The sequence below is a fragment of the Epilithonimonas hungarica genome, from assembly GCF_900102265.1.
GTDB lineage: Bacteria > Bacteroidota > Bacteroidia > Flavobacteriales > Weeksellaceae > Epilithonimonas > Epilithonimonas hungarica.
Genome location: NZ_FNBH01000002.1, coordinates 1 through 57,671, shown reverse-complemented (window position 1 = coordinate 57,671; position 57,671 = coordinate 1). Strand labels below are relative to the sequence as shown.

Here is a 57,671-nt window from a genome sequence, read left to right as displayed (position 1 = left end):
TACTTTGTTGTGTTCCATTTTTATAATTGATGATTGATAAACGACCGTCTTTGATCATTTAATTCTATAATAAATAATCTACTATAATTTGTAGTAATTTTTGTAATAATTGATGAAATCCTGCTTGCGGAAGATCTTCGTACGACTTTCCGTTTTTGCAACATTCTTTACAATTCTGTCATATTCTTCATCCAGATTGTAATAGAAATCCTCGTTGTAAAGCTTGTTGGTTTTTTTTACATCACCCAGATAATGCTTGTTGTCAATATCAATTCCTTTGGTTGCTGCTATCAATGAGTCTTTGTTTACACCATAACCATAATATTGGTTGTTGATGTAATAATCTTTATTAGTGATGTTCAATAATCCTCTTACTTTTTCTACTGTGAAGGCAGAATCGTAAAGCATTTTCTTGTTTTGATCAAAAACCTTGATGCTGTTTTTGCCTTTCTCAAGGTCAACTTTCAGATATTGTCCGGCGGAAAGGATTTTCTCTTCGCCATTATTGATTTTGAAATAATAGGTATCCGGAGTAGGATTGTCCACCAGATAATAGTTTGGCTTGGCTAAAAACAAAAAGTAGATAGCGAATGCAAATCCCATTGCCAACAAAGAAAAAATTAAACCTTTTACGGAAGCGCTCAGATTTTTCATAGGTAGGTTTTATTGGTTTTCAAAGGTCATATGAAAATCAATATTAAAGATGCGAATTTACGGATTTTTTTCCAGCCTATAATTTTTATGATTCTGATATTAATCAAGACCTTGATTCTTGAAAAATAAAACCTCAGTATCTCTCAATTTTCCTGTTTTTTGAGGAATCGAATCAAAATTAGGTGCTTTTGTTCCATTTTTTATATAAAGATCCGGATTTTTGAAAATAATAGCCTCGTCCCAAAGATCTTGATCGATGAATTGTTGTAAGGTAAATCTTCCACCTTCTATAATTACTGATTGGATTTGTAACCCGTATAGCTTCCCCAAAATCTTCTCCAAAGAATTTTCCCTTTCTACTTTGACGAATTTCAGATGTTTCTCCTCTGAATTTTTTATCGAATTAAAAATGATTGTTTCAGCTTCCTCACTATAGATATTGAAATCATCAGGAACTTCCAAATTGAAATCAATAAGGATTCTGATTGGATTTCGTCCTTCGATTTCTCTTACGGTTAAACTTGGGTTGTCATGAAGTGCCGTGTTTTTTCCCACCAAAATAGCATGTTCCTCGCTTCTCATCTGATGGACAAACTGCTTCGAAAGAGAATTGCTGATTTGAATCGGTTTGAAATCTTTGTCCATAAAACCATCCGCAGATTGCGCCCATTTCAGGATAATATAAGGACGTTTTTTCTCATGATAGGTGAAAAATCTTTTGTTGAGTCCTCTGGATTCGTCTTCCAAAATACTGGAGACAACTTCGATTCCGGCATCTGTAATGATTTTTTTTCCTTTGCCGTTCACTTTATCATGGCTGTCCATTGCACCGATTACCACCTTTTTAAACCCAAGCTCAACGATCTTCAAAGCGCACGGTGGTGTTTTTCCAAAATGTGCGCAAGGTTCCAAGGAAACATAGATCGTAGATTCCGGAATCAGATGTTTGTCTTCATCTTTTATGGAAGAGATAGCATTGATCTCTGCATGTGGTTCGCCCGCTTTTTTGTGGAAACCTTCGCCGATTATTCTGTCGTTGTGAACAATTACCGAACCTACCAAAGGATTGGGGTATGTTTTTCCCAAAGCTTTTTCAGCTAGTTCTATACAGCGTTTTATATATGTATTGTGATTCAAAAATTAATTATTAAATATTCTGAACTTAAGTTGATAGATCAACGGTTTATCAAATCATGACATTTTATTTTTTCTTTTTGTCGACCTCTGTAGGTTTGTAGGTTACAGGTGGAATTGCAGTTTTTATTGCGGTTTCCATTAGCCTGCCCCTGTCTTTTGATAGAGACTTGGAGGAGTATTTCAAATCGCCGGCAATTCTTTTGGAATAGGAGAATATGATGAACGATTTTTTTTCACCGGTATCAAAACTTTTGAATCTGTCTAGATTATATTCTGCATAAGGCTCTCCTTCATTTGGCGTTTCTGTGGTCAGATAATCTACGATGATCTCTTTTCCGTCGGGACTTTCTGTAACTTCTACGAATGTGTATTTGTCTTTTGACCTTCGTTTTTCTACAAAATCGACTTTTTGTCTGATGGCTGTTTCCATATCGATCTCTTTGTCAAAATACGAGATGTTAATGAGCTCTTTATAATTGCTGAGCTCATCATCCCTCATAATGTACTGTTGTTGCACCCATGTTGGCGAATTTTGTTTGCTCAAGGCAAGAAAAAACTCATTTTCACCAAATTTTAATGGTCCAGGGATATTCAGTCGTTCTGTGATTTCTATTGGAGCTGCAGAAGTTGTAGTTTCCTGAGCATGAAAAGCTGATGTAAAGATCAAACCTATTGAAATAGCGAGTAGATTTCTGACTTTCATATATTTTGGATTTTGTTGTTTGTATCTAATACCTTTTAATTTTACTTTTCGGCATCAATTTCCTTTAAGACCTGATTGATCTGTTTTAGTGCATTTTGATATTCATCAATGAGACCTTTGCTGTTATAACTCAGATTAGAATAGTTAGACTGCATCTTTTGACTTGTATAAAAATCAGATAGATTAAGATTACCAGAATCAGCATCTTTTATTTTCAGTTGTTCGGAATTTATAAAATTGACTCTGAATGTCAGATTGGGCAAGGTTTGTTGATAATATGCCAATATTTCATTTTTGAGAGCATCATTTTCTATAGTTCCGATTTTACCACTCGATTTGAAACCTTCATATCTTCCAACATTGAATGCAGACCCTAAAAGGTAGAAATTAGAATGTGAACCCACCAGACTATCTGTAATAGGAGTTTTCAGATTTTTTAAAGAAAGGATAAACTTATAGTCGTTATCCAAATTTGTTAATGTTTTTTTATTTTCTTCAATAAGTTTTGCATCTGCCTCTAGGTCTGCTTTCAGTTCCTTCAGAAATTTATTAGATTCTTTTTGTTCGTGATTATGCTCACTCCAGCTATGCAACCAGATAGAAAGAGATACAGCAAAAACGATGATAAAGATTTCGATGATGATCTCTTTGATTTTTTCATTAACTGTATGTTTTGGACTTTTCACAGTTTTATAAATTTTTCTGGAATGTTTGCTGATTTCTTCTTGCATAACTTGTTGTTTATGATTGGATAATGAAATATCAATTTTTTACTTCAATTCTTGGGGAATCTCACAAACCGGGATTGGCTTCATCTTGTGTTGAGTTGCTCTGTTGAATTTCAAATAGATGGTCATCACTTCTTTTTTCCTGCCTTCAAAATCTGCCTCTGTTTTACCTGCAATTTGCTGTTCCATTGCCCATTCCAGTTCAGGATAAGTGGCACCAATCTGATCTTCATCTGTTTTGTCAGCATCCCAAAGTCCATCTGTTGGCGCAGCTTTCTGAATGCTTTCCAATATGTTAAGTTCTTTTGCAATTTCGTAAACCTGAGTTTTATATAGGTCAGCAATAGGAGAGATGTCTACGCCACCATCACCATATTTTGTATAAAATCCCACCCCGAAATCCTCAACCTTATTTCCGGTTCCAGTTACCAAAAGTCCATTGAGTTGCCCATAATAGTACAAGGTCACCATTCTAAAGCGAGACCTTGTGTTGGCCAAAGCAAGATTCTTGCTCCATGCTCCTTCTTTGTAATCGTTTACAGTGGTTTCAAAACTTTCAAAAACGGGAGTAAGGTCAACTGTGGACCCTTCTACGTTGGGAAAATTAGATTTTAAAAATTCAATATGGTCCTGAGCTCTGTCCACCTGATCGGCTTTTTGACGGATCGGCATCTCCAAAACCAAAGTTTTCAAACCTGTTTTTGCTGCTAATGTGGAAACCACGGCGGAATCAATTCCTCCGGAAACTCCTACAATGAAACCATTTACTTTAGCGTTGATAGCATAATCTTTTAGCCAGTTTACAATATGGTCGATTACTTTTTGTGTCTGCATTCTTTTATTTTCTATTATTTTTTTAATTCATACCAATTACAAATATCGCCTTTGTCAAGAAAAGTTCCTTTGTTTTCAAAACCCAATTTCGTGAGAATATAGTTGGAGACCAGATTTTCAACATCGGCATAAGCATATATCTTATCAGCATTCAGTTGGTCAAATCCTATGTGTAATGAAGCTTTCGCAGATTCTGTAGCATAACCTTTTCCCCAGAATTCCGGGAGAAAACGATAGCCCAATTCATAGACGTTTTTGAAGCCGTTGACTTCTTCTGTCAAAAGTTTGATTCCGCTCCAGCCGATAAATCTATTACTTTCTTTTTCTATTACGGCCAATCTTGCAGTTCCGTTCTTTTCGTATTGATCAATAATATTTTCAATCATCTCAAGGCTTTCTTCTTTCTTGGTCAAAGGTTGTATGCCCACATATTTTACAACATCGGGATTGCTGTCCAACAGAAACATATCATCCAGGTCATCAGGTGTTAATTTTCTTAACATCAATCTTTCGGTAATAATTGGAAGCTTCATCCTTTAAAATTCTTATTTTTGCTTTTCGATAATCTTAATGTAAAAATAATGAAGTTTTTCCGATATATCTCTTTTTCGGCAATAATTGTTTTCGGTTTATCCGCCTGCAAAAAGGAAAATAAAAACCAATGGGATATCGAGATCAAAAATCCTGTCAAAAAAATCGAGCTTACGGATCTGTCTGGTGAATTCTATAATTCATCGCTAAGTTTGGAAGATTTCAAGGCTAAATATCCTTGGTTTCAAGGCTCTGTTCCGGATGCAGAATATGGCGAGAGACGAAAAGATACTATGGAAGTTCGTGTTTATAAAGAAGCGATTTCCAGGATAGATAAAAAGAAACTTGACAAAGAGTTGATCGATCTCTTTTCTCATATCAAAAATTATTTCCCAAAATTTCAAGCGCCTCATATTTACCTTTACTCATCTGTATTAGACCCGCAGAGTGTTGTGGATCCGATTTTTCTGAGAGAAGATGAGAATATGCTTTTTGTAGATATTACAGGATTTATGGGAGACGGAAACAAAAATTATAATGGTCTTGATCTTTACTTTCAAAAATCTATGAATCCGGAAAATCTCATTCCAAAGATATCTGCTTTTTTTGCAGCAAGGCTGGTACCTGCCCCTGTGGATCAGCAGAAATTTTTGGACCAAATAGTTTATCAGGGGAAAGTTCAGATTCTTCAGGATGCGTTTTTACCAAATGTTCCGGATAATTTGAAAATGAATTATACAAAAGCACAATACGACTGGGCAGTTGCAAACGAAGCCAATATTTGGAATTATTTTGTTGAAAATGACCTGCTTTTCAGTGCAGATCCCAATCTTTCTGAGCGGTTCATAACACCTGGACCATTTTCTAAATTCTATACAGAAGTGGATAGGGAAAGTTCTCCTCAGATTGCAATCTGGACAGGTTGGCAGATCTGCAAGCATTATCTGAAGGCACATCCGGAAGAAAAACTACCAATATTCTTGAAAAAGAATGCAACAGAGATCTTCAACGGCTCAGGTTACAGACCAAAATAAAGTAGGAGTTTTTGAGAACGTAAGAGTTTCCAGGGTTGATATTTAACTATTGCGAATCCTAAAAATGTTTTCAATTAAGTAAAAAACTTCACGGATTTTGCGTTCAAAAAACCAATAATATCAAATAAATTCACACACTTAATATATTAAGAATAAAATCAATGAAAAAAACGAAAATAGTTATAGATGTAGAACTGGACGATAATCATGTTCCTGAAAAAATGTTTTGGAAAGCTGAAGACGGCGGAATCAAAAGACAAGAAACCAAAGCAGCGATGATTTCCGTTTGGGATAGCAAAGCAATGGAAGCACTTAGAATCGACCTTTGGACAAAAGATATGCCTGTTGACGAAATGAAAAGATTCTTTCATCAGATTCTGGTTTCAATTGGACACACTTACGAAAGAGCAACCAGCGAAGAAGATGTGGCGCAATGGCTTGGTGAAATTGCTGAAGAATTCGCTGTTAAATCTGCTATTAAAATGTAAAAAACAATATGATAATTTGATGATGTGCTGATATGAGAATTATTTTGTAATTCATTATCAAATCATCGATTCAACAAATTAACAAATCAACAATATGAAATTCAATACAAAAGTTATACACGGTGGGCAACACCACGAACCAGCAACTGGAGCGGTCAATGTTCCTGTCTTTTTAACATCAACATTCGCACAAAAAAGTCCAGGACAATTACTTTCCGGCTACGAATATTCAAGAGGCGCAAACCCTACAAGACAAGCTTTGGAAGACTCTTTAGCAAGCATCGAAAACGGAGCGAGAGGTTTGGCTTTCGGTTCTGGTTTGGCTGCGATTGACTGTGTTTTAAAATTGTTAAATCCCGGTGACGAAGTGATTGCTGTCGATGACCTTTACGGTGGTTCTTACAGAATGTTCACAAGATTATTCGAGAAATATCAGTTGAAATTTACATTCATCGGTTTTGATAATGTCGAAGAATTAGAAAATGTAATTACTGATAAAACAAAATTAATCTGGCTAGAAACTCCGACCAATCCTTTGATGAAATTGGTGGATATCAAAATGGTTGCTGATGCTGTGAAAGGTAAAGATATTTTGGTGGCGGTTGATAATACATTTGCAACGCCTTATATTCAGAAGCCTTTGGATTTAGGAGCTGATATTGTGATGCATTCTGCAACGAAATATTTGGGCGGACATTCTGATGTGATTGCCGGTGCTTTGATTGCAAAAGATGCAGAATTAGGAGAAAAATTGCATTTCATTCAGTTTGCGAGCGGTGGAATTTTGGGACCTCACGATTCTTATTTGGTGTTGAGAGGAATTAAAACTTTGGCGCTTAGAATGCAAAGACATTCTGATAACGGTTTCGAGATTGCAAAATATCTTGAGAATCATTCTTTGGCAGAAAAGATTTATTATCCGGGATTGTCCTCTCATCCTCAATACGATTTGGCAACGCGTCAAATGACGGAATTTGGTGGAATGGTTTCTTTCACTTTCAAATCTGGAAAAAAAGAAGATGCGATTAAATTCTTGGAAAATATCAAAGTGTTCACTTTGGCAGAATCTTTGGGTGGAGTAGAATCGTTGGCGAATCTTCCTGCAATGATGACGCACGCTTCAATCCCTGAAGATAAAAGAGCGGTTCTAGGAATCACGGATGATTTGGTGAGATTAAGTGTCGGAATCGAAGATGCAGAAGATTTGATTGCTGATTTGGAACAAGCATTTAATACATTGAATTAAGAAATTAAAAATTAAGAGATTTAGAAATTTCTGAATCTCTTAATCTCAAAATTAATAAATATGACCTTTCGTAATGCAACTTTAGATGACCTTCCTAAGATTGTGGAAATTTATAATTCTACGGTTTCGTCGCGATTGGTTACTGCTGATCTGGAGCCTGTTTCTACAGAAAGTAAAATCGATTGGTTTCATCAGCATAACTCCGAATTTCGCCCGCTTTGGATCGTTTTAGATTCAGAGAAGAATACAGTTGGGTGGGTAAGTTTTCAGAATTTCTACGGAAGACCGGCGTACCAGAAAACCGCTGAAATCAGCATTTATATTGATGAAAAACATCGGGGAAAAGGTTTAGGCAGATTGATTCTGGAATATGCCATCGAAAAATCCCACGACCTCGGAATAGAAAATCTTTTGGCTTTTATCTTTGCACACAATCTTCCGAGTCTGACTTTGTTTGAGAAATTCGGGTTTGAATTATGGGCAAATCTCAAAAATATTGCAGAATTGGACGGCGAAAAGAGAAGCCTTATTATTCTCGGAAAAAATATCAAGGATTAAAGGCAAAATGGAAAGTATCACACACTGTCTGTATTGGATTACTTCTATTTTAGCGATTATGTCGGTATTGATTCCTGCTATCAAAAACACTTATTGGACTTTTAGGGTTTTCGATTATCCCCGATTTCAGAAATTTGTCATTCTTTTAATTCTCATTTTCGCGTGGTTTTTCACTTTCGAAAATCCGAATGTTTATGAGTATATAATTCTTGCTGTTCAGGCTATCTGTGCAGGTTATTTGTTTTACATCATTCTTCCTTACACAGATCTTGGGAAAACGATGATTGATAAAACTCAACCAAATCCTGACGAAAAAGTTTTAGATATTCTCGTTTGTAATGTTTATCAGCATAACAGGAATTATCAGAAGTTAATTGATTTAGTAAAAGAAGAAAATCCATCGATTTTGTTTTTCCTTGAAACTGATGAAGAATGGCAAAACGCTTTAAAATCAGTTACAAAACATTACGAATATAAAATTGAAGTTCCTCTCGCCAACACTTACGGGCTTTTGTTTTACAGCCATTTTCCGGTTAAGAATTATGAAGTCAATTATTTGATAGATGACGATATTCCGTCTATTGTGGCTGATTTGGAATATAATAATCAAACTGTCAGATTATTTGGAATTCATCCAACACCGCCGGTTCCGCAGGAAAATCCTGAAAGCACGGAACGTGATGCGGAAATTCTTTTGGTTGGTGAAAAAGCGAAAAATTATGGCAAACCTTCTATCGTCTTTGGAGATTTGAACGATGTCGCCTGGTCCAGAACGACTAAGTTATTTCTAAAATCCAGCGGAATGCTCGACCCGCGACGTGGACGAGGAATGTTCAATACGTTTCACGTAAAATATTGGTTTCTGCGTTGGCCTCTTGACCACTTCTTTGTAAGTCCACATTTCCGATTGGTTGATATGAAAGTGATGAAATCTGTGGATTCTGACCATTTTCCGATTTGGATTTCGTTGGTGGTAAGAAATGAAGATAAAGAAGAGCAATTCGATATTTCTAATGAAGAAAAAGAAGAAGTTTTTGAAAAAATCGAAGAAGGTATCGAGAAAGGTGATGCGAATTGATTTAAAAATATTTCTCACGCTGATTAGGCAAATTCGGCAGATTTTAAATTTACTAAATCTGAAAAATCTGCGAGAAATATTTGCTGATTTTTCTTAACTTAAAATTAAAATTTATGAAAAAGTTGATTCTTGTTTTCGCAGTTTTCTTTTGTGTCCAATTTTCTTTTGCTCAGAAATCTGAAGCTAATCCAATTTATATTGTTGATAACGTGATTGTTTCCAATGTCTTGCTTCATAGTTTCAATCCAGAAGATATAGAAAGTGTTCAGGTTTACAAATCACCTTCTTCGCAAATCGAACAATATGATGACCTTGTGAAAAATGGGTTGATTAATATTGTAATGAAAAAGCCTCAGACTATCGAAAAAGTAACAATTGCTGAAGCCAAAACAAAATTGAATCTCACTCAAGAATCAAGATTTTTTCTAAATGATATCGAAGTTCATAACCAATCGATTCTGATTGCCGAAGACCTTTTGAAAAAAGCCAGAATTCTACAGCCTGATAAGAAATTCAATAATTATAAAGTTCCTGCAATCAGTATAGAAACGAACTAAACTTTAACGAAGTTAAAATCTTTGTGCCTTAAATATAAGTTTCATTTTAAATTATTTTTCGCCTTTGCGTTAAAACAAAATACAGTTTAACCAATTTGCTTTTCCCTTGCTGAATCCCTATTTTTGCTGAAATCGATAACAATTCAATATGGTTTTCACTAAAGCAAAATTATTCTTTAGCGCATTGTTCTTAGTTTTAATTTCAAATTCTTTTTCCGCACAAAACCGAATCAGCAACCACAACAATATTGGCTGGTACGCTTACAACGGAACTTTCAAATTAGATTCCAGATTTTCCATCCACACCGAATATCAGTGGAGACGAAATGATTATATCACAACCTGGCAACAGAGTCTTTTGCGTCTGGGAATCAATTATCAGGCAAACCCGAATCTGCAATTACGACTTGGTTACGCTTGGGCAGAGACTTTTCCTTACGGCGAAATCCCGTTGAACGGAATGGGCAAAGATTTCACGGAACATAGGATTTACGAAATGGCAACTGTGACGGACAAGATTGGAAAAATCGATTTGTCGCATCGTTTTATGCTTGAACAACGCTGGGTTGGAAGATATTCTAATGCGAATCTGACCTCGGAAGACCAATATCCTTTTATGAACAGAGCGCGCTATATGATTCGTTTGCAAATGCCTTTGAAAGGAACCTCGATTGCCGAGAAAACGCCGTATGTTGCAGTTTATGATGAGGTAATGATTGGCTTCGGAAAAAATGTTGGTGAGAATATTTTTGACCAAAATAGAATCGGAGTTTTGTTGGGATATAAATTCAATGATTTGGTAAGAATAGAAGGCGGTTATCTGAATCAGATTGTGCAGTTGGGAAGGGAAGTGGAAAGTAAAAATGTGTTCCAGTACAACAATGGTTTTATCGTAAGCGCCAATTTTAATTTTGATTTCTCCAAAAAAGCAGAATAATCTTTAATTTCGCAGTATGAAAATAGCATTCTTAGGACCCGAAGCCTCTTTTACTCAGTTGACCGCGACTCAATTATTCCCCAACGAAGAATTGGTTCCGAAAGCCAATATTTTGGATTGCTTTCTGGCGGTTCAGAATAATGAAGTTGATAAAGCGGTTGTTCCTTTGGAAAACTCGATAGAAGGAACGGTTTCTATGACTTTGGATTATCTTTATCAGACACCGGAAATCCGAGTTGAAGCTGAAGCTGTAATGCCAATTGCGCATCATTTGATGATTCATCCAAGTCAAGAGAATGGCAATCCAATTGAGAAAATCTATTCTCATCCGCAGGCTCTTGCGCAGAGTTTTCATTCATTGAATAAAAATTATCCGGACGTTCCGAAACAGGAATTCGCTTCTACAGCAGCAGCAGCAAAACGTGTTTCTGAAAACCCTGATAGAAAAATTGCAGCTGTTGCAAACAAATTTGCTGCAGAATTATACGGATTGAGAATCATTAACGACAATATTCACGATGTCGAAGAAAATCATACGAGATTCATTGTCATTTCTAAAAGTGAGGAAAATTTTGACAGCGATTTGATCAGTTCCGGAAAGAAAACAGGACTTTTGATTACGCTTCCTCAAGACCACGCCGGTGGACTTCATCAGGTTTTATCAGTTTTTGCGTGGCGAAATATGAACCTTAGCAAAATCGAATCCCGAACCTTGAAAACCAAACTCGGTAACTATTTCTTTTTTGTAACCGTTGTCGGCGATTGGAACAATGTGCTTTACATTAATTCAATTGACGAATTGAGAGCAATTGGTGCCGATGTTAAGTTTTTGGGAAATTATAAGGAGTTTTTGCTGGAGGGATAGAACATTTTTATTCTTTCATTCTTTCATTCTTGATTTCAAATCCATATCAGAACCAATGATTCTTGTAATTTCTATTTCATTGATATTCAAGATTCGGTAAAATATAATATGCCGGTTGGCAACAAATCCAAAAATATCGGAAGCTATTTCGCTATAATTTTTACCAATATTCGGATTTTCTGAAAGCATTTCGCAGAAGCTGATGACTTCTCCATAATATTTATCGGCTTGGTTTTCTGACCAAAATTCGTAAGTGTATTCGTAGATTTCGGAAAGGTCGTCTACAGCTTTTTTAGTGAAGAGGTATTTAGCCATTTTTCATTTTGGCTTTTAAAGATGCAAGATGACTTTTTGGTTCAAAATCTTTTGCAACTCCGCTTTCTATACCTTCTTTGATTGCGTTTTTAAGGAACTGTAATTTATTTTCTTCTTCTTCCAAAAGTCTCAAACCGGCACGGATAATTTCGCTGGCATTTTTGAATCTGCCTTGTGAAATTTTTTCATCCACAAAATTTTCAAAATGATTTCCTAAAGAAACAGAAGTATTTCGTCCCATTTTTATTATTTCTGAACCAAAGTTACCAAATTTTGGTAACAATTTGAAAATTATTTTTCACTTAACTCTCTTTTGATATTTTCTCTCGCTTTTTCTTCATATTTTCCTTTGAAATGATTTGTTTTGAATATTTCATCAAATTCTAAAAAAGTGAATCAATACTTTTTTGCGTCCGGGTTTATATATAAAGTCCGGATAAATTGAATATTCTTTTCGAATTTGTTGGGTGTAATTTTCATAGATTTTCCAATCCTGACTGAGAATTGCTAAATCTGCATCAAGGAGAAAATTGGTGTCAGAATCTTCACTTTTTTTGTGGGATTTTGTTGCAAGAATTTGATTGTAAATTTTAGCTATTTTCTCATTCGGAATGTTCAGTTTTTCAAGTCTGATTTTTGCTATTTCTGCACTTTTTTCTTCGTTGTCTTTTGATGTCGCTTTGTAAATAATGTCGTGATAAAAAATGGAGAAAAGTATAGAATCATAATCTGAAATTTTATCTTTCACTTCTTCCAATTCAAGAATCATATTTTCAAGATGAATGAGATTGTGATATTTTCTGCTTTTGTGAGAATAAGATTGTTCTATTTCTTTCCAATAATCAGTTTTTAATATTTCATTATCGGAATATTTTGAGATTAAACTTATAAAAATAGTTTTTACATTAATTTTCATTAAAATATATATTAAAAAGTTATAGACGAATACTTATTCATCTAATTAGACCAGAAAATCTATTTTTAAATATTTTAGCTTTTGGGTTATATTTTTCTATCAATGATTTAACTATTAATTCTTGAGCCAGGTTACATTTAGGACCTAAAGTTATTTCCATTCTTTCAAATGACTCTTCTAAAATTGATATGTAATATGATTCAATAGTGTTTTGTATATTTTTTTCAAGAACCTTAAATACATCATTAAGAGGATGTAATTGATTTTTATTTATGTCACTAGTTGGCATAATGAGTATTTTAAAACGGACCTCGTTTTGGAATTCCCATATTTTAGATTTGTATTTTCCAATGTTTCCAGCATTATACATCCGCTTGTTAATGTCATCATTGAATAATTTAGGTTTCAATAAATTTTCGTCATCTGTATATTCGACCGGAAAAAAGTAATCTTTTAATGGTAGAATCCAATAATTTTTGTTAAAACATTCAGATTCTGGAACTAAAGAATTGCTTACATAATTGTTCTTCATAATACCAATATTGTTTGTAGTATTAAAATCATATGTTGCAAATATTATTTTGGGGAGTTTTATTCTTACCCCTTGCATATTCGGTGTGTACATATTCCAAAATGCAAGATTTTCATTATCATTGTCTGTCCAACAAGAAATTAGTATATGTGATGAGAGATTCATATTTTCGTCAGAAAATTCCGTTTCATTTATATCATCAACATTTTTTAAACTATTAAATCTTATATTTTTATTTGTTAAAATTAAAGCGAGAGTCTCAATTGAAGTATAATGATATATGTATTCTTCCATCTGTATAATTATTACAATTAACCCTTTTTACTATTCTTATTTATAAAAAAATATACAGGCAACCCCAACAAAATCAATCCCAATCCAGGCCAAGTATATTGTGGCTTATAAATGAATAACAGAATACAAAATCCGGTTCCAATCAAAAGATAGAGAATAGGCGTGAAAGGATAAAGAAATGTTTTGTAACCTCTTTCCAGCTCAGGTTTTTTGATTCTTAAATAAATCACACCAAAAACGGTAATCATATAAAACAAAACAATCACAAACGAAATCATATCAAGCAAATCGCCGTATTGTCCGCTCAGACAAAGCAAACTTGCCCAAATTCCCTGCATCCAAAGTGATTTTTCAGGAACCCCGTTTTTGTTATTTTCAACGGCTGATTTCAAGAACAATCCGTCTTTTGCCATAGTCTGGAAAACTCTTGCGCCTGCTAAAACAATTCCGTTCACACAGCCAAAAGTCGAAATCATCACAAGAACTGCAATGATAATAGTTCCCGCATTTCCAAACATTTTTTCGGCCGCGGCAACAGCAACTCTGTCATTCGCAGCAAAAGCGATAGAATCTCTGTCGAGCGCATTGAGGTAAACAAAATTCACTAAAAGATAAAGAATCATCACAGCAGAAGTTCCCAGAATCATTGCTTTCACGACATTCTTTTTTGGATTTTCAATTTCCCCGGAAATGAAAGTCACATTTTCCCAAGCCACAGAACTGAAAACCGAACCAACCATTGCCGCAGCGATTCCGCCTAAAACTGTTGCGCCAGAAATGCTTTTCCATTCGGTTTGTTTCAGATTTTGGAACGCATCCCAACCGAAACTCATATTAGAACTCCAATTGGATTGGGAAATCAAAACAAAACCAAGAACGATCAGACCAAGAAGTGCAATGATCTTGGATGTGGTAAAGACATTTTGGAGAAGTTTTCCGCTTTCAACACCTCGTGTATTCACAAAAGTCAGGAAAAGGATCACGCCAATCGCCAGAATCTGAATCCAGGTGATTTTGAATTCGCCACTTTGGAAGATCGGAGCAGCATCATTCAGTGCAGGAACTAGATAAGCCGTAAATTTCCCAAATGCCACGGCGACTGCCGCAATCGTTCCCGTTTGGATAACAGTGAACATTCCCCAGCCATAAAGAAATCCCATCGGTTTGCCGAAAATCTCTGTAATGTATGTATATTGCCCGCCTGCTTTTGGAAACATTGCTGACAATTCGCCATAACTAATGGCTGCTGCAACAGTCATTACTGCTGTGATCAGCCAAACGACGATCATCCAGTAACCGGAACCAAGATTCCGCATAATGTCTGCGCTCACGATAAAAATCCCGCTTCCGATCATCGATCCCATCACGATCATCACAGCGTCCCAAAGTTTGAGTTTCTTTTCCATAGTTTTTATTAATAATCAAATATATAAAAATGCTATACAAAGAGATGAGAAAATTTGCTTTAGTGAAATTTATTGAGGTTATAACAATAATGAAAAATGTAAAACTTGTATATTTAGACTTGTAAAAATTATTTATGGCCAATGGAAATTAGTTTATGTCTCATTGTTAAAAATGAAGAAGAGGTTTTACAGAGATGTCTGGAGAGCGCAAAAGGTTTTGCAGACGAGATAATCATCGTAGATACAGGCTCTACTGATAAAACTAAAGAGATCGCCAAACAGTTTACAGACAAAATATATGATTTTGAATGGGGAAATGATTTCTCGGCAGCTCGCAATTTTGCTTTTTCCAAAGCAAATAAAGATTACCAAATGTGGCTGGATGCAGATGATGTAATTCCGGAAATATCGGTTAAGCAGATGAATGGTCTGAAGAGAAATTTGAAAGATGATGTTGATATTGTCACTATGAAATATGTTTTATCATTTGATGAAAATGGTAATCCTACTTATTATTCGACTCGGGAAAGATTATTTAAAAGAAGTAAAGATTATCATTGGATAGATCCTGTCCATGAGTGTATTCCTTTGATTGGTAATATCCAATATACAGATATTGAGATTTGGCATAAAAAAACAAAATTAGGCGAGCTTTCTACAAGAAATATTGATATATACAAAGCTCTAGAGAGTGTTGGAAAAGAGTTTTCAGCGAGACAATTATATTATTATGCCAGGGAATTGAGAGACCATGGCAAAACAGAAGATGCTATAATTTATTATGAAAAATTTTTAAAAACAGGATTAGGCTGGTTTGAAGATATCATCACTTGTTCGTCTGATTTGGCCGCTCTTTATAGGAATAATGGTCAGAGAGATAAGATCCTCCCTACTTTACTTAAAAGTTTTGAATACGATATTCCACGAGCGCAGATCTGCTGTGAGCTAGGATATTACTATAAGGAAGAAGAGAGATATGAACAGGCCTTCAAATGGTTTGATCTGGCAACAAGGCTTCCACAGCCTGATTCGATAGGATTTGTATTTGCTGATTATACGGGATATATACCAAATATTGAAGCCTGCGTTTGTTTATCATTATTAGGAGACTATCACAGAGCTAATGATTATAATGAAAAAGCTTCTATTTCCAGACCAGATTGTCCATCTGTAAGACAAAATCGAGAGTATCTGAAAGGAATGATGAAAAAATATATTTGAAATTTATTAAAATGTTAAATTTTAGTTAAAATATTTTTATTTTTTTTCTTTTCAGCACAATAAACAGCAGTTTCAGCACAAGTTTAAAATAGGCATAGTTCTAATTTTTTAGATTTGTATAAGGAGTATAAATAATAATTCATATTTCGAACCAAAAATATGTATATATTTGTTTATCAATACTAAACTAATAAAAAATTAATACGTATGCTATGAAAACTACAATTTTTGCATTTTCTTTTTTAGTATCTGGAATAACTTTTTTGCAGGCTCAGACTTCTATGAATGCTTCAGGCGGTAATGCGTCTTCCACTTCTTCTGGTAATACCAGTTATTCAGTCGGTCAGGCGTTTCAAGATACGAGATCCAATTCTTCTCTGAGTGTCTCCGAAGGTGTTCAACAACCTTATGAGATTACTGAGACCATGGGGGTTGATATTTCCGAAATCAGCCTTAATATTAAGATCTTTCCCAATCCGACTCAGGATATTTTAAATCTAAAGATAGATTTCAGTGATTATAACAGATACCATTACGAGATCTATGACTCATCGAGCAAAATTCTGATGAGCAAAGCTGTGACTTCCAAAAATACAGCGATGTCTATTTCTTCATATCCTGCAGCGCTTTATTATCTTAAGGTAACCAAAAATGGTAAAGCAGTGAAGATTTTCAAAGTATTAAAAACAGACAAATAATCTAAAACATATAAACTATGAGAAAAAGCATTACTCTTTTAGGAACGCTTGCTTCCGCTTTTTTGATGGCTCAATCCAGCGATTTGATAAGCTATCAGGCGGTAATAAGAAATCAAAATAATGAATTGGTCAAGAACCAGAGTGTAGGAGTCAGATTTTCAATATTGAAAGGTTCAGCTTCTGGCACGGTAGTCTATTCTGAGACTCAGACATCACAGACTAATATCAATGGACTTTTGAGTGTGAGAATAGGTGAAGGAAGTGTTCTGAGTGGGTCTTTTTCCACTATAGACTGGGGTTCCGATACTTATTTTTTTAAAACGGAGACAGATCCTTCCGGAGGAAATAATTATGTCATCTCAGGAACATCACAAATGTTGAGTGTACCCTATGCCTTATATGCAAAGAGTTCGGGTAGTTCGGTTCCTGGTCCTCCGGGAGCTACAGGAGCGACTGGCCCAGCAGGTTCACAGGGTATTGCTGGAGTAACGGGAGCTACGGGCTCTCAAGGAGTTACAGGAGCAACTGGTCCTACAGGTTTGCAAGGAATTCAGGGTATTCAAGGCCCAACTGGCGCGCAAGGAGTAACTGGTGCAACTGGTCCAACAGGTTCGCAGGGTATTGCTGGAGTAACGGGAGCTACGGGCTCTCAAGGAGCTACAGGTGCAACTGGAGCTACGGGTTTGCAAGGTCTTCAAGGCGCAACTGGTGCACAAGGGGTAACGGGTGCAATTGGTCCAGCAGGCCCACAGGGTGTTGTTGGAGCAACAGGAGCTACGGGCTCTCAAGGAGTAACAGGAGCAACTGGTCCAACAGGTTTGCAGGGGATTCAAGGTATACAAGGAGCTACGGGTAATACTGGGGCAGTAGGCGCAACCGGTGCTCAGGGTTCCTCTGGTGTAATTCAAAAATATCATGTTTATGGTTCTGCTGGAAGGCTTGCTGTAGCATCTAATACGCCAACAATGCAACCTGGGCTCACTCAAACCTTTACGCTGTCTTCGCCTGCAACCGTTGCTATTTGGGCTACTATTGGAGCGCGAAATACAGTGACAACAAGTGGTGCTTATTCTAATGTTGATGTGGTAGTTTATGTTAATAATAATTTTTTGGCTAATGGAGGATGGAATCGTTTTAGTAACATAAATGGTACATCGCAAAATAGCTTCAATACTTGTGCTATTAATACGATGATCAGCTTGCCGGCAGGAACCCATACAATTGATTTGCGTACATTTAGATCAAATGGTACATCACCAGTAGATATTGGAGGTAATTCTGCTGCTGATACCAACCCTGGTGAAATGACAATTTTGATTCTAAACTAATTGATATGATGAAAATACTTATAATATTCATTTTGTGTATTTCTACAAAATCCTTTTCCCAGTTAGCTTCTAATGCCAGAAATGGGAATATATCAGCAATAAAAAACAAAGAAGGTAACATCCTTACAATTGATAGTGTGCAAAAAAACGTAATTGTTTTGAATTCCATGGGCAGGTTTGCAAAACCTATGATCATTAATAAAATGGATACGACAAAGAAAGATCAAATGATCTCTGAAAAGAAGCAGCCTCAGCTATTATCTACAAAACGAAAACAAGAATGATCAGCCTAATTCTTAATAACTTTTATAATGCAAGTTAATTCATTATTTTTTTTACTAAAATCATAAAAACACTTCATTATTGGAGTGTTTTTTTATCGAATAAAAAAATTGTTAGGTTTAAAAAATCCATTTGAAGAAGGGTTTTGGTAAAACTAAAAGGATATTTTTCTTAAAAATTTTCTATAAAATTAAAGTTTTATTAAGCTTTTAATAATAATTTGTGAGTCCGAGTAGAAATATATAATTTTGCAACTTCAATTTTAACAAATATGGAATTAGAATACAAAGAACATCTGAGCCCAATGCTGAAAGGTGATGTGAAGAATTACCTTATCGATATCGATGGAACGATTACAGATGATGTTCCTAATGAAGAACCAGAAAGAATGGTGACCTGCGAGCCATTTCCGGATGCTTTGGCAACCATTAATAAGTGGTATGACGAGGGTCATCAGATTTGTTTCTTCACTTCCAGAACCGAAGATTTGAGAGAAATTACAGAAACTTGGTTGAACAAACACGGTTTCAAGTATCATAGCGTTTTGCTTGGAAAACCAAGAGGTGGAAACTACCATTGGATAGACAATCACCTTGTGAAGGCAACGAGATACAAAGGGAAATTCACGGATATGGTTGAAAAACAAGTGACCATAGAAGTTTTTCGTGACTAAAAATATATCTGATCAAAAAATTCCCGAGCCTCAAACTTTCGGGAATTTTTGATTTGATGAAAAAGCCCATAGCCCCGATTGACTCTGTGATTTTATAAAATCAGAAAAAAGCGGGGTCAAGTTCCTAAACCAATTAATTAACGAACATATTCTGTTCTTCAAAAAAATATACAATTTATAATGAAAGTACTTGCTAATGACGGATTAACACAGTCTGGAATAGATGCTCTTAAAGAAAATGGATTTGAGGTAATCACAGACAAAGTGGCTCAAGAAAATCTGATCGCTTATATCAACGAAAATCAGGTAACGGTTTTGCTTGTAAGAAGCGCAACGAAAGTGACGAAGGAAATGGTGGACAACTGTCCAAGTCTGGAGATCATCGGTAGAGGTGGAGTAGGAATGGACAACATCGAAGTTGCTTATGCGAGAGAGAAAGGAAAACACGTGATCAACACGCCGGCAGCTTCATCGGAGTCTGTAGCGGAATTGGTATTTGCGCATCTTTTTTCAGGAAGCAGATTTCTTCAGGACTCTAACAGACAAATGCCTGTGAAAGGTAATACCGAATTTGCAAAACTTAAGAAAAAATATGAAGCTGGAATCGAACTGAGAGGGAAAACTATCGGAATCGTAGGAATCGGAAGAATCGGACAAGAAGTTGCAAGAATCGCCCTTGGATTGGGAATGAAAGTGATTGCTTCTGATACGAGAATCGGGAAAGCAAGTGTACGTGTAGATTTCTACAATCAGCAATATATTAATGTGGAGATAGAAACGGAGCCGTTGGAGCAATTGATTCAGCACTCAGATTTTATCACGCTTCACGTTCCTGCTCAGAATGGCCCGATCATCGGAAAAACGGAATTGGCAAAAATGAAAACTGGTGCAGCGATCGTAAATTGTGCTAGAGGAGGTGTGATTGACGAAGAAGCTTTGATAGAAGCACTTGACAGCGGAAAATTAGCGTTTGCAGGTCTTGATGTTTTCGAGAACGAACCAACGCCTTCTGAACAAATCTTGACGCATCCGAAAATCTCCTTGACACCTCACACAGGTGCAGCTACGGAAGAAGCTCAGGACAGAATCGGAACTGAGTTGGCAAATCAGATTGCCAGCATTCTTTTGGTTAAATAATTTAACTTAAATACAAATAAACTGCTCGTTTTTTAACGGGCATTTTTTATTTTCCCGATTCAGATTAAAATTTTACTTTTGCTGAGGTTTTCTATGGCAGCTTAATCCGCCTTCCACTCCCGCTTTTTTCTTTTTTGGCAAAAAAAGAAAAAGAGCTCCGTTCAAGTCGGGCTGCAGTTTTCACCTTCGAATCAACATTCTCTTATGAAAAGAAAAGTCCTATTAATATACACCGGCGGAACCATCGGTATGGAAAAAGATTACACCACAGGAAGTCTGGTTCCGTTTGATTTTTCCACCATTTTCAAAAGAATCCCGGAAATGAATCTTCTCGAGTGCGAGGTTTCTGTTCATCCATTCGAAAAGCCTGTTGATTCTTCTGATATGGGGCCTAATGAATGGCGAATGATTGCGGAATGGATTCATAAAAACTATGATGCTTTTGATGGCTTCCTGATCCTTCACGGAACCGATACGATGTCTTATACAGCGTCTGCGCTTAGTTTTATGCTTAAGAATCTTGGAAAACCAGTGATTCTGACAGGTTCTCAATTACCAATTGGAGATTTGCGGACAGATGCGAAAGAAAATCTTTTGACAAGTTTATATTACGCCAGTCTTTATGAAAATGATGAAGCGGTTATAAAAGAAGTAGCTGTTTATTTTGAATATAAACTTCTCCGCGGAAACAGAAGCCTGAAATATTCAGCCGAATTTTTTGATGCTTATCAAAGTCCGAATTATCCTATCCTGGGACAATCGGGTGTCCATCTTAACATAGAAAAAGATTTGCTATGGAATTCCAGAGGCCAATTTGAACTGGATACTTATCTCAATGAAAATGTTCTTTTCTACAGGATATTCCCGGGAATGAACTTCGGATCTTTATTAGAACTTAAAACTCCGGAAGCAATTGTTCTTCAGGTTTTTGGTTCAGGGACGATCTTCAATAACGATAAAACGCAATCGGTTCTTCAGGAGTTAAGGTCTCGAGGAATTGAGATTGTAGTGATAAGCCAATGTATTTCTGGCGGGATTAGCTTTGGAAAATACAGCAACAGTAATATTTTTACAAAAATCGGAGCTATCAGCGGAAAAGATATGACCGCGGAATCTGCAATCACAAAATGTATGCACATTTTAAAAAATCCAAAATACAATAAAAGCTTCTCAGAAATTTTCACCAAAAATATTTGTGGAGAAGTTACAGAAGAGTTTCAATAATATTTTGGGGATCGGGATATTTCATTATATTTGCAACCTCAATTAGAAAGGTGTCCGAGTGGTTGAAGGAGCTACCCTGGAAAGGTAGTATACGGGTAACTGTATCGAGGGTTCGAATCCCTTCCTTTCTGCAAGTAAAAGCATTGATTTTCAATGCTTTTTTTTGTTTTTTTTAGTATTATGGTTTTCAGTACACTTGAAAAAAATATAATGGGAATACATGGAACAGGAGAATATATCGTGAGACTCAAAATCAGGATGGTGCATTCGGAAGTTTGATTTTCACACGCATCACTGCTTTATTTATTATAGTGTTACTGTAGAAAATATCATTTATCCGTTTTTTATGATTACTTAATCCTTTCCAATAGGTAAAGTTTAGCTCCGGAAAAAGCCAATTTAGGCATCAGGTTTCCTTCTAGGACCATTGTTTTGCTATTGATATCAATTACAGAAATATAGTTGTTGGAATTATACTCGATATAATTTTCCTTCTCTTTCGTCAGAGGATTTTTCCCGAATTCAAAATCATACTTTTGCCAGTCTTCTTTCTCTGTACTACAATGGACAGGTTTAAACTTCGACCTTTTGGAATTGAAAACAATTTGATCAAAACCTTCTACACATTCACTGTTGAACGAGCTGTCGGGAGCTTGGTCATTGCTAAAAGTTTCGAAAGAACCTTTATAAACACCTATGACTTTCCAGGTTCCATCTATACGGTCTTTATCTATTTTACCATTGGCTTTGCTTACCGCCCAGCTAACACCCTTTACTGTGCCCTTTACAGTTTTGTAACCTACTTTTGCAACACCTTTCACTACTTTTGCAGCAGTTGAGACCACGCAAGATTGTAGAATAGCAATGGTGCAGATCGAAAGAATTATTTTTCTCATAACAAAGACTTTTATTATACGAATATATTACTAATAAAGCATATTAATTATACCTGGAAGGGAATAATATGGTTTACCAATTGTTCAAACCATTTTCCAGAGCCTTGTTATAGTTCTGCTCATCAAAGGAGTAGAGGTCCGGAGCTTTATGTGCGCCCCCTCGGCGACGTTCGTCAAGCTTTTTCAGAATTCCAAGATTTTTGATCTTTCGGTAAAAGTTTCCCCGATTAAGTTCTTTTCCCAGTATGGTCTCGTATAGTTTTTGCAATTCGGATAAAGTGAATTTTTCAGGAAGAAGATTGTAACCTATAGGTTTGATGGATATTTTTTCCCTTAATGTAAGTAAGGCTTTCTCTATGATCTCACGATGGTCCATTGCAATATCAATATTGTCCAACTCATCAAGAAAGATCCAATCGCAGGCATTACTAATATCGTCCTTTACAAGTATAGTATTGGATGGATTGTATAGTGCTAAATAGCCTATGGAAATAAAGCGCTGCTTATGAAACAAAGTCTCATCAAAATCTTCAAAAAAGAATTCACTTCTGTCTTTTTTACCAAAAACCCCGAACTCTTCCATGTAGGCATCGGAAATACCGGCTCTATCTTTTAAAATCCTTACTACGGCGTCGTCTAGGTCTTCATCTTTTCTTACATAGCCACCTGGAAGTAACCATTTTTGACGATAATTCGTTTGGAGCATAAGCACTTTTAGACCATTATTTTCAAAGCCGAAAATAACAGGGTCTGCAGAAATATGTGGTAAGTAAATTTCTTTTGCTTCATTAGAACGAAGCAAAATCTGTTGTTTAGAATCCATCTGTTTCATTAAAGTCTAGACAGGCAAATTTAGCATTAATTTTAGTTAATATAGGAATAATACACTCTAACCTGTAAAAATGGTAAATGTTATTTTTGTTATTTTTCATTGATTCTTTATGAATCAATGGTTTGAAACTTGATTTTAAGTGATTAAATACTTGAATTTCAAATATTTATGATAAATGTTAAATTTTATTAATATTTACTTGTAAGTTAAAAAATTTTGATGTACAATTGTAATGCTTCTATATGAAGCATTAAAAAGAAAGAGAATAATAAAATATAATAGAGAAATTTTTCAGCAGCAAAAATTCGATTTCAAACCGAAATAATTCAGAAGTAAATTCCCTCAATATCATTGTGTTATTTACAACTTCATATTTTGATGTTGCTATATTTCTTGTTGTTTTTTCTGAAAGAAAATTAAAATATATATAACTGAAAATGAGAAAATCAACTTTGAAATTATCAGCCCTTGGATTGATACTTTCCTTCACTACAGCTTTCGGACAGGAAAAAACCGATACTGTTGCAGTGAAAAAAGCTTTGAATGTAGCTAAAACAGAGGAAGGCGTAAAAACTGTGACCACATCTTCAAAAGAAGATAACAACAGAAACGTAATGTTGAACGCGGCCAACAACACAAGTCCGAGAGACGTGAATATCGGTTTGCCATCCACAGTTGGTGGAATTACAATTCTTGAAAATGACTTGCCTGCCGTTTACTTCTTCTGGCCGGAACTTCCCAACAAAACCTGGAGGCAAAGTGTAGGCCTGGAAAAAACAGGACTTTTGAAAATGGACCAGCTGGCCAACACAATGGGCGACCTTGGTTTTGCAGTCAACTCTTATTCTCAAATCGGAACAAAGGATTTAAAAGTCAAAGGAAAATTTACAACAAGCACTTTCGGCTGGCTGCAGGGTGATGCCAATGTTTCGGGTCCGATATCTAAAAACGGCTGGACGTACACAGTTGGTGCCTTCGCCAATTTTGACCCGAGCACCTATAAATTGGGTTTTGCCAGAAATGCCGATGAAACAAAGATTTTCAGAGCCGGTTTAACCAAATATTTCAATGACGATAAGGGTAAAATCTCAGTTTTATACAAATATGCCGATTCGTACAGTCTCACCAATTATGCGGTTTTCGAATACGGACCGGAAGGTAAGGTAACCGAGCTGGATAACTTCAAAATCGGTAGAGATTCTTATGTGGTGCGTGAGGGAAATATGAAGTTTAAAGACGTTCTTTCCGGACAGACCTATTTTGCAAACCTTGCAGGGAATGATAACAGGTCTAGCTCTCATAACATTGACGTTGTCGGAAATTATTTGCTGAATAACGGCTGGAATTTCAAATTCTCAACTCGAGCCCACTTCTCAAAAGTAAAAATGGCTAACAGCATTCCTTTAAGTATTTTCAATGCTACGCCGGGGGCTGGTTACACACTTGCTTCAAACGGACAGGCATATTCAGGTCCAGTCGGAACACAGTTGGCAATGTACACACCAGAAACGCCGATTACGAGTGTTGCAGGACGTTTTTCACTGAACAAACAGGTGGGAAATCATAACCTTACCGTAGGTGTTTTGGAGCAATATTATCACATCGATAAATTCACCTCAAACCGTTCTTTCTTCTACCAGACGGTTGGCGCGCAGCCTCAAAGATTAATCGGTCCAAACACAGACGTAGACGGTTTCTACAACTACAATGCTGGCGCAGAATACCACAGCGGAACAGAAAATAAACTGTCTGTTTATGGAACAGATGAATGGAAAGTTTCTGATAACTTTAACCTAAGCTATGGGTTACATTTAAGAAATCACATCATTGACGGAGAATATTCTCTTACGCCAAGAACAGTCGGATTCGTTTTCACAGACCCGAGCCAGTTCAACCAGATTAATCAGAGCTTTTACCAGATTGGAGGGAGCTTAAATGCTACTTATAACATCAGTAAAAACTTTGGAGTAATCGCCAATGCGCTTTACACCGAGGAAAACAGAAGACTGGAAAGTTATTCACAGGCTTTTGAACCCAATACCAATAAAATTAAAAGTCCGCTTGGTGCAATCGGAGTGTTCTGGAACACAGACTGGATTCAGCTGATTTCTCAGGCGACCTATCTTAAGAAAAATAACAACCTGAACCGATACAATCTTGTAAATCCAGCCAACAGTTCTCAGGCGCAGGTTGCAACGGTTTATTACGATATTCAGACATTGGGATGGACAACGGATTTTGTTTTAAAGCCATTCAAAGGATTTAACTTGCATTATTTGGTGACGTTCCAGAATCCGGTTTACAAGAAATTTAATTTTGATGCATTCGGAACTTCATATAACTACAGCGACAACAATGTGTTGGGTGTTGCTAAAACTTTAATGGAAATCGACCCAAGTTATACGATTGACAAGTGGAGATTCTGGGCAAGTTTCAGATATTTCTCAAAACAATATGCGAACCTTACCAACGCTTTATATTTCGCACCAAGATGGGAAACTTTTGGTGGGGTAAGTTATACGGTTAATAAAAACATCAACCTTGGAGCAACAGTTATCAACTTCCTGAACCAAAGAGGAGCAAGCGGAACCATCAATGGTGCTGAACTGATTACCGATGCAAGTCCATACTACGGAAAATTATTGACGGGAACTTACATTATGCCATTAACAGGTCAGTTTTCTGTAAGCTTTAATTTCTAAAATTTAAAACAATGAAAAGAACAGTTTTAAATATTGCAGCCTTATTTTTAGGAATAACAGCATTTTCGCAAAACATTCAGATTGTAACCAATTCCAAAGGTCCGGTTTTGGGGTATTCTGCAGATTCTGGTGTTAAAATTTTGACGATTGGCGGAAATAAATTCAAAGATTTAAACAAAAACGGAAAGCTTGACAAATATGAAGACTGGAGACTTCCGGTTGACGAAAGAGCCAAAGATTTGGCTTCAAAAATGTCCGTTGAGCAGATTGCAGGATTAATGTTATACAGTGGTCACCAATCGGTTCCTGCTCCTGCAGACGGTTTCAGAGCAGGAAAATACAACGGAATGTTTTACAAAGAAAGCGGTGCAAAAGCTTTTGATTTAACAGACCAGCAAAAGAAATTTTTAAAAGATGATAATCTTCGTCACGTTTTGGTAACAACGGTAGAATCTCCGGAAATTGCCGCAAAATGGAGCAACAATATTCAGGCTTATATCGAAGGTTTAGGATTGGGAATTCCTGCCAACAACAGTACAGACCCGAGACATTCGGCAACGGTAACGGCAGAATTTAATGAAGGAGCAGGCGGACAGATTTCACTTTGGCCAGACGGTTTGGCGATGGGCGCAACTTTCGACCCGGAATTGGTGAAGAAATTCGGAAATATCGCCGCTCAGGAATACAGAGCATTGGGAATTTCAACTGCTTTATCACCTCAGATTGACTTAGGAACAGAACCTCGTTGGTATAGAATCGCTTACGTTTTCAGCGAAAGTCCGGAACTGACCGCAGATTTAGGAAGAGGATACATCGACGGTTTCCAGACAACCATCGGAAGTAAAAACGGTTGGGGAATTAAAAGTGTGAATGCAATGGTGAAACACTGGCCTGGAGGCGGACCTGAAGAAGGCGGTCGCGACGGTCACTGGGCAATGGGAAAATTTGCGGTTTATCCGGGAAATAATTTCCAGAATCACGTAAAACCTTTTACGGAAGGTGCATTTAAATTAAATGGCGGAACCAAAGAAGCTTCTGCGGTAATGCCTTATTATACGATTAGTTTTAATCAAGATACGAAAAACGGAGAAAACGTTGGAAACGGTTACAGTAAATACTTAATCACCGATTTACTCCGTGGAAAATACAAATACGACGGCGTAGTCTGTACCGATTGGTTAATTACCGCAGATGAACCAAAATCTCCGGGAGGATTTGCCGGAAAACCTTGGGGAGCAGAAAAATTGTCAATCGCTCAACGTCATTACAAAGTGTTAGAAGCCGGAGTTGATCAATTCGGAGGAAACAACGACAAAGCTCCTGTTTTGGAAGCCTATCAAATGGGCGTAAAGGAACACGGTGAAAAAGCGTATCGTGCAAAATTTGAGCAGTCTGCGGTTCGTTTATTGAGAAATTTCTTCAGAACCGGATTGTTTGAAAACCCTTACGTTAACGTTGAAGAAACCAAGAAAATCGTTGGGAATCCTGAATTTATGAAAGCAGGTTACGAAGCTCAGGTAAAATCTATCGTGATGTTGAAAAACAAAGCCAATATTCTTCCGATTAAAGAAAGAAAAACGGTTTACATTCCGAAAAGATATTCTCCTGCAACCTTCAACTGGTGGGGAGTTTACACCGGACCATCTTTGGAATATCCTGTCGATATCGAAAAAGTGAAGAAACATTTTAACGTCACAGACGACCCTGCAAAAGCTGATTTTGCTCTGGTTTTCGTGAAAAGTCCGCACAGTGAAGAAGGTGGTTACAGCGACATCGATGCTAAAGAAGGCGGAAACGGTTATGTCCCGATTTCTCTTCAATATCAGACGTACACGGCAACCGAAGCTCGTGAAAAAAGTATCGCAGCGGGAGACCCTGTTGTTGCACCGAATGTACACGACAGAACGTTCAAAAACAAAACTTCCACAGCGACCAATTTCGCAGATTTGTTAGCGATAGAAAATGCTTACAAAGCAATGAACGGAAAACCTGTCATCGTTTCTATCACAGCTTCCAAGCCGATGATTTTTAATGAATTTGAAAAACACGCCGATGCAATTCTGATGAATTTCAATGTATCCAATCAGGCAGTTGTGGATATTGTAACCGGAAAATACGAACCTTCTGGATTGCTTCCACTTCAGATGCCTGCAAATATGACGACGGTTGAAAAGCAGAAAGAAGATGTGCCGTACGATATGGAAACGCACAAAGATTCCGAAGGCCACAACTACGATTTCGGATATGGAATGAACTGGTCTGGTGTGATTAAAGATGCCAGAACTCAAAAATATCATAAGCAATAATTCATCAAAAATTAGTTAATTGATGTCTTGAGACCGGGCATTAGGTTCGGTCTCATTTCTTTCAAATATTTGTTGGGGCAGCTATTTCCGCCTTCCACTCCCAATCTTTTTTGCAGAAGATTTCAGTTTAAATAGAACTAAAAGTTTACGCAAAAAGGATTTCCGTTCAAGTCGGGCTGCGTGAGATTCCTGTTAAAACTGACATTCAAAATCAACCGCATTTTTGTCTTTCCGTAGGAATCTCAACAATGATATTGCAAACTAAGTCTAGATTCCTACGGAATGACAAACTAACTGTCAATTTAGGCTGTATTTCTTAGTTAAGTGAAACGCCTTTGCGAACTTAAAAACGACGAATCAAATAAAGAAAAACCTTTGCGCTCTTTGCGTTAAAAAATTTAAAATCAAAATGAAAAAATTAATCATAGCAAGTTTATTTCTTGCAGGTTTAACAACCATCAACGCTCAAAAATCAATTCCATTATACAAAGGAAAAGCACCGGGAACAGAAAACTGGACACAAAAAGAAGCGCAGCAATTTAATGAATTGTTCAAAACAGAAGTTGTTTTCAACGTAGCGCAACCTTCAATGTTATTATTTGAAGCTGATAAAGCAAAAGCCAATGGAACGGTAATCGTTGTCGCTCCGGGCGGTGGTTTTCAAAGTTTATCTATCAACAGAGAAGGAATTGATGTTGCCAAAAAACTAGCAGAAAACGGAATCACGGCAGTCGTTTTAAAATACCGATTATTGGAAACAAAATCCAACGACCCTGCAAAAGAAATGATGGAAGGCATCAAAGACCGAAAAGCATTTGACGCAAAAACAGCTCCAATCAAAGTAATGGCTGGAGACGACATCAAAACGGCCATTTCCTACATCAGAACCCACGCAAAAGAATTGAATATCAATCCTGAAAAATTAGGCGTCATCGGTTTTTCAGCGGGTGCAAGTGTGATTTTAGAAAGCGTTCTTCACAGTAAAGATGCTTCAACATTACCAAATTTTGCAGCGTCAATTTATGGTGGTCCAAGTCAGGAAATTTTAGATGCAGAAATTCCGAAATCTCCGCTTCCATTATTCATTTGCGCTGCAGACGATGACCAGTTAAAACTGGCTCCGAAATCTATTTTATTGTACTCCAAATGGCACGATGCCAATCAGCCTGTAGAACTTCATATTTACGAAAAAGGCGGTCACGGATTCGGAATGGGAAAACAGAATCTGCCTGTTGACAAATGGTCGGATGTGTATTTAGATTGGTTGAGATTCCACAAGTTTTTATAATATCTGATTAATTCATAAAGATTGTATTGATTAAATTCTCACGCAGATTGGCAAATTTTGCACATAATAAAATTGAGAAATCAGCTTCATCTGAATAATCAGCGAGAGATTTTATAGAGTTCCAAAGCTACACTTTAATAAAGGATAGGATAAATTCTATCAAAAAATCAAATTAATATAAATATTTACAAATGAAAAAGAATATATCAACGCTGATAGGACTTTCTCAGAAAGCAAAATATTCAGGATTATTTCTGGCTTTATTGGCTGCATCGCCGTTTGCGAATGCTCAGACTAAAAATGCAACAGTAACGGTTGACAGAAAAACGTTTAAAGATTCCAACAAAAACGGAAAATTAGATGTTTGGGAAGACACACGTCTTTCGATGGACAAAAGAATCGATGCCATCATCAAGCAAATGACCAACGAAGAAAAAGTAAACCTTCTGATTGGAACAGGAATGCCCGGAATTGAAGTTCTGACAGGACCTGTCGGAGACTCAAAGCAAGGTTTGGTTCCCGGTGCAGCAGGTGGAACAGCTAATTTCGACAGGTTCGGAATTCCTGCTACCGTTGTGGCAGATGGACCTGCAGGTTTGAGAATTGCCCCGACCAGGGGAAATGATTCCAGAACGTATTATGCAACGGCATTTCCTGTGGGAACTGCTTTAGCTTCAACCTGGAATAAAACACTTTTGGAGCAGGTTGGAAAAGCAATGGGAAATGAAGTGAAAGAATACGGTGTGGACGTACTTTTAGCACCAGCCCTGAATATCCAGCGAAACCCCTTGAACGGAAGAAACTTCGAATATTATTCGGAAGACCCTTTAGTTTCCGGAAAAACAGCCGCCTCTATTGTGAACGGAATCCAGTCTCAAGGTGTAGGAACATCCATCAAACATTTTGCTGCGAATAATGAGGAAACGAACCGTTTGACCATCAACGCTCACGTTTCAGAAAGAGCAATGCGGGAATTGTATCTGAGAAATTTTGAAATCGCCGTTAAAGAATCTCAGCCCTGGACGGTAATGTCTTCTTACAATAAAGTGAATGGTATTTATACATCAGATTCAAAAGATTTACTGACTCAGGTTTTGAGAAACGAATGGGGCTTTAAAGGAATTGTGATGACCGACTGGTTCGGTGGTTTCCCCGGATTTGAATCCATTAGAAACGGAGGCATTTCCGATGTTGTAAAACAGATGAATGCAGGTAACGACCTTTTGATGCCGGGAATTCCCACACAGAAAAAAGTGTTGCTGGAAGCTTTAAATTCAGGGATATTATCTCAGCAGGTGGCCGACCTCAACGTGAGAAGAATCCTGGAATATGTCTTCAAAACGCCCACTTTTGCGCAATATGAATACAATGATAAACCCAACTTAGTTGAACATGCAGAAGTAACAAGAAACGCAGCAACAGAAGGTATGGTTTTGCTTAAAAATGAACAAAATGCTTTACCTTTTGCAGGCAAGCAGAAAGAAGTTTCATTATTCGGGGTGACCTCTTATGCGTGGATTACAGGCGGAACAGGAAGCGGAAGTGTGAACAACAAGCACACTGTTTCTTTATTGGAAGGATTGAATACGGCCGGTTATAAATTAGACAAAGAATTGGTTGATTTATACAAGCCCTTTGCTGAAAAAGAAGTCGCTGCCGAAAAAGAAAGAAGGAAAGCAAGAGGAATTTTAGCACTTCCTGAAAGACTTCCCGAAATAAAACTGGATGATGCATTCTATGCTAAAAAAGCGGAAACTTCGGAAATCGCTTTTGTGACGTTGGGAAGAAACTCAGGAGAAGGTGGTGACAGAGTGGTGAATGATGATTTCAATTTAGCAACGGAAGAAATCGAAATGCTGGATAAAATCTCCAAAGCCTTCCACGCAAAAGGGAAGAAAGTGGTTGTTATTTTAAATATTGGCGGTGTTATCGAAACCGCTTCCTGGAAAGATAAAGTTGATGCTATTCTTTTGGCTTGGCAGCCGGGACAGGAAGGTGGACATTCTGTTGCAGATGTTGTTTCAGGAAAAGTAAATCCATCAGGAAAACTGACGATGACTTTCCCTGTGAATTATGCAGACCATGCTTCAGCAAAGAATTTTCCAGGAATTCCTGCGGATAATCCGAAAGATGTGACGTATCAGGAAGGTGTGTATGTTGGATACCGTTATTTCAATACATTTGGTGTAAAACCTTCTTATGAATTCGGTTATGGAAAGTCTTATACGGATTTTGCTTATTCAAATATTAAAACCAATTCAACAACTTTTAATAATAAATTAGAAGTTACGGTTGATGTGAAAAATATTGGAAAAGTTGCCGGAAAAGAAGTGGTAGAATTGTACGTTTCAGCTCCGGGAAAAAATATAGACAAACCAAAATCTGAACTGAAAGCGTATGCTAAAACCAAAGATTTGAAACCGGGAGAATCTCAAACGATTATTTTGACTCTTAATCCAAAAGATTTGGCTTCATTTGAAACTGCAAAATCTGCGTGGATTGCAGAAGCCGGAAATTATAAAATTTCTGTTGGAGCATCTTCTTTAGATATCAAACAAACTACAGATTTCTCAGTTCCAAAAGAATTGGTGGTTGAAAAAGTACAGCACGTTTTCCCTGCGGACAAACAGTTTGAAGATTTGAAACCGTAAGATGAGACACTTCGACGGGCTCAGTGTGACATCTCTAATACTAAATGTTTTTTTAGAAATGTCACATTGAGGCTATCGAATCATTTTAAATGAGTTAAAAACTTATGTATTTAAATAATAAATAATATGATAAGTAATGATAAATTTAATATCTCAATTTGAGTTTTTATCAACAAAACAGACTATCTTTAGGCACTTTTTAAATGAATGATTATGACGAATGAAGTACAATCGAAAAGGAATTACACAGTTCCTTTAGTTACTATTACCCTTTTGTTTTTTATGTGGGGATTCATCACTTGTATGAATGATATCCTCATTCCGTACTTGAAACAGCTTTTCAGCCTGACATTTTTTCAGTCGATGTTGGTACAGTTCTGTTTCTTTGGCGCTTATTTTATCGGCTCATTAATTTATTTTTTAATTTCAACGACCAAAGGCGACCCGATCGATAAAGTGGGTTACAAAAAAGGAATTCTTTTCGGGATTTTCCTGGCGGCATTAGGTTGCGTTCTATTCTATCCAGCTGCGAGTTTTTCTTCTTATCCTTTATTTTTAGGAGCCTTATTTATCTTAGGTTTAGGATTTACAGTGTTACAAATTACGGCAAATGCCTACGTTTCTCTTTTGGGACCAGAAGATTCGGCATCCAGCCGACTGAATATGACCCAGGCTTTCAACGCATTCGGAACAACGATTGCGCCGGTTTTGGGAGGACATTTGATCTTCGAATTGTTCTCCGAGGCAGATGGTTCTTTTTCCGCATCAGCTACTAAAATTCCTTATCTGATTTTTGCGGCGATCCTGTTATTGGTTGCTTTGATGATCTCACGTGTAAAACTTCCTGATTTCAAAACAGAAGGCGAGGAGCTGGTAAAAGGTTTTGGTGCTTTGAAATTTAATCATTTGAAGTTCGGGGTTTTGGCGATGTTCTGTTACGTTGGCGGGGAAGTGGCAGTTGGAAGTTTCATCATCAGCTTTTTGGAACAACCACAGGTCATGAATCTTACCGAGTCTGTAAGTAAAAACTATCTTTCTCTATATTGGGGTGGTGCGATGATCGGGCGTTTCCTTGGAGCAATTTCATTGAACCATTCGATTAGCCAAGGTAAGAAAGCTTTGTATATGCTGGGTGCGGCGGCTGCAGTGTTTTTAGTGATTTTCAGTATTGTTGATCTGACGTTTTCACAGATTAGCTTTTTCCTTGTCTTTATTGCTTTGAATTTCGTAGCATTCTTTATCGGGAAATCTGCTCCGGCAAGAACTTTATCCATTTTCGCAGCAGTGAATGTTGTTTTATTGATTTCCGCAATGTTGAATCAAGGCCCATTGGCAATGTACAGCATCCTGGGGATCGGGATCTTCAACTCGATCATGTTCTCTAATATTTATACATTAGCCATTTCCGGTTTAGGAAAATACACAAGCCAGGGTTCATCTTTGGTTGTAATGGCAATCTTGGGCGGCGCAATTGTTCCTATTTTCCAGGGTTATCTGGTGGACGTTTTTGGCGTTCAGCATTCCTTTGTGATTCCTGTGTTCTGTTATCTGGTGATATTGATTTTTGGGGCTTATTGTACTAAGTATCTTGGTCATGTGAAACAGGATGCGGATGCTAAGTCTGGACATTAAGATTTTTAGTTTATATAAATGGAAAACCTGCTGAGAAGCAGGTTTTTTTGAAAATTATTTTACATTTGATGCTGAAATTTTTCTTCCCGCATCTATTAGAACAATATTTTCTTTATCGTTTAATTTTAAGTCATTAAGAATTCTTGTAATCTTAGCATATTCAGTGCTGTCAAAATATAAAATTACTTTTATTGAACTTGTTGTATTATTTGCTTTTTCATATACTTCCACTTGATTTTCTAGATTTTGCTGAAGTTTTGAATTAGATGCTAATTTAAACTCAACCAAAGTTTTATCTTTAGCGCCTTTAGATATAGCATAGTCAACAGGCCCTCTTCCATTATTAGTCTCCCTATTGACGTCATAGTTAGATGCAAACCATGTAAGTCGATAGATTATCTGCAAATCATCTTCTCTTTTAATTGGCACTCCATTAATGTAGAATAATCGATATCCATCGTTGTTTTCAATTACTTGTTTTAAGAAATTGACTCTGTCCAATGAAGCTTTATAAGAAAAATCAGGTGGTATATCATAGAATTTTGTTTCATTAACTAAATTTTCAACCAATTCAATAATTCTGTTAATAAAAATACTTTCTATCTCTTCCACATTTTTTTTAGAAATATTTTTTGCGCCCTCTTTATTTTCTTCCTTCAACTTAATATACCAATTAATTATTTCTGGATATTGTTTGATAGTCGCTTGAATTGCTTTTGCCCGATCTTTGTTTGTTATTTTCTTTTTTTCTGTAGGTGCGGGCAATTTTTTTCTGTAAAAATTATTAATTTCGGCACGTAATTGCTGGTTTGATATGCCTGAACATACTTGATAAAAATCACCACGTAAATCATTTCCGTTTATCCAGTTATCGTCTTTTGTTAATAAGTCTCGAGGTGTTAATATTACATAGTCATCGAAAATGAAAGGTAAAGTATATTCCTTTGGCATCCATCTTTCTAAAGCATAGTCGAAATAAACTTTGTTGACTTTGACTTTTTTAACTTGATTTTCATTTAGATTTTCTAATGCAAATTTTTCTGTGTAATTAAGAAGAAACTCTTTTATCAAGTTTGTGGTAAAGTCACTTATATTATCTTTTCCAACGCCTATTTCAAATAGAGTTGCTTTTTCTAAATGTGATGTTTGTGTAACTACTTCGGAGCCTAAATCTTCATAGATAAGTTTCATAGAAGAAGACATTGATGACGCAAATTTTGGACCCAAACCACTACCACCATTACCAAATTTACTGTAACCGAACCAATTTTGTTTTACTTCAGGAAATAGATACCAAGCACTAATATCACCAGTGTTAAGGTTTCCTTCTTCTGATTTTTCTTTTAAAAAAGCTAGATACTTTAAAATATCACTATGTAATTTTTGATATTCTTGGTTCTTGCTTCCAAAAAGCAAAAAAGGATCTATAAATAATGGTAAATCATTTATTAAGGAAATGTTAAAACAACCATATTTTTCCAAGACTTCCTTTTCAATTTGGAAAAAATCGGTAAAATAAATTTTTATCATAGTTATGTGTGTTAACGCTCAAATATTCAATAATTTAGTTTCTTCGAAATTAAGTTATAACCAAAGATATGGAAAAATTGAACTTTATTTTTCCGTACTAATACTGAAAATTAAAAAAAACAAAAACTACCCAACCCCCAACCATCCCAATTAAACCAAACCACAACTGTCATTTTCTCCAAACAACTCAATTAAACTAAAACACAAAATGTTTTTTGCCAAAACAACTCGATTAAACAAAACCTCAACTTGTTTTTTCTCCAAACAGGTTGTTTAAACTAAAACACAAAATATTTTTAGTCTAAACAGGTTGTTTTGTCAGAAATCAAAAAAATAATATATTTAAACAAAGAATTAGTTAAATAAATTATTAACAAAAACACATTTGATTTATGAAAATCACATTAAGAAGGCTAAGCACGAAAGACTTAGCGACGCTCACGCACAGAACCATCAACACATCTGAGTCGGGGAATTATCCAGTTATCGATGGTCATCCGCTTCTGGTGGAACTTAAGCTAAAGTATGCAGATTATGATGCCGTCTATACCAAAATGACATTCAGCAGAAAAGGAAATGATGTTGCAAATAGCGATAATGAAAGAGACCTTGCTTTCACAACTCTGAAAGCCTTCCTCAACAGTTATCGCAAAATGGTCACCTTACCAAGCTATCAATCCGCAGAAGATCTTTATCAAATCTTCAAACAGTTCGGTCTCAATCTAGACAGGATGAGCTATTCTTCCCAAACCGCACAGATGAAAAAGCTGATCGAGGAACTGGAGAAAGCGGAGAACTTTCAAAAGATCAAAGACCTGAAGCTCACAGCCGCCTTCGATGACATGAAGGATAGGCAGGCAGATTTCGAAAAGATATTTGCCGTTCAGGCTGGTGCGAATGCCGACCTTAGAAATCAGAAAAACAGCATCGGGAATCCGCAAAGATCTGGAAAAGTCTTTGAAATCTTTCCTCAGCCTGATCACGGCCATGAAAGACGTCCCGGACTGGCAACTGTTCTACGCCGATGTAAACGAATTGGTGAAAGCGGCGAAGAACTCTAATCTTGCCGATGCGCCGCGAGATAAGAATCTTCCTCAATAGATAATAGAAGCGGTCCTTTGACCGCTTTTTACTTTTTTAACCTGAATTCGGGATAAGAGAAGTTTTATAATATCAATAGGAATGGGCTTTAGCCCATTTTAAAGATTGAAAAAGAAGATTAGCTTTAGCTAAAACTTATCATAAATTTCGGCTGAAGCCGATTTTGAATTACAATCTTTACATCGGGCTAAAGCCCGACGCTATTGATAATGCATTTGTATTTGATATACAATTATTTAAATAAATTCCTTATCCCGAATTCAGGTTTTTTAAATTTTAATCCTCAGATATCTGTGGGAACAAAGATCGGAAAACGGATCTGAACTGTTGTCCCGACATTGATCTTGGAGTTTACCAGTAGCTCTCCGTTGTGCATCTTGATAATGTTTCTTGCCAGTGGCAGCCCGATCCCGTAGCCTTCATAATTCTTGGTGTTGGATGCACGGAAAAAAGGGTCATAGATCTTGTCCATCTCAGAATCCGGAATCCCGATCCCACTGTCTTTGATGATCACATAAAGGTGGTTGTCCGTTGCGCCAAGAGATACTTTTACCTGTTGGAAGTTGGAGTATTTGCAGCCATTGTTGATGATGTTTGCCATGGCAAGATGCAGGAGTTGCTCGTTGCCTTGTACTTTCAGTTTTTTTGGGTTGTCCGGCAGCATGCTAATGTCCATATAGACATTGTTCTTGGAGTTGATCCTTTTTGCCGTATCGATCACATCCCAGAGGAGCTGGTCCATCCTTACTTTGTCCATTTTCTGGATCTTCCCGTCGAAACCGGTCTGGGCGATCATCAATAAGGCCTTGATCTTTCTATCGAGTTTTTCGGCTTCGTTCAGGATGATCTGAAGGGTTTCCCGGTAATGCTCTTCGGATCGGTTAATAGATAGCGCTACGTCTGCCTCTCCCATGATCGAGGTAAGAGGTGTTCTGAGCTCGTGAGAGACGTTACCGATCAGATGATTCTGTGTCTCGAAGGAGGTCTCTATCCTGTTCAGCATATCGTTGAAGGTATCGACAAGTTCATTCAGTTCTGTATTCCCAGGGTGTGCTTCTAGCCTCAAGTGGAGGTTTTCTGAACTGATCTCCTTTACTTTTCCGGTGATCTTGAGAATAGGTCTGAACAAGGTCTTGGAAAGGTAAAACGAAAATATCATGGAAAAGAAGAGAGAGAGGATCATGCAAGTGATCAATGTTCTCTTCAGAAACCCGAGATAATAGACCACATAATGGTTCTTTGCAGAGGCGATAGCAATGTACTCTTTGTTATCTGACCTGAAGGATTGCCCGATGTAATAGAACTCTTTATCGTTATAATTAGCCTCACCTTTTTTAACGATATTCTTGAAAAAAGAATCCGGAATATGGACTTCCTTCGATATCGTACTGAAATTGGAGTCTGTAGGGACAGCAAATACATAGTCTCTTTCCATTGGCAGCTCTTCGTCATTCATGCTGTTCAGAATATGATTTTCCGGGATGTCGAGATGCTCTTTGCTTTTTTCGATCTGTACAATGGTGGTTGCCCTGATCTTGAGCAATTCGTAAAAACGCTGATGGGAAAAATTAACGATGGAAAAATACACCAATCCACTGAAAAGCAGAATAACGACTGAAAAAACCAACATCAACAGAAGCATGGTCTTGGTTTGATTGGTTGTTATTTTTTTCAACATTGTTTAAGATTTTTTAAGTACGTATCCCATTCCTATGACAGTATGGATGATCTTGTCATCTTCCTGATTGTCCAATTTTTTCCTGAGGTAATTGACATAGACATCCACAACGTTTGTTCCTAATTCATAGTTCACGCCCCAAACGGCTTCCAGTATTTCAGCTCTTGATATCACTTTTTCAGGATTGTTCAGAAAGTAGAGTAGGAGCTTGTATTCTGTTGAGGTCAAAGAGACCTCTGTCCCGGCACGGGTTACTTTTTTTGTGTAATCGTTGACAGTTAGATCAGAAAATTGATAGATGTTCTCATTATCGATCTCAGTTGTTTCTGGCCCGTTATGATGTCCGCTTCTTCTCAGTAGAGATTTGATTCGGGCAACAAGCTCTATGAACTTGAAAGGTTTCACGAGGTAATCGTCACCACCGCTTTCTAGCCCTAATACTATATTTTCTGAAGAGTCCAAAGCTGTAAGGAATAAGATAGGGACGGTTTTGTTCTTTTTTCTGATCTCTTTGCAGACTTCCAGCCCATTGATGTCGGGCAGCATGATGTCGAGAATGATCATATCAAAGCTGTTTTCCTCCACAAGCTTTATCCCTGTAGAGCCGTCCAGAGCCACAGAAATCCCATAACCCAATTCTTGTAATCCCTTTTTTATAAAGGAAACGACGCTGGACTCATCTTCTATCAGAACAATTTTTTTCATAACTAATTATTACAAAAATATAAAATTACTGTATTAGGGAATTTGATTTAGTTCCAATTGTATTCAAATCATTGATTTTTTCAAAAATACGATTTATAATCAATAAAATTGAGATAGAGTTGAGTCCGATTTTCTATGTTTTTTATAATTTAGCAAGATGAGAAATTTGATTTATATCTTCTTGGGAGGAGGTTTTGGTAGTATTGCACGTTTCCTGATCTCGAATTATAGTCAGAAACTTTGGAGCATAGGTGCGTTTCCCATAGGAACGTTCCTTGTTAATATGACGGGATGTTTCTTGATAGGCATCTTGTCGGCCTATTTTCTCAAAATAGATAATTCTTTGAAATATCTTATGATAACAGGAGTTTGTGGTGGTTATACTACATTTTCCACTTTTTCTGCGGAGAATTACTCACTTTGGCAAAATGGCAATTATGGAATGTTGATTTTATATGCTTTATCAAGTCTTATTTTAGGTTTAATAATGGTGCTTTTAGGCTTTCAGGTGATGAAGGGGTAATTTTTTGACTTTGATAATTAGAGGATTAAATTTTTTTTGCAAATATAATTTGGTCGTAATGGAAAAGGTTTTTATATTTGCACCACTGAAAACGAGAAATCGTAGCAAGTAAGGAGAGTTGGCAGAGTGGTCGATTGCGGCAGTCTTGAAAACTGTTGACTGTAACAGGTCCGGGGGTTCGAATCCCTCACTCTCCGCCAGGTTATAGACCAAAATAAGCTAAAACGCTGTAAACATCAATGTTTACAGCGTTTTTTGTTTTAGCGCTGTATCAAAAAAAACCAAAATAGGTCACGATTTATATGTCCTATTTCGTGTCCCATTCAAAAAATTACAAAAATGGGTCACGAAAAATCAAGGAAAACCCGACCAATAGGCAGTCTAACGATTGTACATCTTGCAAAAAGTGGTAACAAAAAGTAAATTATTAAACCATTAAAGTTATCACACTATGAACAAAACATTCAACCTTCTATTCTTTATCAAAAAGAATAAAATCAGAACAAACGGAACCGCTCCCATCTACTTACGAATTACGATAGACGGCAAGGCAGCCGACATTGCTGCTAAAAGGTATATTGATCCGAAGAAATGGGATGTTAAAGCACACAAGGCATTGGGTAATTCGCAAGAAGCTAAAATACTGAATCTCTATCTTAAAACTTTGGAACAGAAAGTTTACGACTTCCACTACCTGATGCTGAAAGAAGAAAACTTTGTAACTGCAGAGAGTTTAAAATCTAAACTGCTTGGAACGGATATTGAGCAGAGAATGCTCATTCCAATTTTTCAGGAGCATAATGAAAAAGTGGAAGCCTTGGTTGGTCAGGATTTTGCTCCCGGAACATTGGAACGGTACAAAACTTCTTTAAAACATACACAGGAATTCATTAACTGGAAGTACAAAGTTTCTGATATTGATATCACGCAAATCAATCACGGTTTTATCAGTGATTATGATTTCTGGTTGCGCAGTGTGCGTAAATGTGCAAACAATACAGCCGTTAAATACCTCAAAAATTTCAAAAAGATCATTCGTTTGTGTATGGCGCACGGTTGGATCACCAAAGATCCTTTTCTCGGCTATAAAGCAAAAATAAAGGCTGTGGAACGTCCTTATCTAACCAAAGAAGAAATTCAGATGATCTATGAAAAGGAATTTGCATCCGACCGATTGAACCAGGTTCGGGATATCTTTCTTTTCAGCTGCTATACCGGATTGGCTTACGTGGATGTCAAGCAATTGTCTAAGTCTAACATAAACATTGGGATTGATGGCGATCAATGGATTTTTACCCATCGTCAAAAGACCGATACTTCAACCAAGGTTCCGTTATTGCCTGTGGCTCAGGAGCTGGTTTTAAAATATGAGAATCATCCGCAATGTGTCAATTCAGATGTTTTATTCCCTGTTCTCAGTAACCAGAAAATGAATTCTTATCTAAAAGAAATTGCAAATGTCTGTGGAATTAATAAAGATTTAACTTTCCATATAGCAAGGCATACGTTTGCTACTACTGTTACTTTGTCCAATGGTGTTCCTATTGAAAGTGTGAGTAAAATGCTTGGGCATACGAATATTAAGACTACTCAGCATTATGCGAAGATCCTAGATAAGAAAGTGAGTGATGATATGACTACTTTAAGAAACAAATTGCAACATAAAAAAGATTAATAAAAATGTGGTGATATACTTTAATGTGCGAGATATAAGCTTTATCTGAAACACCAGTTTTTATTAGATATAGATAACTTAGATTGAATTTAAACACCTGGAATTTTATATTTGTTTGGTACATTTAAGTATATAGTTGCCTTATTAAAAATTACTACATCCCTTATTTGAATAATCCTTTAGAATTAATAAATCCTAAATCTGGACTAAAAGTCTAAAATTTTTTGTCTAATTGCCTGTTAATATTTTTTGTAGTCTAAACTGTGAGCCGTACTAAATATTTTCGTAAAAATTCTATTGCCAGTAATTTCATAAATCTTGTTAAAAATCTATTATATATGCCTCTTTTATCTACTAATACTGTTTTTTTAAAAAATATTTCACTATTTAGTGACAAATTAAATAATTTTATTATATTTGTATTGTAAGGGGAAGTTGAATAACTGAATTTATAACGTTTACAGTAGAGATATACAGGCCAGAATCCTTTCTTCCCCTTTTTTTTAAAAAAAACTATAATTGATGATCTCTCGAAAAAAATTCCTCCATTTAGCTGGGTTGGGGATTGTTTCCAGCTTAGTTCCCAATTTTCTATTAGCAAGATTTGTTGAGTCGTCTTCGATAGACAATGACGTTCCAACATTGCTGAAAGCTGCAAGAAGACTTCGTAAACAAGGTAGGCTCAATGCCGCAAAAAATAAGTATGAGCAGGTATTAGCATTAGATGCTTCTGAAATTCGTGCTTACAATGGCATCAGAAAGATACTTTTGTCAAAAAAGCATAAAGAATTGGAGGTCATCCAACTGTATCAACAAGCCTCGGCCAATATTCCAACAAACTTACGAATTAAAAGACGGTTGTATAGTCAATATACAAAAGCCGCTTTAGGTAATAAAAAGATAACAGGGCAATTAAATATTCCTGGCGGTAGAATTCTCACATATGTAAAAGAACGTTATGAAGAATTACTGCTGCAAAACTATCCTAATAAGAAAAATCTTGAAAAAGAACTGGCCAAAATCGATAAGTATATTGCATTAAATGTAGATATAGTTGATACAAGAAAAAATAAGGAACTAAAAAAGTATAGAAGAGAAAACCGTAATGCCCACAAGCAACGTTTCAATCATCTAACGGCACAAGAAACAGTTCAGGAATTGGCTGCACTTAAAGCAAAGGAACCTTCAAATGACAGGTTACCTCAGATCCGAGAGATGAGCAAGGTCAACATATCTGCGCTTCGTGCAGAGAAAGATTATAACGGAGCACTTGATGCGGCCAGCATTTATTTAGAAACTATTGATAAAAGTGACCCATATTTCATAAAACAGTTTAGAGAATTATCAAAGCAACTTAATAATATTGATGACCTGGTTCGTTTTGAGAACTACAATCATACACAAAAAAAGACATTCTGGTCGGCGCTCGCCCTATTTGATGTATATTTTAAACAATCTGAAGTACTGAATTCTCCAGGATCATCGGTCATGGACTCTCTTATCCAGGAGATAAGTTCAAGATCTGAAAATCCACAACAGAATTTTGAGACTATTACAAGACAAGTGAAATATCTTATTTTAAAGGGTGACTTTACAGGTGCCAAAACAAAACTCTTCGCACTCTGCCTGCAAAAAGCCGGTACTTCCGATGCTCACTCCATTGACAGGGTCAACCTTATCATTGCCAAATTCTATTCAAGACAAGGTTCTTCGAATGATATAAGCCGCATCCTTGAAATTGTGAATAACCCGACAAGGTTCATAGAGAACGAGGACGAACTCACTAGGCATACAGCATTATTAAACCTGAACAGGTCGAACAACAAACCCATCCATCTACAGCAACTCCAACAGAATATTAATAATTTATAAACCTATATTATGGTAAAAAATTATTTTTTGAATTTGTTTCTATTATTTTCTATCTCTCTCTCATCACAGATCAAAATAACAGAAATCTATCATGATACACCCTACAACGAGAGAATGACCCTCTTTAATGGCTCTACACAGCAGGAAGAAAATGCGAGAAGGCATCATTGGGGGGAGTTTATAGAAATCTATAATTACAGTGATAAAGATATCAGACTTGAAAATTGGTATATAAGAGATCTTTTTGGTGTTTTTTGGTTGCCACAGGATAAAATTATAAAATCAGGAGAGTTTATGGTAGTTGTCTATAGTGCACCGACTGTAAACACTACCCCATTCACGGAACTATTTTCAACCACCCAGGGCAAAGACGGTCAAATTATTAAGCAGAATTCTATTCTTATGGATAATTATAAAGAATCTATTTACTTAGGTTACGCATTGGGCGGACAAGTGCCACTAGATAAGGGAAGCTATGGATGGGTACTTCCAAAAAGCTCCAATCGCGTAAAAGCTGCCTACAGCCAGCCAGGTGTCTGTTATACTGTCAAATCATATCAGCTAACAAGTAATGGTTACTATTCTCTTGCTTATCCCAATCCTTTGGACGCAGTCTATAAACCTCCTCTTGAGCATTTTGAAGATATTGTTCTTAATGACTATATCAAATATTATTCTTATTTGGACTGGAGTGATAATGTATTGAATCTTATTAATAATATATGTTCTATATCAATAGAGAAAATTCAACAGATTCCTAACGGAACATATAATAGTGGCGGTAAATGTTTTAATTATGACATGCCAGGAAGTAATACGGATGCTTATGATTGTGCGGCCTCGAATGGTAGCAATAATCAAGGGACAGGATATACATATGATGAATTAATGAAGGTAACTATACCCAAATTACACTAAATGTGTTTTATTAAACAAAAAAGAGAACTGTTTTTAGTTCTCTTTGTCTTTTTTAAAATTTCGAGCTTTTAAAAGTGCTTGATTAAATTCAGATAGTTCTTCTGTATTTTTCTTACGACCTTTTTCTATATCCGATATTCTAGCAACTTCTATGTACTTTTCATTTATAGGTAAAGTAATACCTTTTACATCAGAAAGATCTTCTTTTATTTCCATAGCAATATCTTCTATAGAAAAGTAGAATTCATTCTCAAAATTTACTTTTCTAATGCCTTTATTTTGGATTAATTTTTCTTCTACTAAATTATACATGAATCAGATCTTTGTATTTTGTTCTAATATTAGAATTCAAAAGTAAGTAATTAAATCTAATTCCTGATTTCATTTCTCGTGTATTAAAACGAAAAACAAATTCATCAACGTACATCTGTAGATATTTTTTCGATACCGAATTATACATATCTCTCAGACTATTCTTCATAATTTTCCATGCACCTTCAATATTGTTAGTATGGATAGTATGATCATATACTTTCTCTTTATAATTTTTGACAACATGATGATTATATTCAGGCATATTTCTATATCCTTTCCAATCATCTGTGATAAATAATGTCTGAGGTTTTACATATTTTCTTATGACTGGTTGTAAAGATTCTTTTGATGTGTCTTTTGTTACAACTGCTGTTATACGACCAGAAGACCTTTCTAACAATCCTAGCACAGGTGTTTTGTCAACACAAGCTCGACCTTGAGAGTGTGGAATCTTGTTTTTCTTATGGCGATTTTTATTAAGTCCCCCATAAAAACTTTCATCAGCCTCAACTACACCTTCTAATTCATTATAGTTCTCAATACCAAAACACATACGAATTCGATTCAACATATACCAGGCGGTTTTTTGGCTAATATTTAGATCTCTACCTAATTGAGCAGAACTAACGCCTTTTTTGTGATTTATAACTAAGTAAATCGCACAGAACCATTGTTGCAAACTCACCTTAGTACCTGCGAACATTGTCCCAGTTTTGACATCAAAGTATTTGCCACTATCCTTGCATTTATATTTACCCCCTGCGCACTTGTAAACCTTAGAACCTTCGACAAAAGGACTGACAGGTGTACCATTCCAGTATAGTTCTTCTAAATGTTCGATACATTTTTCTTCACTTGAAAAAACTTGTAATAACTCTACTAAACTATTAAAATCCGAATTGAACATTTGCTTCTTTTTCACAAATGTAGTCAAAAATTACACCATTGCAATTTTTTAGTGTAAAAAACTTCTAAAATTATTTTTATGGTATAACTAAGATTATTTTTATATTTGTAATGTATGGGAAAGCCAAGCACTTGTACGTTCAAAAAATCATTTCGCTTGGCTAGTACCATACATTTTTATCGAAATTAATAAAGCGTTAGCTTTTATTCTGTTAACAGGAATCTGGTAAATTCAAAACACTACAGAATAAACAGTGAAACCTTCGCTTATGGCGTGGGCTATACTTGTTTGTGGTGTTAGGCTTACCAGAGCCTCTGTTAGCAAATTAAGTTTAGTTCCACGCTTTTTGCATTATTAATATTCACTTTGGAACTAGGTGAAATAAAATTCATCTTATGAAAAAAGTTTTTGTTTTCTCATTTTTATTGTTAGGTAGTCTTTATTTTTCTCAATCCGTGGTAGAAAAGTACAATACAATTTACAATCGGTATGAATATTTTGATTCACAAGGTAATATGATTGGTTATAAAGGCTATAATAATTTGACTCGCCAATGGGAATACTATGATACCAAGGCAACACAAAAACAGCCATATCAATATAGAGAACCTGCAAAAGTTGACTTAAATTCTACATTTAATGCTGCATCTACATTGCAGAATCGCTATGATAATAATACTCAGTTGGTACAGAATACTATTAATATCATAGATTCTAAAATAAATAACTTAGATATTTCAGAGAATGATAAAAATATTATTCATAATTCTTTCTCGAAAGCTATATCAAAAAATTTGAATGGTCAAAACTTTAATTATAGCTCATCTAGTGAAACAAATCGTATAATTAACTGGTTGTATGATACAATTAATACGATAACTGAAAATACTATTAATAGTTCAAAAAGAACTTCTAATTCTAATGAATCCACAAGTGATAAATACTTGGGTCTATATTCTAACAAAGTACTAGAATTAGATAAAAAGCTCAAATCTTATAGAGAAGATTTTCAAAATAATTCTTCGTTCAATAGTTTAGAAAAAGATTATCAATTGTCAAGAGATACATTTTCTCGTTTGGCTCGTAATCTTGAACTAAATTCAAATAATTCAGAAGAGATTTACCAAAAATTGAATGATATCATTAGACAAATGTCTTATCTATCTGTTGAAAAACCATCTAAAAATTTAACTGTAAAAAGAATAAATCAGTATAATAAAGATGGTCACATACTAAAAGAGTCAAATGTTGATTCTTACGTTTATATAAAAGATACTGAAATTATATACAAAACTTCCAATGGTGAAAAATTGTATAGAGACCTTTCAAACAAAAAATATAATTCTTCAAGTTTAGGATATGAATATACCTCAAAATGGGGAGGTACTTTTATTCCAGATAATTTATCTTTCATAAAATTTTATAGTAATAATGATTTTACAGGAGACTATTATATTTACTATATTTCACAATAACTTTTAAAACTTATATTATGACTAATGAAAACATTTTAAAACATTTAGGCAAACTAAAACAAATAGCTTATAGCAAGAAGTTAATAAACTTTGAAGGAGCAACTTCAAATGACTATAGTTATAAGTGGTTACTAAATAATGATTCTTCTTATGTTTGCGATTATACAATACCTGTTGAATCTTTAGATAATGCAATTGAAATAGTTCGCCTTTTTTCTCAAGAACCAAAGGATTTGATTAGGTTAGGCTTACAATCTCAAACGTTCAATAATGAAAGTCAAATTTATCTTCATTTTACAAAAGATATTAAACTACCACAATAAAAGACCTATTCCCATTTATAATTTTGTTTTTGACTGTTTTTTCAAATTCTGAATCAGATTCGGTAATCGATAAATTTAAATCACTTATTTTATTAACTATAATGTGTACTTTTTTTCTTATTAAACAATGATGATCTGTATTAATTCCAATCTTTTCCAAGATTTGTTTTATTTCATTTGTTCCAAGTGATTTATATTCTTTATCATCTTTGAAAAATGTTATAAATTCTTTCATAAATAAATAAGACCAACATTTCAGTTGGTCTTTTGCTTTTTTAAGTTAGTGTAATTTGGGTATTGTTGCCTTAATGAATATTAAAAACAGCATCAAAGTATATCCTAATCCGGTAAGTGCAGGAAATCAATATACTGTTAATATAACTTGGGATGGTCCGGCGCTTAACCAGATCTATAATTTGCAGGTTTATAATGGTAACGGTGGATATGTATTTGGGTACCAGCCGACAAACGGAATCAATTACACAACTTTTTCATTGCAAAATCAACTCCCTGGAATTTTCATTGTTAATTTCACGCTTAACACTGGACAGGTTATATCTAAAAACATCTTAAAATGGTAACCTCTATGAGATCTTCATTGTCTATAATATTTTTCTTTGTCAGTGTAATACTATTTTCACAAACCCTAACCGAGATTCCTTTGGAATACGACACCTCTGGGTATGCGGAAAATAATCAGACAGGAGGGCAAAATATAATATCGGCAACAAATCTAACAGATCCGCTTGCTCCTACAGTTAATGCGGAAATGAACGTCAATGAGTCTGGAGCATTGACCTATATGTTGCCCATAGAACTTTTAAAAGGGGTCAACAGTTTCCAACCAAATATTGCATTGTCATATAACAGCCAGAGCGGAAATGGACAAGCTGGTTGGGGTTGGAATATCGTTGGTCTTTCAACGATTAATCGTGGAGGCAAGAGTAAAGAAGTCGATGGTGTTACAAGGGGCCCTCAATTTAATGATAGTGATCCTTTTTATTTGGATGGACAAAGATTATTAAAGATCACAGATAACGAATATGTTACCGAGATTTTTTCAAAGATAAAAATTACAAAGCAAACTGCTGGTGAGTATCAGTTCATTGTAAAATATACCGACGGACGAATTGCTAAGTATAAAGAATTGGTAACAGGACAATATTATATCTCTACGATTGTGGATGCATTGGACAATCAGATTCATTATACATATGAAGTTGCCAACAATGTCCCTGTATTGACAAAAATTTCTTATGGGGGGGCAAATGTGGCCACCGATAAATTTTATGTTAATTTTTTATATAAAGCTCGTCGATATAATATTAAGATATTCAGAAATGAAATAGAATTTATCAACTCACGAATACTATATGAGATCAATACTGGCTCGATCTACAATGCTCTATATCGAAAATATTCGCTTGTTCATGATTATATCAGTGAAAACAGTATAGAAAGAGTGGTCGAAGTAGATGTGGAAAATGATGAAGGGGCTATGCTTAAACCCTTGATTTTTAAGTATAATGTAACGAATGCTGCGAAAATAACTTTGGGACAAGGAAGTAACGGCTTTCCTCTTGGCATCGGGTATTATAATAATCCAAGACCACAGGATGTTGTCGGTTTAGGAAGCGCAACTGTCGGTAATTTTACAGGCAAAAATTTGGAAGCGGTCTATCAGGTTAAATTACGTAATGGCAGCTATGGTGTACAAAGTAGCCGTTCCCAAAGATTCCCTAATCTTTCTACCAGTTCAAGCTCAACTTTTTATTCAGGTAAAACTCTGGGGAAAATTGGGCAAATTAAGGATAATGATCAGCTGATCACAGTTAAAGTAAATTACTTGGATAATGCTAATACAGACAATGAATATGATTCTGTAAACGATAATCTACGGGACGAGGTCAATTTTATTACGCAGGACCTTAAAACGGGCGAGCAGATCACTGTAAAATATATTTTAAAGGGAGGTCTTATATCGAGAGAAAATTTTCATGCTAATGATGATCCCTATTCCGATCCTGACGGTGGAACCCCACATAACCCATCGTACATTTACAGAAGGGATACAAGCGAGAGAACCTTGGTCTCAGGAGATTTTAATAATGATGGATTGATTGATTTTCTAGTTTACGAGACTGCTAATTTTAATCGTCCAGCCAAATTATATTTTCTTGAAGTAGGAAAAAAGACCCCGGTAGCTGATATTAATCAAATTCCGGTCTCATTAGGTAATCTTTCTATAGAAAATAAGGATGTTTATCCTATAGAAATGGATGGTGACGGGATTTCTGAATTAATGGTGGTATCGAAATATTCTTGGAAATATGATGTTTATAAGATCGATTTTCAACAGAACACACTGACAGCACTATTGACTGATCAAACCCTAAGTCATTTCGGAAATGATACCCCTATCTATTTCGGAGACTTTAATGGAGACGGTTTGACCGATTTTCTTACACCTCAAAGGGTTTACGAGATTCCGAAGGATGAGGATAGCAGCGGAACTAAAATAGGTGCGGTTTTCTACAATATAGAACATGACAATCTTTTATGGTGGAAATATACGAGTAACGGGAAACAATTTTTGAAAGCAGAGGAAAACTACACCGAACAGAAAATCTTCTATCTTAAGCCATCGCAAAATAATGTTATCAAAAGATCTACATTTTGGCAAAAATTCTGGGATGGGCAGCCGGACGAATATGCTTATACCCGATACGCTACCCAAAACATCATAATAACGGATTTTGATGGTGACGGAAGATCAGATATTATGACACTTAATAAAGTTGGAAGAGCCAAATATGATGCAGATGGTAGGCTCGCAGAAGTTAAGGTCGAGAATCTGGGAAATACATTTTTTTTCAGACCCAACTTTAAATGCGTAAATCCCAACTATCCATATAATACGGTTAATTATGTGCTAGCACCAAATCAATGTGCCGCTCCATTAGTAGCAATGGGTTTAACTGTGACCGAAATACTAACAAATACACAAGGTTTCAGTTCCTCCATCAGTAATCAGGTAAATTTATATCTTAATAAAAATTTACAAGGTGGCACATTTACAAAGAAAAAATCAGAATCAGTTACCAATTTGGTAATTTCCCCATTATCTCTAGTATTATCAAATACAGATTTTAATAGATTGAATGTTTATAAATCAGGATTTTATATTCATGATCCGGTAGCAAGGTTTGATACTCGCATTACTGTCAATAATGAAAGTTTTCTTGAAACACAGATACAAGAGGTGGACAATTCGTCTTCTGTCGTTCAGAAGGTAGAATACCGTAATATGGCTCAAGCGATTGATCCTGATCTACTTTCCTGGGGAATAGAAAGAGACTATTATGAGGAATTAACTTATATCTTCAATCCACAACAGGAGCTAAAATATCCATATTACACACACAACTCCAATGGCAGTTATTATATGGTCAATAAAGTCCATACTTTATTTGATAATAAAATACTCACTAAGGAATATAGGTTTGAAAACGGAATCCAAAATCTTGAGGGAAAAGGATTTCTAGGTTTTCAGAAAACCTATATCAGTGATCCTTACGAGTCTACATTCTCCAACGGAAAATATAGGGTAAAAGATCCGGTAAAAGCTATTTTCTGGAATATCCAGACCAAAGATCCATTGATGGACAATTCTGTAATAAAATCCACCTATGGAGGAATTAAAAAATTCTTTACGGAAAATTATAGTGTTAACCAGAAATTTAAAATAGGAAATCAATATATCATCCTTTCTACACAAGAATCTTCTGTTGATAATCTTAAAAAGATATTTATCAATAAACGCTACGACTTTGATCCAAATGATGATTTTAAACTCAAATTTGCCTATACCGATTACAACAGCATAGGTTCAACAAAAGCATCCTATACTTATAAACCGGAGTTTACTAGTGGAGACCACTATTTCTATGGTAAAATAGAAACTTCTGAAAATATAACTTACAGAGATGGCTTATCTTTTACAACCAGGGAGACAAATAACTATTTTAATAATGGACTGATTTCTGAAGTTTACAAATATTCTAATGATCCTAATGCGCCGCCAATAATAACATCGTACGAATATTATAATAATGGCAATCTGAAAAAAGAAACGTTGTCCGTCTCCGGTCTTTCATCACAATCCACGTCTTATGAATATGATGATACCCAGCGCTACATAAATAAAACAACAACTCCGGACGGATTATCATCTGTTGCTGTTATAAATGCATTAGGGAGGATGTCCGAAGAAACTTCATCCTTAGGCCTGAAAACCTACTACACCCACGATAGCTGGGGCAATGTTGCCGTGATCACAGATTACTTAGGTAAAAAAACCACTATATCCAAGACCGGATCCGGTATTGCTGGTGGTGTCTATGACCTTTCCAAAAAACGCGAAGGAGGTACGGAAAGCATTATTACATTTGACAAGTTTGACCGTGAAATCCAATCCAAGACACAATCTACCAATGGTAAATGGATCGTCGCAAAGACAGAGTATGACCTTTTTGGAAGGAAAATACGATTTACGGAACCCTATTTTGAAGGAGAAACTCAGCAATGGAACGAAATTAAATACGACGAGCTCAACAGACCTACAGAAAATAAGCTTTACACAGGAAAAGTTATAAAAACCTGCTACGAAGGGATGATGGTAACCGTAGATGACGGCTACAAAAAAACATCCAAAACAATGGATGCAATGGGAAATGTCATCCGTCAGCAAGATCATGGTGGTATAATAGGGTTCTCTTACTTTCCTAATGGCGCTCTTAGGGAGACGGACTACGACGGCATCAAAACAACTTTTGAAATAGATGGCTGGGGAAACAAAACAAAGATCACAGATCCGTCAGCAGGAATCTTCGAATATAGATATGACAATCTCAGCAGAATAATACGAGAAGAAAACCCGAAGGGCTACACATTATACACTTATGACAGCCTGGGTAGACCTGAAACAGAAAAATCTTATGGAAAGACTGCTGCCGAAAATACGGCAATAGAGAAAACATATACCTATAACGCAAACACAAAATTACCAGAAAAGATTACCGGAACCAGTAATGGCAAGACATTTACCTATACTACTGTATATGACCAGTACTTCCGGATAATGGGAAAAGTGGAACAGACTCCGGAGTTCACATATACCACCAGTAGCAGTATTGATGCGTTTGGCAGGACAGATATTATAAGTAGTACTATAAAACTAAATAGCCTAAATTATACTACACCTATTACTTTAATCAAAAACATTTACGATTCCAATGGCATTCTTGTGCAGCAAAATGATCCGGTAACGGCTAAAATGGTTTGGCATATCTCAGATATTAATGCCAGGGGCCAGATCAAACAGATGGAGTATGGTAATGGTCACACTATTACCAACAGCTACAGAGGTAGTGACAACTCCCTTACTGACATACGTCATGTCAATAATACCACAGGAATTTCTGTTGTAGACATAGGCTATGACTATAATATGGATAAGGGTATACTTAATTCGCGAAACAATCGAACATTTAATAAAAGTGAGGAATATAATTATGATAAGCTCAACCGACTTCTGACCGAAACCTTAAATGGAACGTTGGTCAACGAGTATACATATGACCCGCGAGGAAGAATGACCTCCAACTCAGAACTTGGCAAATATAACTACAATACAGGTGATTACAAACTGCAAAACATCGCCTTCAATACGAATGGTCACAGCGTAAATACACAGAGAGGATTTGCTTCCACAACATACAATGCCTTCAAAAGCCCTTTGAACATCACACTTGCAGGGAAGGAAAATCTGAATTTTGAATACAATATTCTGAAAAGCCGTTATTCTATGGCTTCCACGGTTACAGGAGTTCAGAAGTTTTATTCCTCAGATTTTGCAGTAGAGATCATCAAAAATGGTAACAGGACAGAAATTATAAATTACCTTACAGGAGATCCCTACTCTGCCAACTATATCAAAAAAACAGTATTGAATGGTTCTTCTGTTGTTCCAAATGAGACGGCCTGTTACTTCCTGCACCGTGATAATATAGGTAGCATTGTGGCTATCACCAAAGCTGCAGACGGAGCTGTGGTCGAACAAAGATATTTTGATGCATGGGGCAATATAAAAGCTTTGCTAAACTCTTCAGGATCATTGATTACCGACAGCCAACAACTATCAACTTATAACTATTTCATAGATAGGGGGTATACAGGGCATGAACACCTTTGGAAAGCCGGGCTCATCAATATGAATGCCCGTCTTTACGATCCTATATTAAGAAAGTTCCTAAGCGCAGATAAACTTGTCTCAGATCCATTTAATACACAGGCATATGACAGATATTCCTACGTGTTGAATAATCCTTTGCTAAATGTAGATCTGGATGGTAACGAGGCAATATCCTTAGGTGTAGCGGTAATTATTGCCGTAGGAGTTGCTATCTTTGGGAAAGCTATTGCTAATATGATACAGGGCATCCCGTTTTGGTACGGGATGGGGAAAGCCGCCACAATGGGAGCTATTGCCGGTGCTGTTAGTTTTGGAATAGGTAGTGTTGCTACATCAGCATTTGGCCAACTGCTTACCGTTGGCAAGGCAGCTTTTGAAGCCGGGATGCATGCTATCAGCAGCGGTCTGATGAGCGCAGCAGACGGAGGTAAGTTCGGCAGCGGATTTTGGAGTGGACTTATTTCCTCCGCAATGGCAAGCAGTGTACAAAGTTTGGGTATCAATTTTGGGGCAAGTACACGTAATAATGTTGTGTATAATAGCTTTGGTAAAGATATGATGAAAGCAACGATGATTGCAGTTGGTGGTTTTAGTGGTGGTATTAGCTCTGCAATTGCAGGCGGTAGTTTTTGGAAAGGATTTCAACAAGGACTAATAACTAGTGGATTGAATCACGTGGCACATTTAGGGGTTGCTGCAATAGAGAAAGATAAGATGCAGAAATTTTTAGAAAAGAATGGAATAGATCCAAATGCGCCAGCAACTGAAGAAACTTTGATAAAGTTAAAAGAGATTTTTAAAAGTCAATATTGGGATGAAAGCGTAAAATGGACAGAATTTGCAAATGATCAGACTATGGCAGAATGGTCTCGTGATTATTTAAAAGTGGGTTATAATGAAAAAGGTAATTTGTCAACAATAAATAAAGATGGTGTTTTCCTAGATGACGCTGATGGAATTACAAGTCCTACATCGGGCAAGGTATTATTAAGCTGTGGTTTGTTAAGATATACAAATTGGAAATTGGCTCTTACTTTCGTTCATGAGCAGGTGCATTCTATGGATTTTGTATCAGGTCTTACATCTTTTTTTAACCGCTTTGGGGAGATTGGTAGTGATGCTATTGAAGCAAGAGCATATATGGAAGTTGCGAAATGGAATGGAGGATTTGTCAATGCTATTGGTACAAATCATATTACTAATTCTATAGGTTTTCTTTCCGTATTTTCGTCTATGTTTAGATTATACTAATTATGAAAAATAAGTTTTTAATTTTTTTGTTGACGCCAATATTTTATTATTCTCAAATCCAAATCAATGATAATAAAGAAGTGAAGATTCTACTTCCGTTTTCTGAAGTAAAACGGTCGATGGGACCGCGTTATCTTTTTAAAATAATAAATGACACAAATGACAATTATATTATTGATACAGAGGGCTTTTATAGTAGCATAGGAGTATATGATGAAAATAATAATTATGTTGAACCATACTTGCCTTATCCTACTGGTGGTAAAACAGCCGAAAGAAAAGATAACGAATGTTATAAAGATTATGAGGTTGTTCTTAAAAACTCAACTAGTGTGGTATTATTAAATCTTTTTAGATACATAGGAGAACATGATTTAAAAAGTAATCAAAAATACTATATAAAATTAAATAGTGTAGAATTCGGCAAAAAATTTTCTTCAGATACAGGATGTAAAGAATATATTAAAGAGATGGAAGCACAAGGCTATAAGGTATTAGAAGGAAACATAAATGCTAAAATTCCTTTAATTCCTTAATATTATAGTCTCCATTGGTTTCTCTCCTAACTTATTTTTAGGAACTATTATTTGGAAATTGGTAGAATTCCAAAGATTGTTAATAGAAATAAGTGCTGAATTTTAATACTATTAAAAAAAACAAAAATTTTGAAATTGATTTTGATATCGTATTGCAGATAAGCAGAGGAAGAGACATACACGATAGATATCTGAAATACTGACAACCCCAGTTTTTTTGGTATAATTATAAGTGGAAATTGATTACAAGTCTATAATTGGAATAAGCCTACCACTTTTTTAATGCTAATTATTGAACAAGGCTATAGTGATGCTGTGGCTAGTAGAAAAGCTGTAAATGTATCAGAATACCTTGCCCACTCTTCAACAAATGATGCAACTGGTTGTATCAAATATGACGGATATTATGACTTTTTGAAAGACTACAAACTATTCTTTAATAAATGAAAAAAATAACAGTTATTACCATCTTGCTAATTAGCATAACAGTTAATTCTCAAATTAATGCCAGATATGTTGAAATCAGAAACTCTTGGGATTCTTGTTTTGTAGAAATTGAAAACAAAACAAATAAAAGCTTGATCTTTTTTTTGAATTTAAGAAGTTCCGAATACAAAATTAGTTCTAGCAAGCTGCAAGTTGTGGATGATTTCTATTCTCCTTATTCTCAAATTACAACCAGTAATTATAATGACTGTATGAAAATTCCAGAGAGCAAGATTAAATATGTTCAGAACAAATATAATTTGAGCTATAATGACGCAATTAACTTCTTATTTAAAATAAACTCCATAGTAGTTATACCAAAAAATAGAAAAAAAATTATTGGTTTTAAAATGTTTAATTACCTAGAATATGAAAAGAACCATTTTCCAACAGATGAATATTTTCTTTCGACGAAACTCAGATTTAAAAATTCAACCTTTAAATTTCCTAAACAGTATGTAGATTCATTAAGCAAAAAATACCAAATAGTTGATGAAATATATTTGCCACTAAAAAAAATTGATATTAATAGTTTTTACTCCAAAGTAAATATTGATTCTATTTTATTAAATTCTACTGCATCCACCGATGAAAATTGCAATATTATTTTTAAAAAGCGTCATTAAGTTTTGTAAAGAATACAACCTTGCATACTTGGAGAACATGATTCAAGAAATGTTACCAAAAGTTCAATGAAACTATTAGAATTGTTAACCTTTTTCAGCTTCTCACTATATTTCAATATGAATAATAACAAATTTTATTTAGAGAAAGGTTGAAATAGCAACTTTTTTCAATTTTATACTGTTCGTTTTAATTTCCTTACATCTAATTTCTACATTTCTTAATTGAAATCCTGTCATAAAATTATAATAATAACGCTTTAGAAATGTTGAAAAAGGTTTTTGAAAATATGTGGAATTTAGGATCTGGTTGGGCAAAATTTGCGGATGAGCCTGGCGCAATTAGCGAATGGGAAAGTAATGATAGCCAGAAAATAACTTTCAGTAAATTTAACAACTTAATTGCTGGAAGTGGGAAACCTGCTTATGGTATAACTAATGGTAAAGGCCAGATGCTGTATGCTACATCATTATATACTAAATCTGTATCGACATTTGCGGATGTTTTCTTGCACGAATTAGTACATTCAATTGATTATCTAGGAGGATTTTATCATGCCTTTTGGAAATTACCTAATATTGATTCGCTGCTAGAATATAGAGCCTACAAATTTGTATATGATCTAACAGGAAAATTACATGAAGATCAGAATAATTTTCAGACTCAAATGGGATATGTTCCAAAGTTTTTATTAAACTATTCATTTTAAGTACTATGAAGCAAATTCTTATATTACTGTTATTCAACATAATATTTGTTGATTCGCAGATTAAACTAAACAAAAAAAGTGAAGTAGAAATTTTATTTTTATCAGATAAAATTTATTTGAATAAGATGCTAAAAGGCGAAAATCTGGAGGTTAAAATAATCAACAATACTAATTGTACTTATATAATCGATCCGTATAGTTTTCGTGAAGACAACAATGTGGTAGATAGCAAAAATAATTTTATTTTGCCTATAAAATATTTTACAAAAGGATACTACGAAAGATTTGACGATCAACAATGTGAAGAGGATTTAATAATTTTGAAACCAAAAGAAGAAAAATTAGCCAAATTAAGTATTTTTACTATTAGGGGAAATTATGATATTAATAATGGAGATAAATATTATCTTAAATTACAATCTTTCGAAAATAGATATACAGTTATACAATATGGTTGTGAAAACTATATTAATACATTAGAGAAAAAAGGTTATAAGATGTTTGAAGATATTATTGAAGCAGACATACCATTCTATCCTTAATGTTAACGATAATTTATCGCACACAATTGGACAAAACATTAGATATGTGTTCCAAACAATTTGGTAAATATAAACAATGTTGAAATTCAATGGTAATGGTACAGATGTGGAGTTTTTAATTAACTTCATTAATTATCAATACCATATAAAGATATAATAAAAAAACGATGTACTATAGTTCATCGTTTTTTATTTTTGCCGACTAAAAAGCAAAATAGCGACTCCGGAATGCATAAGTCCAAAAGCTGATGGTTCAGATGTGGAGTTACTAATTTACTTTAAATCATTATGAATAAACGGCGAAATCGATGTATTCACTGTAATTACAGCTACTGTATCAAGGCAGGAATAACATCACAAAATAAGCAGCGCTATCAGTGCAAAAAATGCAAAAAGAAGTTCATTGGGAAATATTCTTATTGTGCATATCAGAAAAGTACTAATCATAATATTCAACAACTGATAAAAGAATGTACGTCTTCAAACCAACTTAGACATTTTAGTTTAAATCCTTAAGGAGGATTTTCGGTTTATAAACTTACTAATTTTTGTTGGTTATACATTT

At 35.6% G+C, this 57,671-nt stretch carries 54 protein-coding genes and 2 tRNA genes (1 of these 56 running past the window's edge); 36 read left to right on the top strand and 20 right to left on the bottom strand.

Translation table 11 applies throughout. From position 1 onward, the window contains the following. The 7 genes from ubiE to BLT30_RS07550 all read right to left on the bottom strand — a co-directional run. Positions 1-18, bottom strand: partial view of a bifunctional demethylmenaquinone methyltransferase/2-methoxy-6-polyprenyl-1,4-benzoquinol methylase UbiE gene (ubiE, locus tag BLT30_RS07580; RefSeq protein WP_175487154.1) — the 5' portion only. Its footprint begins 708 nt before the window's first position; only the first 18 of its 726 coding nucleotides appear in the window; it begins with the start codon at positions 16-18; its stop codon lies off the left edge, out of view. A 63-nt stretch (positions 19-81) separates the two neighbouring features. Next, positions 82-654 carry a hypothetical protein gene (locus BLT30_RS07575; RefSeq protein ID WP_089872996.1) on the bottom strand — a complete coding sequence of 191 codons (573 nt, stop codon included), beginning with the start codon at positions 652-654 and terminating at the stop codon, positions 82-84. A gap of 99 nt (positions 655-753) precedes the next feature. Beyond that, entirely contained in the window at positions 754-1,791 is a 1,038-nt protein-coding gene (gene ribD / locus BLT30_RS07570) for a bifunctional diaminohydroxyphosphoribosylaminopyrimidine deaminase/5-amino-6-(5-phosphoribosylamino)uracil reductase RibD (RefSeq protein WP_089872995.1), read from the bottom strand. A gap of 64 nt (positions 1,792-1,855) precedes the next feature. Continuing rightward, on the bottom strand, positions 1,856-2,494 hold the full coding sequence (locus BLT30_RS07565; protein WP_089872994.1) for a hypothetical protein: 639 nt from the start codon (positions 2,492-2,494) through the stop codon (positions 1,856-1,858). A gap of 41 nt (positions 2,495-2,535) precedes the next feature. Next, a complete protein-coding gene (locus BLT30_RS07560; protein WP_089872993.1) occupies positions 2,536-3,225 on the bottom strand; it encodes a hypothetical protein in 690 nt (229 codons plus the stop codon). Between the two features lie 39 nt (positions 3,226-3,264). Beyond that, positions 3,265-4,056 carry an NAD(+) synthase gene (nadE, locus tag BLT30_RS07555; RefSeq protein WP_089872992.1) on the bottom strand — a complete coding sequence of 264 codons (792 nt, stop codon included), beginning with the start codon at positions 4,054-4,056 and terminating at the stop codon, positions 3,265-3,267. Positions 4,057-4,070: 14 nt separating this feature from the next. Continuing rightward, the gene (locus BLT30_RS07550) at positions 4,071-4,589 is read right to left on the bottom strand and encodes a GNAT family N-acetyltransferase (RefSeq protein ID WP_089872991.1); all 519 of its coding nucleotides are present in this window, start codon (positions 4,587-4,589) and stop codon (positions 4,071-4,073) included. Positions 4,590-4,637: 48 nt separating this feature from the next. Between BLT30_RS07550 and gldB the strand changes: the two genes are divergently transcribed. From gldB to pheA, 8 genes are all read left to right on the top strand, one after another. After that, positions 4,638-5,621, top strand: coding sequence for a gliding motility lipoprotein GldB (gldB, locus tag BLT30_RS07545; protein WP_089872990.1), 984 nt, complete (start codon positions 4,638-4,640; stop codon positions 5,619-5,621). A gap of 161 nt (positions 5,622-5,782) precedes the next feature. Then, entirely contained in the window at positions 5,783-6,109 is a 327-nt protein-coding gene (gene gldC / locus BLT30_RS07540) for a gliding motility protein GldC (RefSeq protein WP_089872989.1), read from the top strand. A gap of 94 nt (positions 6,110-6,203) precedes the next feature. Continuing rightward, positions 6,204-7,355, top strand: coding sequence for a cystathionine gamma-synthase (locus tag BLT30_RS07535; RefSeq protein WP_089872988.1), 1,152 nt, complete (start codon positions 6,204-6,206; stop codon positions 7,353-7,355). Positions 7,356-7,415: 60 nt separating this feature from the next. Further along, on the top strand, positions 7,416-7,913 hold the full coding sequence (locus BLT30_RS07530) for a GNAT family N-acetyltransferase (protein ID WP_089872987.1): 498 nt from the start codon (positions 7,416-7,418) through the stop codon (positions 7,911-7,913). Between the two features lie 7 nt (positions 7,914-7,920). Beyond that, positions 7,921-8,991, top strand: a complete 1,071-nt coding sequence (locus BLT30_RS07525; protein WP_089873708.1) for an endonuclease/exonuclease/phosphatase family protein — start codon at positions 7,921-7,923, stop codon at positions 8,989-8,991. A gap of 113 nt (positions 8,992-9,104) precedes the next feature. Further along, positions 9,105-9,548, top strand: a complete 444-nt coding sequence (locus BLT30_RS07520; protein ID WP_089872986.1) for a SusC/RagA family TonB-linked outer membrane protein — start codon at positions 9,105-9,107, stop codon at positions 9,546-9,548. 148 nt (positions 9,549-9,696) lie between these two features. Further along, the gene (locus tag BLT30_RS07515; RefSeq protein ID WP_089872985.1) at positions 9,697-10,485 is read left to right on the top strand and encodes a DUF2490 domain-containing protein; all 789 of its coding nucleotides are present in this window, start codon (positions 9,697-9,699) and stop codon (positions 10,483-10,485) included. Positions 10,486-10,501: 16 nt separating this feature from the next. Further along, positions 10,502-11,350, top strand: coding sequence for a prephenate dehydratase (gene pheA, locus BLT30_RS07510; RefSeq protein WP_089872984.1), 849 nt, complete (start codon positions 10,502-10,504; stop codon positions 11,348-11,350). Positions 11,351-11,365: 15 nt separating this feature from the next. Here the strand turns inward: pheA and BLT30_RS07505 are convergent, their stop codons facing one another. The 5 genes from BLT30_RS07505 to BLT30_RS07485 form a co-directional block, all read right to left on the bottom strand. Beyond that, on the bottom strand, positions 11,366-11,665 hold the full coding sequence (locus BLT30_RS07505) for a type II toxin-antitoxin system RelE/ParE family toxin (RefSeq protein ID WP_089872983.1): 300 nt from the start codon (positions 11,663-11,665) through the stop codon (positions 11,366-11,368). Beyond that, on the bottom strand, positions 11,658-11,906 hold the full coding sequence (locus tag BLT30_RS07500) for a type II toxin-antitoxin system ParD family antitoxin (protein WP_089872982.1): 249 nt from the start codon (positions 11,904-11,906) through the stop codon (positions 11,658-11,660). The genes BLT30_RS07505 and BLT30_RS07500 overlap by 8 nt, the downstream gene beginning before the upstream one ends. A 135-nt stretch (positions 11,907-12,041) precedes the next feature. Further along, positions 12,042-12,581 carry an HD domain-containing protein gene (locus tag BLT30_RS07495; protein WP_317040522.1) on the bottom strand — a complete coding sequence of 180 codons (540 nt, stop codon included), beginning with the start codon at positions 12,579-12,581 and terminating at the stop codon, positions 12,042-12,044. 37 nt (positions 12,582-12,618) lie between these two features. Beyond that, on the bottom strand, positions 12,619-13,407 hold the full coding sequence (locus BLT30_RS07490; protein WP_089872981.1) for a DUF2971 domain-containing protein: 789 nt from the start codon (positions 13,405-13,407) through the stop codon (positions 12,619-12,621). A 17-nt stretch (positions 13,408-13,424) separates the two neighbouring features. After that, positions 13,425-14,813 carry an APC family permease gene (locus tag BLT30_RS07485; protein WP_089872980.1) on the bottom strand — a complete coding sequence of 463 codons (1,389 nt, stop codon included), beginning with the start codon at positions 14,811-14,813 and terminating at the stop codon, positions 13,425-13,427. 141 nt (positions 14,814-14,954) lie between these two features. Here BLT30_RS07485 and BLT30_RS07480 point away from each other — a divergent pair, with 141 nt between their 5' ends. From BLT30_RS07480 to BLT30_RS07445, 8 genes are all read left to right on the top strand, one after another. Next, complete coding sequence (locus BLT30_RS07480; protein ID WP_089872979.1) at positions 14,955-16,034, top strand: glycosyltransferase family 2 protein; 1,080 nt, start codon at positions 14,955-14,957, stop codon at positions 16,032-16,034. A gap of 212 nt (positions 16,035-16,246) precedes the next feature. Beyond that, positions 16,247-16,732 carry a T9SS type A sorting domain-containing protein gene (locus BLT30_RS07475; protein WP_089872978.1) on the top strand — a complete coding sequence of 162 codons (486 nt, stop codon included), beginning with the start codon at positions 16,247-16,249 and terminating at the stop codon, positions 16,730-16,732. A 17-nt stretch (positions 16,733-16,749) separates the two neighbouring features. Continuing rightward, the gene (locus tag BLT30_RS18445; protein WP_139166608.1) at positions 16,750-18,060 is read left to right on the top strand and encodes a collagen-like domain-containing protein; all 1,311 of its coding nucleotides are present in this window, start codon (positions 16,750-16,752) and stop codon (positions 18,058-18,060) included. Positions 18,061-18,065: 5 nt separating this feature from the next. Then, positions 18,066-18,344: a hypothetical protein gene (locus tag BLT30_RS07465; RefSeq protein WP_089872977.1), complete on the top strand. Its 279-nt coding sequence runs from the start codon at positions 18,066-18,068 to the stop codon at positions 18,342-18,344. Positions 18,345-18,613: 269 nt separating this feature from the next. After that, positions 18,614-19,015 carry an LNS2 domain-containing protein gene (locus tag BLT30_RS07460; RefSeq protein ID WP_089872976.1) on the top strand — a complete coding sequence of 134 codons (402 nt, stop codon included), beginning with the start codon at positions 18,614-18,616 and terminating at the stop codon, positions 19,013-19,015. A 180-nt stretch (positions 19,016-19,195) separates the two neighbouring features. Next, entirely contained in the window at positions 19,196-20,152 is a 957-nt protein-coding gene (locus tag BLT30_RS07455; RefSeq protein ID WP_089872975.1) for a D-2-hydroxyacid dehydrogenase, read from the top strand. A 204-nt stretch (positions 20,153-20,356) separates the two neighbouring features. Then, positions 20,357-21,376, top strand: coding sequence for an asparaginase (locus BLT30_RS07450; RefSeq protein WP_089872974.1), 1,020 nt, complete (start codon positions 20,357-20,359; stop codon positions 21,374-21,376). Positions 21,377-21,420: 44 nt separating this feature from the next. Further along, positions 21,421-21,507 (top strand) — tRNA-Ser (locus BLT30_RS07445). Positions 21,508-21,726: 219 nt separating this feature from the next. On the opposite strand, the gene BLT30_RS18175 is transcribed toward BLT30_RS07445, so the two are convergent. Continuing rightward, on the bottom strand, positions 21,727-22,272 hold the full coding sequence (locus BLT30_RS18175; RefSeq protein WP_089872973.1) for a hypothetical protein: 546 nt from the start codon (positions 22,270-22,272) through the stop codon (positions 21,727-21,729). 73 nt (positions 22,273-22,345) lie between these two features. Further along, positions 22,346-23,095, bottom strand: a complete 750-nt coding sequence (locus tag BLT30_RS07435) for an NUDIX hydrolase (RefSeq protein WP_089873706.1) — start codon at positions 23,093-23,095, stop codon at positions 22,346-22,348. Positions 23,096-23,541: 446 nt separating this feature from the next. Between BLT30_RS07435 and BLT30_RS07425 the strand changes: the two genes are divergently transcribed. From BLT30_RS07425 to BLT30_RS07405, 5 genes are all read left to right on the top strand, one after another. Continuing rightward, the gene (locus BLT30_RS07425; protein ID WP_089872971.1) at positions 23,542-25,806 is read left to right on the top strand and encodes a TonB-dependent receptor; all 2,265 of its coding nucleotides are present in this window, start codon (positions 23,542-23,544) and stop codon (positions 25,804-25,806) included. A gap of 11 nt (positions 25,807-25,817) precedes the next feature. After that, positions 25,818-28,112 (top strand): glycoside hydrolase family 3 protein, encoded by a 2,295-nt coding sequence (locus tag BLT30_RS07420; RefSeq protein ID WP_089872970.1) that lies wholly within the window; start codon positions 25,818-25,820, stop codon positions 28,110-28,112. Positions 28,113-28,521: 409 nt separating this feature from the next. Continuing rightward, positions 28,522-29,400, top strand: a complete 879-nt coding sequence (locus tag BLT30_RS07415; RefSeq protein ID WP_089872969.1) for an alpha/beta hydrolase — start codon at positions 28,522-28,524, stop codon at positions 29,398-29,400. Positions 29,401-29,591: 191 nt separating this feature from the next. After that, positions 29,592-32,051, top strand: coding sequence for a glycoside hydrolase family 3 N-terminal domain-containing protein (locus tag BLT30_RS07410; protein ID WP_089872968.1), 2,460 nt, complete (start codon positions 29,592-29,594; stop codon positions 32,049-32,051). Positions 32,052-32,264: 213 nt separating this feature from the next. Further along, entirely contained in the window at positions 32,265-33,683 is a 1,419-nt protein-coding gene (locus BLT30_RS07405; RefSeq protein ID WP_245707144.1) for a sugar MFS transporter, read from the top strand. 54 nt (positions 33,684-33,737) lie between these two features. Here the strand turns inward: BLT30_RS07405 and BLT30_RS07400 are convergent, their stop codons facing one another. Beyond that, positions 33,738-35,213: a hypothetical protein gene (locus tag BLT30_RS07400; RefSeq protein WP_175487153.1), complete on the bottom strand. Its 1,476-nt coding sequence runs from the start codon at positions 35,211-35,213 to the stop codon at positions 33,738-33,740. A 392-nt stretch (positions 35,214-35,605) separates the two neighbouring features. On the opposite strand from BLT30_RS07400, the gene BLT30_RS07395 reads away from it, so the two are divergent. Then, positions 35,606-36,274 carry a DUF6261 family protein gene (locus BLT30_RS07395; protein ID WP_245707143.1) on the top strand — a complete coding sequence of 223 codons (669 nt, stop codon included), beginning with the start codon at positions 35,606-35,608 and terminating at the stop codon, positions 36,272-36,274. A 323-nt stretch (positions 36,275-36,597) separates the two neighbouring features. On the opposite strand, the gene BLT30_RS07390 is transcribed toward BLT30_RS07395, so the two are convergent. Further along, positions 36,598-37,992 carry a HAMP domain-containing sensor histidine kinase gene (locus BLT30_RS07390; RefSeq protein WP_089872966.1) on the bottom strand — a complete coding sequence of 465 codons (1,395 nt, stop codon included), beginning with the start codon at positions 37,990-37,992 and terminating at the stop codon, positions 36,598-36,600. Positions 37,993-37,995: 3 nt separating this feature from the next. Next, a complete protein-coding gene (locus BLT30_RS07385) occupies positions 37,996-38,697 on the bottom strand; it encodes a response regulator transcription factor (RefSeq protein WP_089872965.1) in 702 nt (233 codons plus the stop codon). A gap of 157 nt (positions 38,698-38,854) precedes the next feature. Between BLT30_RS07385 and crcB the strand changes: the two genes are divergently transcribed. The 5 genes from crcB (at position 38,855) to BLT30_RS07355 (ending at position 43,685) form a co-directional block, all read left to right on the top strand. Continuing rightward, positions 38,855-39,220, top strand: coding sequence for a fluoride efflux transporter CrcB (gene crcB / locus BLT30_RS07380; protein ID WP_089872964.1), 366 nt, complete (start codon positions 38,855-38,857; stop codon positions 39,218-39,220). Between the two features lie 112 nt (positions 39,221-39,332). Beyond that, positions 39,333-39,420: transfer RNA gene (locus tag BLT30_RS07375), tRNA-Ser, on the top strand. A gap of 251 nt (positions 39,421-39,671) precedes the next feature. After that, positions 39,672-40,895, top strand: a complete 1,224-nt coding sequence (locus BLT30_RS07370; RefSeq protein WP_089872963.1) for a site-specific integrase — start codon at positions 39,672-39,674, stop codon at positions 40,893-40,895. Positions 40,896-41,417: 522 nt separating this feature from the next. Next, positions 41,418-42,767, top strand: coding sequence for a tetratricopeptide repeat protein (locus BLT30_RS07360; protein ID WP_139166606.1), 1,350 nt, complete (start codon positions 41,418-41,420; stop codon positions 42,765-42,767). A 9-nt stretch (positions 42,768-42,776) separates the two neighbouring features. Continuing rightward, the gene (locus tag BLT30_RS07355; RefSeq protein ID WP_089872960.1) at positions 42,777-43,685 is read left to right on the top strand and encodes a lamin tail domain-containing protein; all 909 of its coding nucleotides are present in this window, start codon (positions 42,777-42,779) and stop codon (positions 43,683-43,685) included. A gap of 33 nt (positions 43,686-43,718) precedes the next feature. Here BLT30_RS07355 and BLT30_RS07350 read toward each other — a convergent pair whose 3' ends face one another. Beyond that, a complete protein-coding gene (locus tag BLT30_RS07350; RefSeq protein WP_089872959.1) occupies positions 43,719-43,997 on the bottom strand; it encodes a hypothetical protein in 279 nt (92 codons plus the stop codon). Further along, the gene (locus BLT30_RS07345; protein WP_089872958.1) at positions 43,990-44,907 is read right to left on the bottom strand and encodes an IS1595 family transposase; all 918 of its coding nucleotides are present in this window, start codon (positions 44,905-44,907) and stop codon (positions 43,990-43,992) included. The genes BLT30_RS07350 and BLT30_RS07345 overlap by 8 nt, the downstream gene beginning before the upstream one ends. 395 nt (positions 44,908-45,302) lie before the next feature. On the opposite strand from BLT30_RS07345, the gene BLT30_RS07340 reads away from it, so the two are divergent. Both BLT30_RS07340 and BLT30_RS07335 read left to right on the top strand, forming a co-directional pair. Continuing rightward, a complete protein-coding gene (locus BLT30_RS07340) occupies positions 45,303-46,382 on the top strand; it encodes a hypothetical protein (protein ID WP_089872957.1) in 1,080 nt (359 codons plus the stop codon). Positions 46,383-46,399: 17 nt separating this feature from the next. Further along, the gene (locus BLT30_RS07335; RefSeq protein ID WP_089872956.1) at positions 46,400-46,705 is read left to right on the top strand and encodes a hypothetical protein; all 306 of its coding nucleotides are present in this window, start codon (positions 46,400-46,402) and stop codon (positions 46,703-46,705) included. Here BLT30_RS07335 and BLT30_RS07330 read toward each other — a convergent pair. Beyond that, entirely contained in the window at positions 46,689-46,940 is a 252-nt protein-coding gene (locus tag BLT30_RS07330) for a hypothetical protein (RefSeq protein ID WP_089872955.1), read from the bottom strand. The two genes, BLT30_RS07335 and BLT30_RS07330, sit on opposite strands and share 17 nt — an antisense overlap. A gap of 73 nt (positions 46,941-47,013) precedes the next feature. On the opposite strand from BLT30_RS07330, the gene BLT30_RS07325 reads away from it, so the two are divergent. The 7 genes from BLT30_RS07325 (at position 47,014) to BLT30_RS18525 (ending at position 57,622) form a co-directional block, all read left to right on the top strand. Then, positions 47,014-47,286: a T9SS type A sorting domain-containing protein gene (locus tag BLT30_RS07325; protein ID WP_089872954.1), complete on the top strand. Its 273-nt coding sequence runs from the start codon at positions 47,014-47,016 to the stop codon at positions 47,284-47,286. A gap of 5 nt (positions 47,287-47,291) precedes the next feature. Next, complete coding sequence (locus BLT30_RS07320; protein WP_175487152.1) at positions 47,292-54,209, top strand: RHS repeat-associated core domain-containing protein; 6,918 nt, start codon at positions 47,292-47,294, stop codon at positions 54,207-54,209. Positions 54,210-54,211: 2 nt separating this feature from the next. Next, positions 54,212-54,745 (top strand): hypothetical protein, encoded by a 534-nt coding sequence (locus BLT30_RS07315; protein WP_089872952.1) that lies wholly within the window; start codon positions 54,212-54,214, stop codon positions 54,743-54,745. Positions 54,746-55,188: 443 nt separating this feature from the next. Further along, the gene (locus tag BLT30_RS07310; RefSeq protein WP_089872951.1) at positions 55,189-55,857 is read left to right on the top strand and encodes a hypothetical protein; all 669 of its coding nucleotides are present in this window, start codon (positions 55,189-55,191) and stop codon (positions 55,855-55,857) included. A 263-nt stretch (positions 55,858-56,120) separates the two neighbouring features. After that, positions 56,121-56,564 carry a hypothetical protein gene (locus BLT30_RS07305; RefSeq protein WP_089872950.1) on the top strand — a complete coding sequence of 148 codons (444 nt, stop codon included), beginning with the start codon at positions 56,121-56,123 and terminating at the stop codon, positions 56,562-56,564. A gap of 5 nt (positions 56,565-56,569) precedes the next feature. After that, a complete protein-coding gene (locus tag BLT30_RS07300) occupies positions 56,570-57,106 on the top strand; it encodes a hypothetical protein (RefSeq protein WP_089872949.1) in 537 nt (178 codons plus the stop codon). 288 nt (positions 57,107-57,394) lie between these two features. Next, positions 57,395-57,622 carry an IS1/IS1595 family N-terminal zinc-binding domain-containing protein gene (locus BLT30_RS18525; RefSeq protein ID WP_449401664.1) on the top strand — a complete coding sequence of 76 codons (228 nt, stop codon included), beginning with the start codon at positions 57,395-57,397 and terminating at the stop codon, positions 57,620-57,622. The last annotated feature ends 49 nt before the right edge of the window (positions 57,623-57,671 follow it).

Bases quoted from the DNA above. Each gene is read 5' to 3' on its own strand.
- BLT30_RS07550 (WP_089872991.1), bottom strand. From the start codon at position 4,589: ATGAAGCTTCCAATTATTACCGAAAGATTGATGTTAAGAAAATTAACA.
- BLT30_RS07305 (WP_089872950.1), top strand. From the start codon at position 56,121: ATGTTGAAAAAGGTTTTTGAAAATATGTGGAATTTAGGATCTGGTTGG.
- BLT30_RS07315 (WP_089872952.1), top strand. From the start codon at position 54,212: ATGAAAAATAAGTTTTTAATTTTTTTGTTGACGCCAATATTTTATTAT.
- BLT30_RS07535 (WP_089872988.1), top strand. From the start codon at position 6,204: ATGAAATTCAATACAAAAGTTATACACGGTGGGCAACACCACGAACCA.
- crcB (WP_089872964.1), top strand. From the start codon at position 38,855: ATGAGAAATTTGATTTATATCTTCTTGGGAGGAGGTTTTGGTAGTATT.
- pheA (WP_089872984.1), top strand. From the start codon at position 10,502: ATGAAAATAGCATTCTTAGGACCCGAAGCCTCTTTTACTCAGTTGACC.
- BLT30_RS07565 (WP_089872994.1), bottom strand. From the start codon at position 2,494: ATGAAAGTCAGAAATCTACTCGCTATTTCAATAGGTTTGATCTTTACA.
- BLT30_RS07450 (WP_089872974.1), top strand. From the start codon at position 20,357: ATGAAAAGAAAAGTCCTATTAATATACACCGGCGGAACCATCGGTATG.
- gldC (WP_089872989.1), top strand. From the start codon at position 5,783: ATGAAAAAAACGAAAATAGTTATAGATGTAGAACTGGACGATAATCAT.
- BLT30_RS07465 (WP_089872977.1), top strand. From the start codon at position 18,066: ATGATGAAAATACTTATAATATTCATTTTGTGTATTTCTACAAAATCC.
- BLT30_RS07355 (WP_089872960.1), top strand. From the start codon at position 42,777: ATGGTAAAAAATTATTTTTTGAATTTGTTTCTATTATTTTCTATCTCT.
- BLT30_RS07345 (WP_089872958.1), bottom strand. From the start codon at position 44,907: ATGTTCAATTCGGATTTTAATAGTTTAGTAGAGTTATTACAAGTTTTT.
- BLT30_RS07415 (WP_089872969.1), top strand. From the start codon at position 28,522: ATGAAAAAATTAATCATAGCAAGTTTATTTCTTGCAGGTTTAACAACC.
- BLT30_RS07360 (WP_139166606.1), top strand. From the start codon at position 41,418: ATGATCTCTCGAAAAAAATTCCTCCATTTAGCTGGGTTGGGGATTGTT.
- BLT30_RS07560 (WP_089872993.1), bottom strand. From the start codon at position 3,225: ATGCAAGAAGAAATCAGCAAACATTCCAGAAAAATTTATAAAACTGTG.
- gldB (WP_089872990.1), top strand. From the start codon at position 4,638: ATGAAGTTTTTCCGATATATCTCTTTTTCGGCAATAATTGTTTTCGGT.
- BLT30_RS07370 (WP_089872963.1), top strand. From the start codon at position 39,672: ATGAACAAAACATTCAACCTTCTATTCTTTATCAAAAAGAATAAAATC.
- BLT30_RS07395 (WP_245707143.1), top strand. From the start codon at position 35,606: ATGAAAATCACATTAAGAAGGCTAAGCACGAAAGACTTAGCGACGCTC.
- BLT30_RS07310 (WP_089872951.1), top strand. From the start codon at position 55,189: ATGAAAAAAATAACAGTTATTACCATCTTGCTAATTAGCATAACAGTT.
- BLT30_RS07505 (WP_089872983.1), bottom strand. From the start codon at position 11,665: ATGGCTAAATACCTCTTCACTAAAAAAGCTGTAGACGACCTTTCCGAA.
- BLT30_RS07495 (WP_317040522.1), bottom strand. From the start codon at position 12,581: ATGAAAATTAATGTAAAAACTATTTTTATAAGTTTAATCTCAAAATAT.
- nadE (WP_089872992.1), bottom strand. From the start codon at position 4,056: ATGCAGACACAAAAAGTAATCGACCATATTGTAAACTGGCTAAAAGAT.
- BLT30_RS07385 (WP_089872965.1), bottom strand. From the start codon at position 38,697: ATGAAAAAAATTGTTCTGATAGAAGATGAGTCCAGCGTCGTTTCCTTT.
- BLT30_RS07330 (WP_089872955.1), bottom strand. From the start codon at position 46,940: ATGAAAGAATTTATAACATTTTTCAAAGATGATAAAGAATATAAATCA.
- BLT30_RS07335 (WP_089872956.1), top strand. From the start codon at position 46,400: ATGACTAATGAAAACATTTTAAAACATTTAGGCAAACTAAAACAAATA.
- BLT30_RS07475 (WP_089872978.1), top strand. From the start codon at position 16,247: ATGAAAACTACAATTTTTGCATTTTCTTTTTTAGTATCTGGAATAACT.
- BLT30_RS07340 (WP_089872957.1), top strand. From the start codon at position 45,303: ATGAAAAAAGTTTTTGTTTTCTCATTTTTATTGTTAGGTAGTCTTTAT.
- BLT30_RS07410 (WP_089872968.1), top strand. From the start codon at position 29,592: ATGAAAAAGAATATATCAACGCTGATAGGACTTTCTCAGAAAGCAAAA.
- BLT30_RS07520 (WP_089872986.1), top strand. From the start codon at position 9,105: ATGAAAAAGTTGATTCTTGTTTTCGCAGTTTTCTTTTGTGTCCAATTT.
- BLT30_RS07530 (WP_089872987.1), top strand. From the start codon at position 7,416: ATGACCTTTCGTAATGCAACTTTAGATGACCTTCCTAAGATTGTGGAA.
- BLT30_RS07425 (WP_089872971.1), top strand. From the start codon at position 23,542: ATGAGAAAATCAACTTTGAAATTATCAGCCCTTGGATTGATACTTTCC.
- BLT30_RS07405 (WP_245707144.1), top strand. From the start codon at position 32,265: ATGACGAATGAAGTACAATCGAAAAGGAATTACACAGTTCCTTTAGTT.
- BLT30_RS07455 (WP_089872975.1), top strand. From the start codon at position 19,196: ATGAAAGTACTTGCTAATGACGGATTAACACAGTCTGGAATAGATGCT.
- BLT30_RS07460 (WP_089872976.1), top strand. From the start codon at position 18,614: ATGGAATTAGAATACAAAGAACATCTGAGCCCAATGCTGAAAGGTGAT.
- BLT30_RS07325 (WP_089872954.1), top strand. From the start codon at position 47,014: ATGAATATTAAAAACAGCATCAAAGTATATCCTAATCCGGTAAGTGCA.
- BLT30_RS07575 (WP_089872996.1), bottom strand. From the start codon at position 654: ATGAAAAATCTGAGCGCTTCCGTAAAAGGTTTAATTTTTTCTTTGTTG.
- BLT30_RS07500 (WP_089872982.1), bottom strand. From the start codon at position 11,906: ATGGGACGAAATACTTCTGTTTCTTTAGGAAATCATTTTGAAAATTTT.
- BLT30_RS07300 (WP_089872949.1), top strand. From the start codon at position 56,570: ATGAAGCAAATTCTTATATTACTGTTATTCAACATAATATTTGTTGAT.
- BLT30_RS07420 (WP_089872970.1), top strand. From the start codon at position 25,818: ATGAAAAGAACAGTTTTAAATATTGCAGCCTTATTTTTAGGAATAACA.
- BLT30_RS07485 (WP_089872980.1), bottom strand. From the start codon at position 14,813: ATGGAAAAGAAACTCAAACTTTGGGACGCTGTGATGATCGTGATGGGA.
- BLT30_RS07490 (WP_089872981.1), bottom strand. From the start codon at position 13,407: ATGGAAGAATACATATATCATTATACTTCAATTGAGACTCTCGCTTTA.
- BLT30_RS18175 (WP_089872973.1), bottom strand. From the start codon at position 22,272: ATGAGAAAAATAATTCTTTCGATCTGCACCATTGCTATTCTACAATCT.
- BLT30_RS18445 (WP_139166608.1), top strand. From the start codon at position 16,750: ATGAGAAAAAGCATTACTCTTTTAGGAACGCTTGCTTCCGCTTTTTTG.
- BLT30_RS07320 (WP_175487152.1), top strand. From the start codon at position 47,292: ATGAGATCTTCATTGTCTATAATATTTTTCTTTGTCAGTGTAATACTA.
- BLT30_RS18525 (WP_449401664.1), top strand. From the start codon at position 57,395: ATGAATAAACGGCGAAATCGATGTATTCACTGTAATTACAGCTACTGT.
- BLT30_RS07525 (WP_089873708.1), top strand. From the start codon at position 7,921: ATGGAAAGTATCACACACTGTCTGTATTGGATTACTTCTATTTTAGCG.
- BLT30_RS07350 (WP_089872959.1), bottom strand. From the start codon at position 43,997: ATGTATAATTTAGTAGAAGAAAAATTAATCCAAAATAAAGGCATTAGA.
- BLT30_RS07435 (WP_089873706.1), bottom strand. From the start codon at position 23,095: ATGGATTCTAAACAACAGATTTTGCTTCGTTCTAATGAAGCAAAAGAA.
- BLT30_RS07400 (WP_175487153.1), bottom strand. From the start codon at position 35,213: ATGATAAAAATTTATTTTACCGATTTTTTCCAAATTGAAAAGGAAGTC.
- BLT30_RS07480 (WP_089872979.1), top strand. From the start codon at position 14,955: ATGGAAATTAGTTTATGTCTCATTGTTAAAAATGAAGAAGAGGTTTTA.
- BLT30_RS07515 (WP_089872985.1), top strand. From the start codon at position 9,697: ATGGTTTTCACTAAAGCAAAATTATTCTTTAGCGCATTGTTCTTAGTT.
- BLT30_RS07390 (WP_089872966.1), bottom strand. From the start codon at position 37,992: ATGTTGAAAAAAATAACAACCAATCAAACCAAGACCATGCTTCTGTTG.